General features: G+C 64.8%; 50 protein-coding genes and 6 pseudogenes (2 of these 56 cut by a window edge). 25 read left to right on the top strand and 31 right to left on the bottom strand.

What is annotated here, in order from left to right; genetic code table 11:
• Positions 1-678 carry the 3' portion of an MFS transporter gene (locus FOM02_RS08095; protein WP_265441595.1) on the top strand. 564 nt of this gene lie to the left of the window's left edge, so 678 of the gene's 1,242 nt are visible here — the last part of the coding sequence; its start codon lies off the left edge, out of view; its stop codon occupies positions 676-678.
• Between the two features lie 49 nt (positions 679-727).
• Here FOM02_RS08095 and FOM02_RS08090 read toward each other — a convergent pair whose 3' ends face one another.
• Complete coding sequence (locus FOM02_RS08090; RefSeq protein WP_027560362.1) at positions 728-1,234, bottom strand: ferritin-like domain-containing protein; 507 nt, start codon at positions 1,232-1,234, stop codon at positions 728-730.
• Positions 1,235-1,660: 426 nt separating this feature from the next.
• On the opposite strand from FOM02_RS08090, the pseudogene FOM02_RS08085 reads away from it, so the two are divergent.
• The 8 genes and pseudogenes from FOM02_RS08085 to garD all read left to right on the top strand — a co-directional run bounded on the left by FOM02_RS08085 (position 1,661) and on the right by garD (position 13,057).
• Positions 1,661-2,742, top strand: a pseudogene (locus FOM02_RS08085) (lysylphosphatidylglycerol synthase transmembrane domain-containing protein).
• 96 nt (positions 2,743-2,838) lie between these two features.
• A complete protein-coding gene (locus FOM02_RS08080) occupies positions 2,839-4,788 on the top strand; it encodes a hypothetical protein (RefSeq protein WP_265441594.1) in 1,950 nt (649 codons plus the stop codon).
• Positions 4,789-5,103: 315 nt separating this feature from the next.
• On the top strand, positions 5,104-6,456 hold the full coding sequence (locus FOM02_RS08075) for an MFS transporter (protein ID WP_027560365.1): 1,353 nt from the start codon (positions 5,104-5,106) through the stop codon (positions 6,454-6,456).
• Between the two features lie 125 nt (positions 6,457-6,581).
• Positions 6,582-7,489: pseudogene (locus FOM02_RS08070) on the top strand (LysR substrate-binding domain-containing protein).
• Between the two features lie 129 nt (positions 7,490-7,618).
• Positions 7,619-8,562: pseudogene (gene kdgD, locus FOM02_RS08065) on the top strand (5-dehydro-4-deoxyglucarate dehydratase).
• 26 nt (positions 8,563-8,588) lie between these two features.
• On the top strand, positions 8,589-9,932 hold the full coding sequence (gene gudD / locus FOM02_RS08060; protein ID WP_027560368.1) for a glucarate dehydratase: 1,344 nt from the start codon (positions 8,589-8,591) through the stop codon (positions 9,930-9,932).
• Positions 9,933-9,953: 21 nt separating this feature from the next.
• Positions 9,954-11,402, top strand: a complete 1,449-nt coding sequence (locus FOM02_RS08055) for an aldehyde dehydrogenase family protein (RefSeq protein WP_027560369.1) — start codon at positions 9,954-9,956, stop codon at positions 11,400-11,402.
• A gap of 113 nt (positions 11,403-11,515) precedes the next feature.
• Positions 11,516-13,057 (top strand): galactarate dehydratase, encoded by a 1,542-nt coding sequence (garD, locus tag FOM02_RS08050; RefSeq protein WP_027560370.1) that lies wholly within the window; start codon positions 11,516-11,518, stop codon positions 13,055-13,057.
• Between the two features lie 3 nt (positions 13,058-13,060).
• On the opposite strand, the gene FOM02_RS08045 is transcribed toward garD, so the two are convergent.
• Both FOM02_RS08045 and FOM02_RS08040 read right to left on the bottom strand, forming a co-directional pair.
• Entirely contained in the window at positions 13,061-13,801 is a 741-nt protein-coding gene (locus FOM02_RS08045) for a hypothetical protein (RefSeq protein ID WP_027560371.1), read from the bottom strand.
• A gap of 3 nt (positions 13,802-13,804) precedes the next feature.
• Positions 13,805-14,692 (bottom strand): MipA/OmpV family protein, encoded by an 888-nt coding sequence (locus FOM02_RS08040; protein WP_027560372.1) that lies wholly within the window; start codon positions 14,690-14,692, stop codon positions 13,805-13,807.
• 341 nt (positions 14,693-15,033) lie between these two features.
• Here FOM02_RS08040 and FOM02_RS08035 point away from each other — a divergent pair, with 341 nt between their 5' ends.
• Positions 15,034-15,714, top strand: coding sequence for a response regulator transcription factor (locus FOM02_RS08035; RefSeq protein ID WP_027560373.1), 681 nt, complete (start codon positions 15,034-15,036; stop codon positions 15,712-15,714).
• Positions 15,711-17,075: a sensor histidine kinase gene (locus FOM02_RS08030; RefSeq protein WP_265441593.1), complete on the top strand. Its 1,365-nt coding sequence runs from the start codon at positions 15,711-15,713 to the stop codon at positions 17,073-17,075. Before FOM02_RS08035 ends, FOM02_RS08030 begins: the two co-directional genes overlap by 4 nt.
• A gap of 97 nt (positions 17,076-17,172) precedes the next feature.
• On the opposite strand, the pseudogene FOM02_RS46770 reads toward FOM02_RS08030, so the two are convergent.
• Both FOM02_RS46770 and FOM02_RS46765 read right to left on the bottom strand, forming a co-directional pair.
• A pseudogene (locus FOM02_RS46770) lies at positions 17,173-18,063 on the bottom strand (outer membrane protein); the annotation flags it as partial.
• Complete coding sequence (locus tag FOM02_RS46765; protein ID WP_322596957.1) at positions 17,951-18,523, bottom strand: hypothetical protein; 573 nt, start codon at positions 18,521-18,523, stop codon at positions 17,951-17,953. The gene FOM02_RS46765 and the pseudogene FOM02_RS46770, both read right to left, overlap by 113 nt.
• Before the next feature lie 156 nt (positions 18,524-18,679).
• On the opposite strand from FOM02_RS46765, the gene FOM02_RS08020 reads away from it, so the two are divergent.
• The 3 genes from FOM02_RS08020 to FOM02_RS08010 all read left to right on the top strand — a co-directional run bounded on the left by FOM02_RS08020 (position 18,680) and on the right by FOM02_RS08010 (position 20,195).
• On the top strand, positions 18,680-19,582 hold the full coding sequence (locus tag FOM02_RS08020) for a cupin domain-containing protein (protein WP_265441591.1): 903 nt from the start codon (positions 18,680-18,682) through the stop codon (positions 19,580-19,582).
• A complete protein-coding gene (locus FOM02_RS08015; protein WP_265441590.1) occupies positions 19,576-19,728 on the top strand; it encodes a helix-turn-helix domain-containing protein in 153 nt (50 codons plus the stop codon). Before FOM02_RS08020 ends, FOM02_RS08015 begins: the two co-directional genes overlap by 7 nt.
• Positions 19,729-19,925: 197 nt before the next feature.
• Positions 19,926-20,195, top strand: coding sequence for a hypothetical protein (locus FOM02_RS08010; protein ID WP_265441589.1), 270 nt, complete (start codon positions 19,926-19,928; stop codon positions 20,193-20,195).
• Positions 20,196-20,243: 48 nt separating this feature from the next.
• Here the strand turns inward: FOM02_RS08010 and FOM02_RS08005 are convergent, their stop codons facing one another.
• A complete protein-coding gene (locus FOM02_RS08005) occupies positions 20,244-21,470 on the bottom strand; it encodes an L-dopachrome tautomerase-related protein (RefSeq protein WP_265441588.1) in 1,227 nt (408 codons plus the stop codon).
• 122 nt (positions 21,471-21,592) lie between these two features.
• Here FOM02_RS08005 and FOM02_RS08000 point away from each other — a divergent pair, with 122 nt between their 5' ends.
• From FOM02_RS08000 to FOM02_RS07990, 3 genes and pseudogenes are all read left to right on the top strand, one after another.
• The gene (locus FOM02_RS08000; protein WP_084334465.1) at positions 21,593-22,009 is read left to right on the top strand and encodes a winged helix-turn-helix transcriptional regulator; all 417 of its coding nucleotides are present in this window, start codon (positions 21,593-21,595) and stop codon (positions 22,007-22,009) included.
• Positions 22,010-22,584: 575 nt separating this feature from the next.
• Positions 22,585-22,800, top strand: a pseudogene (locus tag FOM02_RS07995) (TonB-dependent receptor plug domain-containing protein); the annotation flags it as partial.
• A gap of 685 nt (positions 22,801-23,485) precedes the next feature.
• Positions 23,486-24,463 carry a TonB-dependent siderophore receptor gene (locus tag FOM02_RS07990; RefSeq protein WP_265441587.1) on the top strand — a complete coding sequence of 326 codons (978 nt, stop codon included), beginning with the start codon at positions 23,486-23,488 and terminating at the stop codon, positions 24,461-24,463.
• Between the two features lie 106 nt (positions 24,464-24,569).
• Here the strand turns inward: FOM02_RS07990 and FOM02_RS07985 are convergent, their stop codons facing one another.
• The 3 genes from FOM02_RS07985 to FOM02_RS07975 all read right to left on the bottom strand — a co-directional run bounded on the left by FOM02_RS07985 (position 24,570) and on the right by FOM02_RS07975 (position 26,900).
• Positions 24,570-24,917, bottom strand: coding sequence for a hypothetical protein (locus FOM02_RS07985; RefSeq protein WP_027560379.1), 348 nt, complete (start codon positions 24,915-24,917; stop codon positions 24,570-24,572).
• 248 nt (positions 24,918-25,165) lie between these two features.
• Positions 25,166-25,765: a DUF2147 domain-containing protein gene (locus tag FOM02_RS07980; protein ID WP_027560380.1), complete on the bottom strand. Its 600-nt coding sequence runs from the start codon at positions 25,763-25,765 to the stop codon at positions 25,166-25,168.
• A 106-nt stretch (positions 25,766-25,871) separates the two neighbouring features.
• On the bottom strand, positions 25,872-26,900 hold the full coding sequence (locus tag FOM02_RS07975) for an NAD(P)/FAD-dependent oxidoreductase (protein WP_027560381.1): 1,029 nt from the start codon (positions 26,898-26,900) through the stop codon (positions 25,872-25,874).
• A gap of 182 nt (positions 26,901-27,082) precedes the next feature.
• Here FOM02_RS07975 and FOM02_RS07970 point away from each other — a divergent pair, with 182 nt between their 5' ends.
• Positions 27,083-27,550: an acyl-CoA thioesterase gene (locus tag FOM02_RS07970; RefSeq protein ID WP_092213321.1), complete on the top strand. Its 468-nt coding sequence runs from the start codon at positions 27,083-27,085 to the stop codon at positions 27,548-27,550.
• An 80-nt stretch (positions 27,551-27,630) separates the two neighbouring features.
• Here the strand turns inward: FOM02_RS07970 and FOM02_RS07965 are convergent, their stop codons facing one another.
• The gene (locus FOM02_RS07965) at positions 27,631-27,951 is read right to left on the bottom strand and encodes a 2Fe-2S iron-sulfur cluster-binding protein (RefSeq protein ID WP_027560383.1); all 321 of its coding nucleotides are present in this window, start codon (positions 27,949-27,951) and stop codon (positions 27,631-27,633) included.
• 178 nt (positions 27,952-28,129) lie between these two features.
• On the bottom strand, positions 28,130-28,504 hold the full coding sequence (locus tag FOM02_RS07960; RefSeq protein WP_027560384.1) for an Hpt domain-containing protein: 375 nt from the start codon (positions 28,502-28,504) through the stop codon (positions 28,130-28,132).
• 397 nt (positions 28,505-28,901) lie between these two features.
• Here FOM02_RS07960 and FOM02_RS07955 point away from each other — a divergent pair, with 397 nt between their 5' ends.
• Entirely contained in the window at positions 28,902-34,538 is a 5,637-nt protein-coding gene (locus FOM02_RS07955) for a negative regulator of septation ring formation (RefSeq protein WP_265441586.1), read from the top strand.
• Between the two features lie 340 nt (positions 34,539-34,878).
• On the opposite strand, the gene FOM02_RS07950 is transcribed toward FOM02_RS07955, so the two are convergent.
• The 3 genes from FOM02_RS07950 to FOM02_RS07940 are packed head-to-tail and all read right to left on the bottom strand — an operon-like array spanning position 34,879 to position 37,695.
• Positions 34,879-35,748, bottom strand: coding sequence for an MlaD family protein (locus FOM02_RS07950; protein WP_027560386.1), 870 nt, complete (start codon positions 35,746-35,748; stop codon positions 34,879-34,881).
• A 25-nt stretch (positions 35,749-35,773) separates the two neighbouring features.
• Entirely contained in the window at positions 35,774-36,559 is a 786-nt protein-coding gene (locus tag FOM02_RS07945; RefSeq protein WP_035729442.1) for an ABC transporter ATP-binding protein, read from the bottom strand.
• 2 nt (positions 36,560-36,561) lie between these two features.
• On the bottom strand, positions 36,562-37,695 hold the full coding sequence (locus tag FOM02_RS07940) for an MlaE family ABC transporter permease (protein WP_028146217.1): 1,134 nt from the start codon (positions 37,693-37,695) through the stop codon (positions 36,562-36,564).
• 134 nt (positions 37,696-37,829) lie between these two features.
• Between FOM02_RS07940 and dgcA the strand changes: the two genes are divergently transcribed.
• Positions 37,830-38,825, top strand: coding sequence for an N-acetyl-D-Glu racemase DgcA (dgcA, locus tag FOM02_RS07935; protein ID WP_027560389.1), 996 nt, complete (start codon positions 37,830-37,832; stop codon positions 38,823-38,825).
• Here the strand turns inward: dgcA and FOM02_RS07930 are convergent.
• Positions 38,795-39,991 (bottom strand): MFS transporter, encoded by a 1,197-nt coding sequence (locus FOM02_RS07930; protein ID WP_092213317.1) that lies wholly within the window; start codon positions 39,989-39,991, stop codon positions 38,795-38,797. The two genes, dgcA and FOM02_RS07930, sit on opposite strands and share 31 nt — an antisense overlap.
• A gap of 75 nt (positions 39,992-40,066) precedes the next feature.
• Between FOM02_RS07930 and FOM02_RS07925 the strand changes: the two genes are divergently transcribed.
• From FOM02_RS07925 to FOM02_RS07915, 3 genes are all read left to right on the top strand, one after another.
• Positions 40,067-41,449: a hypothetical protein gene (locus tag FOM02_RS07925; RefSeq protein WP_265441585.1), complete on the top strand. Its 1,383-nt coding sequence runs from the start codon at positions 40,067-40,069 to the stop codon at positions 41,447-41,449.
• Between the two features lie 274 nt (positions 41,450-41,723).
• Entirely contained in the window at positions 41,724-42,479 is a 756-nt protein-coding gene (locus FOM02_RS07920) for an outer membrane protein (protein ID WP_265441584.1), read from the top strand.
• Positions 42,480-42,647: 168 nt separating this feature from the next.
• Positions 42,648-43,460 carry a Hint domain-containing protein gene (locus tag FOM02_RS07915; protein WP_265441583.1) on the top strand — a complete coding sequence of 271 codons (813 nt, stop codon included), beginning with the start codon at positions 42,648-42,650 and terminating at the stop codon, positions 43,458-43,460.
• 102 nt (positions 43,461-43,562) lie between these two features.
• Here FOM02_RS07915 and FOM02_RS07910 read toward each other — a convergent pair whose 3' ends face one another.
• The gene (locus FOM02_RS07910; protein ID WP_035729440.1) at positions 43,563-43,922 is read right to left on the bottom strand and encodes a hypothetical protein; all 360 of its coding nucleotides are present in this window, start codon (positions 43,920-43,922) and stop codon (positions 43,563-43,565) included.
• A 263-nt stretch (positions 43,923-44,185) separates the two neighbouring features.
• Between FOM02_RS07910 and FOM02_RS46760 the strand changes: the two genes are divergently transcribed.
• Entirely contained in the window at positions 44,186-44,629 is a 444-nt protein-coding gene (locus FOM02_RS46760) for a Na/Pi symporter (RefSeq protein WP_322596956.1), read from the top strand.
• Positions 44,614-45,771, top strand: coding sequence for a Na/Pi symporter (locus FOM02_RS07905; RefSeq protein WP_322596955.1), 1,158 nt, complete (start codon positions 44,614-44,616; stop codon positions 45,769-45,771). Before FOM02_RS46760 ends, FOM02_RS07905 begins: the two co-directional genes overlap by 16 nt.
• Positions 45,772-46,175: 404 nt before the next feature.
• Here the strand turns inward: FOM02_RS07905 and FOM02_RS07900 are convergent, their stop codons facing one another.
• The 15 genes and pseudogenes from FOM02_RS07900 to FOM02_RS07830 all read right to left on the bottom strand — a co-directional run.
• Complete coding sequence (locus tag FOM02_RS07900) at positions 46,176-47,531, bottom strand: hypothetical protein (protein WP_265441582.1); 1,356 nt, start codon at positions 47,529-47,531, stop codon at positions 46,176-46,178.
• Between the two features lies 1 nt (position 47,532).
• Positions 47,533-47,964 (bottom strand): hypothetical protein, encoded by a 432-nt coding sequence (locus tag FOM02_RS07895; RefSeq protein WP_265441581.1) that lies wholly within the window; start codon positions 47,962-47,964, stop codon positions 47,533-47,535.
• Between the two features lie 9 nt (positions 47,965-47,973).
• Positions 47,974-48,627, bottom strand: coding sequence for a hypothetical protein (locus tag FOM02_RS07890; protein WP_265441580.1), 654 nt, complete (start codon positions 48,625-48,627; stop codon positions 47,974-47,976).
• Positions 48,624-48,956 (bottom strand): hypothetical protein, encoded by a 333-nt coding sequence (locus FOM02_RS07885; protein ID WP_265441579.1) that lies wholly within the window; start codon positions 48,954-48,956, stop codon positions 48,624-48,626. Before FOM02_RS07885 ends, FOM02_RS07890 begins: the two co-directional genes overlap by 4 nt.
• Positions 48,956-49,267 (bottom strand): hypothetical protein, encoded by a 312-nt coding sequence (locus tag FOM02_RS07880; protein WP_265441578.1) that lies wholly within the window; start codon positions 49,265-49,267, stop codon positions 48,956-48,958. Before FOM02_RS07880 ends, FOM02_RS07885 begins: the two co-directional genes overlap by 1 nt.
• 1 nt (position 49,268) lies before the next feature.
• Positions 49,269-49,631, bottom strand: coding sequence for a hypothetical protein (locus FOM02_RS07875; RefSeq protein ID WP_265441577.1), 363 nt, complete (start codon positions 49,629-49,631; stop codon positions 49,269-49,271).
• Between the two features lie 77 nt (positions 49,632-49,708).
• Positions 49,709-50,671 (bottom strand): DUF5309 domain-containing protein, encoded by a 963-nt coding sequence (locus FOM02_RS07870; RefSeq protein WP_265441576.1) that lies wholly within the window; start codon positions 50,669-50,671, stop codon positions 49,709-49,711.
• A 204-nt stretch (positions 50,672-50,875) separates the two neighbouring features.
• Positions 50,876-51,676: a hypothetical protein gene (locus FOM02_RS07865; protein ID WP_265441575.1), complete on the bottom strand. Its 801-nt coding sequence runs from the start codon at positions 51,674-51,676 to the stop codon at positions 50,876-50,878.
• Between the two features lie 276 nt (positions 51,677-51,952).
• A complete protein-coding gene (locus FOM02_RS07860; RefSeq protein WP_265441574.1) occupies positions 51,953-52,588 on the bottom strand; it encodes a hypothetical protein in 636 nt (211 codons plus the stop codon).
• Positions 52,589-52,693: 105 nt separating this feature from the next.
• Entirely contained in the window at positions 52,694-52,993 is a 300-nt protein-coding gene (locus tag FOM02_RS07855; RefSeq protein WP_265441573.1) for a hypothetical protein, read from the bottom strand.
• Positions 52,986-54,662, bottom strand: a complete 1,677-nt coding sequence (locus tag FOM02_RS07850; protein WP_265441572.1) for a hypothetical protein — start codon at positions 54,660-54,662, stop codon at positions 52,986-52,988. Before FOM02_RS07850 ends, FOM02_RS07855 begins: the two co-directional genes overlap by 8 nt.
• Before the next feature lie 69 nt (positions 54,663-54,731).
• Positions 54,732-55,478: a hypothetical protein gene (locus FOM02_RS07845; RefSeq protein WP_265441571.1), complete on the bottom strand. Its 747-nt coding sequence runs from the start codon at positions 55,476-55,478 to the stop codon at positions 54,732-54,734.
• Between the two features lie 312 nt (positions 55,479-55,790).
• Positions 55,791-56,393, bottom strand: a complete 603-nt coding sequence (locus tag FOM02_RS07840; RefSeq protein ID WP_265441570.1) for a hypothetical protein — start codon at positions 56,391-56,393, stop codon at positions 55,791-55,793.
• A 358-nt stretch (positions 56,394-56,751) separates the two neighbouring features.
• Positions 56,752-57,480 (bottom strand): annotated as a pseudogene (locus FOM02_RS07835) (IS5 family transposase); the annotation flags it as partial.
• A 158-nt stretch (positions 57,481-57,638) separates the two neighbouring features.
• Positions 57,639-57,671, bottom strand: partial view of a hypothetical protein gene (locus FOM02_RS07830; RefSeq protein ID WP_027560413.1) — the 3' end only. 333 nt of this gene lie beyond the right edge of the window; 33 of the gene's 366 nt are visible here — the last part of the coding sequence; the start codon falls outside the window, past its right edge; it ends in the stop codon at positions 57,639-57,641.

Here is a 57,671-nt window from a genome sequence, read left to right as displayed (position 1 = left end):
GTTGTCGCGGCCCTGCTCGCCTTCGCACGCGAGACCGTGGATCGGCCGCTGGCCGCATTCACGCAGCTGTCGATCCGGCCGCGTGCCGGCGTTCCGTCGTCGATCCGGTCGCGCTTCGTGGCGCCCGCGGTGACAGGCTTTGGCGCCATGGCCCTCGTTGCCTTTTTCGCCGCACTTGCACCGAGCGTGCTCGCCAACGAGCTGCATGTCACCAGCCACGCCGTCGCCGGCGCAATCTTCCTCGAGCTTGCGGCAGCCGTGGCGCTGGTCATCGCGCTGACACGCTCACTCTCCAGCCGCACCGCCATGCTGTGGTCGCTCGGCCTGATGTTGCCGAGCCTTGCCCTGCTCGTGACGGCACAATTCGTGGGATCGCTCGGCGTGATGATCGCATCGACCGCGACCTGCGGCGTGGCGGCGGGCCTCGGCTATCGCGGCAGCCTGCAGGTGGTGAACCAGATCGCACCGGATGATCGCCGCGCCGAGGTGGTCTCGGCCTATTTCATCTGCTGCTTTCTCGGAAACGCGCTTCCGGTGATCGGGATCGGCGTGCTCTCGACCCTGACCAGCCTGACCGTGGCGAGCCTGGTGTTTGCCGCCACCATTGCGGCCTTCGCAGTGATCGCCCTGATCTTCGGGCTGAAATACCAGGGCGGGCAGGCCCCGCAAGGCGAATAGAAGGAGACGCCGCACAGCCGCGCGGCGTCTCCAGATCAAGACCGGATCGCTAGCTCGCTGCGCGGAGATTGACCTTGCTCTCGGCGAGCGTCGTCAGCTTCTTGTCGGTCGCCTTCTCCTCCTCCAGCGTCTTGGCCAACACGCTGGCGCAGTCGTTGCGGCCGAGCTGCTTGGCCCAGGCGATCAGGCTGCCATAGCGGACGATCTCGTAATGCTCCGCGGCCTGCGCCGCATTGATCAGCGCGGCGTCCAGCACTGCCTTGTCGGCGACTTCGCCGACGGTCTCATCGGCTTCCTCGATGATGCCGTCGATCGCCGGGCAGTCCACCGCCTTGACGGCGACGCCATGCATCTTGAACACTTCCTCGAGCCGCGTGACGTGCTGCTTGGTTTCCTCGAGGTGCGTCAAAAAGCCCTGCTTCAACTGCGGATCGGTGGCCTTACTTGCCATTTTCGGCAGCGCCTTGGTGAGCTGCTGCTCCGCGTAATAGATGTCCTGGAGCTGGTGCACGAACAGGTCGTTCATGGTCTTGATGTCTTTTGTGAACAGTCCCATCGTTCCAATCCTCTTTCGGTTTTGGGAACACGGAGGCATCGGCTTGCATGAAAAAGCCGCTTATTCCGCCATGTTCGGTTGCTGATTGGGCGCTAACGGGTACGCAGCATCGGCGTTCCAAAAAAGCCCGCATCGCTTGCGGTGGAACAAGGACACGGGCGCCAGGATTTGAAACCATGTCAAAATCCGGACGCGCGATCCAAGCCGCGCATTACGACTCATATGCTTAACGCGCCCCGGATGTGAACCGCGTATGACAAAGGTCGCAGGTCCAAAGCAGAACCTATCGTTGTCAAGGGCTGCACAAGCCGCCGTTTTTGCCTTAAATGAGCTACATCATGCTAGCGATCGACGCCCACGGGCCGTGATCGCGGCCGACCGGCCAATGCCTGGCCCTATCGATCTTGCCCCCTGCCGGGAGGATGAATGCACGGACTGCTGACCGCGCTGAAACGCGGCTTCAAACGATGGATCGGCTGGCGACGGCTCGGAATTGCCGCGAGCGTCTTCATCATCGCCTTCGCGGTCACCACGCTTGTGCGTACCCTCAAAGGCATCGATACCGGCGTCATCCTGACCGCGCTGACCGAGATTCCCCGGGAAAATATCGGGCTCGCGGCGATCTGCGTCGTCTTCGCGTTCTGTACGCTGACCTTCTACGACTTTTTTGCATTGCGAACGATCGGCAAGAAGCACGTGCCCTATCGCATCGCAGCACTGTCCAGCTTCACGTCCTATTCGATCGGCCACAACATCGGCGCCACGGTTTTTACCGGCGGCGCGATCCGTTTCCGGATCTATTCGGATTACGGGCTGAATGCGATCGACGTCGCCAAGATCTGCTTCCTGTCGGGACTGACCTTCTGGCTCGGTAACATCTTCGTGCTCTCGATCGGCATGGCGATCCATCCCGACGCCGCCTCGTACATGGATCAGCTGCCCTCCTCCATCAACCGGCTGATCGCGTTCGGCGGCCTCGCCTCGATCGGCGCCTATCTGGTCTGGCTCTGCATGGGCGAGAAGCGCCGCGAGCTCGGACAGAAGGGCTGGAAGGTGGTGCTGCCGTCGGCGCCCCTGACGCTGGTGCAGATCCTGATCGGCGTGGTCGATCTCGGCTTCTGCGCGCTGGCGATGTACCTCCTGGTGCCGGCCACTCCGCAGATCGATTTCCTCTCGCTCGCCGTCGTGTTCATCCTGGCGACGCTGCTGGGCTTTGCCAGCCATGCCCCCGGGTCGATCGGCGTGTTCGATGCCGCCATGCTGGTGGCGCTGCCCGAATTCGGCCGCGAACAGCTTCTGGCGACGCTGCTGGTGTTCCGCATCCTCTATTTCGTCATCCCGTTCGGCCTCGCCATCTCCATCATGGGCGCCGCGAGCTCTGGATGAACGTGGTCGAGCCCTGGCAGGAGCGGCGGCGGCTGGCGGAGGCCTGCGCGCAGGCCAATCTGCCCAAGCAGGTGACGCCGATGGAGCGTGAGCGCCTGGTGCGGCAGGCCAGCAAGCGCTGAGCGGCGCCCGCCCGCAAAAGCGGCAGACGAAGGTTGCAGGCGGGGGAGCAATGCTCTCTTATTTCCGCCTCAACTTTGCCGTTGAAGACGCGGGCCATGATCCGACTTTCCTTTCGCACCCTCTCCGCCTGCGCCCTGGTGTTTGCCGGGATTTTGACCGTCTGGCCGTCCGAGCGCGCTGCCGCGCAGGATGCCGGCGCGATGCAGGTCAATTGGGAGGTGCGCAACCGCTTCCGCCTGTTCCGCGAGGAGCGCGACTTCCTGCTCCATGTCGAGAATGCGCGTAATCGCAACATCCTCGCCGCCGAGCAATCGCTGGAGCTCCAGAGCGAGGGCCGCGGCTGGGCTCGCAACATGGTCAACCGGCTCTGCATCGACCTCCAGGGCCGGGTCAACCAGCCCTGCACCCGCGACAACGTCAAAGAGAACTACATCACCCCGATCGACCACCCCATCACCGTGCGCCTGACCGGCGCGGTGCCGGTCGGCGCCACCTGCGCCTGGAGCTTCGACGACGGCGACGGACCGCAACAATCGACCTTCGACTGCGCCGAGCCGGTCAATCTGCGCGTCCGCTACGGCAAGCAGACGGTCGCAACCGTCGACGTCTCCTCCGGCTCCGACCCGACCCAGCGCGTCCAGACCGAAATCCAGGTCCGCGATATCTTCATCGCCGGCCTCGGCGACAGCATCGCCTCGGGCGAAGGCAATCCGGACCGGCCGCTGGCGCTGTCGGACGAAGGCTTCTGCTTCCGCTCCTATCTCGGCACCGCCGGCGCGCAATACTACCGGCCGACGCGCGCGCTACAAGGCGGTCGCGCCTGCGAGGCGCCGGACACGCTCGCCAACTGGCAGCACTACAGCGCGTTGTGGTTCAATGCGCCGTGCCACCGCTCGCTCTACAGCTACCAGGCCCGCACCGCGCTGGCGCTCGCGGTGCGCTACACCCACATCGCCGTGACCTATCTACCACTCGCCTGCACCGGCGCCAGCATCGGCGACGGGCTGCTCGGCTCGCAGCGCGCCCGCGAATGCCCGCCCGGCAAGACCGGCGTCTGCAACACCAGCGTGAACGCGCAGGTCGCCGAGCTGCGCGAGGCGCTCACCGCGGCGAAGAAACGCCAGCCCGACCGCACGCTCGACCTCGTGCTGCTCTCGGTCGGCGCCAACGACGTCTATTTCTCCGGCCTCGTCGCCGACGTCATCGTCGACACCGCGACCGAGCGCGCGCTGTTCCGCCGCTCCGGCGTGATGGCGAGCGTCGACGATTCCCGCGACGCGCTGGCGCGCGAGCTGCCGCAGAATTTCGTTCGCCTGCGCGAGGCCTTGAAGCCGCTCGTCGGCGGCGACCTCTCGCACGTGGTCTATGTCTCCTACGCCAATCCGGCGCTCGCCGATGGCGGCGTGCCCTGCCGCGGCGGCCGCGCCGGCTTCGACATCCATCCGTCCTTCAACGCCGACCCGCAACGCCTCGCGCGTGTCTCGACCTTCGTCGACACCGAGTTTCTGCCGCAGCTGAAGGGACTTGCCACCTGCACCCGCGGCGCGCTGTGCCGCGATCCCGAATCCGACCGCATGACCTTCGTCGATGCGCATCAGGCCGCTTTCGCCGATCACGGCTTCTGCGCGCATTCGGGCAACGATCCCGAATTCGACCGCACTTGCTTCGCGGAGAACGGCCAGAGCTTCAACCCTGACATCGTGAGCGCGGCGAGCCAGCCGATGCTGTGCGGCCGCGGCGCCTCGGAGTACCGCGCCTACCTGCCCCGCGCGCGCTGGATCCGCGACGCCAATGACAGCTATTTTGCCGCGATGACCTATCCGCAGGGCCTGCCGGCCGCGAGCCAGCCGACCGACATCCACGATGCCACATGGGGCGTGCTCTCCGCGGTCTATGGCGGCGCCGTGCATCCGAGCGCGGAAGGCCATGCGGCGATGGCGGACGCAGCGCTGCCGGCGGCAAGTGCGGTGCTGGGTCTCGACGCCGTGCCGCCCGGCGTGACGAGCGGATTCCTGCCGCAGTTGCTGCCGAGCGCGCGGCAGTAGAAGCGACGCTACCTCCACACACGCCGTCATCGTCCGCCTTGTGCGCAATCGCGCACTGGAGCGGGCGATCCAGTACTCCGTGACAGCGGTGATTTGAATCGAGACGCTGCGGCGTACTGGATTCCCCGCCTTCGCGGGGAATGACAGTTGAGTGCGTGGCACGTGTTCGCCGTCACCACGCATCGTTCCCCCAACCCGCCGTTCCATCAATCCAAAAACGGCATCGATCGATACTCCCTTCAACTTGGACACTTTGCCGCGCGCGCCTCTAGGAGTCGCCTTGAGGAAACGTTTCGAGTTCTAAGGAGGCGCATGATGAGCGCAGTGGTGTCCGCAGCGGACGTGAGGAGGTCTCGCGTCAGGCTGTTCATCGTGACCATGTTGTTCCTGGTCACCACCGTCAATTATGCCGACCGGGCCACGCTGTCGATCGCGGGCCCTGCGCTTTCCAAGGAGCTGCATCTCGATCCCGTCGCCATGGGCTGGATCTTCTCGGCCTTCGGCTGGTCCTATGTCGTTGCCCAAGTGCCGGGCGGCTGGCTGCTCGACCGTTACGGCTCACGCCTCGTCTATGCCTTCAGCATCATCGTCTGGTCGCTGTTCACGCTGATGCAGGGCTGGGTCGGCTTCCTCAGTGCCGGCGCCGCCGTCGCCGTGCTGTTCGCGCTTCGCCTGCTGGTCGGCGTCGCCGAAGCCCCCTCCTTCCCCGCCAACGCCCGCATCGTCGCGGCGTGGTTTCCCGGCAACGAGCGCGGCACCGCATCGGCCTTCTTCAACTCTGGACAGTATTTCGCCACCGTGATCTTCGCGCCGCTGATGGGCTGGATCGCGCATGATTACGGCTGGCGCTATGTGTTCTTCGTGATGGGCGCGCTTGGCGTCGTCATGGGTCTCGCCTGGCTCAAGACCATCTACGGCCCAAAGGAGCACCCCTCGATCAACGAGGCGGAGTTCGACTACATCAAGGAAGGCGGCGCGCTGGTCGATCTCGACGCGCCCAAGGACGATCTGCTGCGCGAGCGTGCGCCCGAGGCTGGCTCCGGCTGGGACCACATCCGCCAGCTGCTCTCCAACCGCATGATGCTCGGCGTCTATCTCGGCCAGTACTGCATCAACACGCTGACGTATTTCTTCCTGACCTGGTTTCCCGTCTACCTCGTCAAGGAGCGTGGCCTGTCGATCCTGCAAGCCGGCTTCGTCGCGACGCTGCCTGCGCTGTGCGGCTTCATCGGCGGCGTGCTCGGCGGCATCATCTCCGATGCGATCCTGCGCAGGACCGGCTCGCTGACCATGGCGCGCAAGATCCCGATCGTCGGCGGCATGCTGCTGTCGATGTCGATCATCGCCTGCAACTATGTCGACGGACAGGCGCTGGTGGTCGGCTTCATGGCGCTCGCCTTCTTCGGCAAGGGGATCGGCGCGCTCGGCTGGGCGGTCGTCTCCGACACCTCGCCCAAGGAAGCCGGCGGCGTCTCGGGCGGCCTGTTCAACACCTTCGGCAACCTCTCCTCGATCACCACCCCGATCGTGATCGGCTACATCCTGGCCGCCACCGGCTCGTTCAACGGCGCACTGGTGTTCGTCGGCGCCAACGCGTTGGTGGCCGCCTTCGCCTATCTCGTGATCGTCGGCAAGATCGAGCGGGTGGTGCTCAAACGTTCCTCCTGAGGGCTCCCCATGGGAGCTTGACCAGGCAACTCAACGGCGGCCCTCAAAAGCCGCCGTCTTTGTTTTGGGAGTGATCGATGCTAGAAGTGCCGGGGAAACGCCTTATCCATCTAAGGCATGTATCGATGTTCGACCTCAATCAGCTCCGCTGTTTTGTCACGGTGGCGGAGGAACTGCATTTCGGCCGCGCCGCCGCGCGGCTGAACATGACTCAGCCGCCGCTGTCCCGGCAGATCCAGGTGCTCGAGCACATCATCGACGCGCCGCTGCTGGAGCGCACCAGCCGCTCGGTGCGGCTGACGCCGGCGGGGCGCAGCTTCCTACCCGAGGCGCGGCGCATCCTCAAGCTCGCCGAAAGCGCGTCCCAGGTCGCCCGCCGCATCGCACTCGGCAAGACCGGCTCGCTCAAGATCGGCTTCACCGCGGCCGCCGCCTACGGCTTCCTGCCCGAACTGGTCGCCGCCTGCCGCGCGAAACTGCCCGAAGTCGATTTCTCGCTGAAGGAGATGGTGTCGGGCGACCAGTTCGACGGCGCTGACCTCGGGCCAGATCGACGCCGGCCTGCTGGCGGCCGCCGATCGCGCGTCCCGAGCTCACCAGCCGCCGCGTCGTCGCCGAGCCGCTGCTCGCCGCGATCCCGAAGAAGCATCCGCTGGCGAACGCGGACAACATCACCATCAAGGACTTCGACGACCAGCCCTTCGTGATGTATTCGCCCTATGAGAGCCGCTACTTCCACGATCTCCTGGTGGCGCTGTTCACGCGGGCCGACGTGCTGCCGCGCTATGTTCAGCATCTCAGCCAGATTCATTCGATCCTCGCCATGGTGCGCGCGGGGCTCGGCCTTGCCATCGTGCCGGCTGCGGCCGCGAGCCTGAAGATCTCCGACGTGCGGCTGCGGCCGCTCAAGCTGCGGACCCGCGTTCCTGTCGAGCTGTTCATGGTCTGGCGCCGCGACGACGAGAATCCGCTGCTCTCGGCCCTGGTCAAAATCGCCGGCGAATTGTCCTCCGCGGAGGTGGCGGAGGATTGATGCTCAATCCGCATCGGTCGATATAGGCTTTGGCTTGGACGCGCATCGAACGGTCTCCTAAACCACGGCGCATGGACGCGCGGCCTTCTGCTTGCGTCCTCCACAACACGAGGCAAGGGAGCAGCGCCCATGAGCAAGATGACCCCGCAGGAGATGGCCCAGAAGATCGGATCGGGCCTCCTGTCCTTCCCCGTCACGCCGTTCAAGGCGGACTACTCCTTCGACGAGGCGACCTACCGCGCCAACATGGACTGGCTGTGCGGCTATGACGTCGCAGGTCTGTTCGCCGCCGGCGGCACCGGCGAGTTCTTCTCGCTGACCCCGACCGAGGTTCCGCAAGTCGTGAAAGTCGCCGTCGACGAGACCAAGGGCCGCGTGCCCGTGCTCGCCGGCACCGGTTACGGCACCGCGATCGCCCGCGAGATCGCGATTGGCGCGGAAAAAGCCGGCGCCGACGGCCTGCTGTTGCTGCCGCCGTACCTGACCCATTCCGAGCAGGAAGGCCTTGCCGCCCATGTCGAGGCGGTCTGCGCCTCGGTGAAGATCGGCGTCATCGTCTACAACCGCGACAACGCCATCCTCCAGCCCGACACGCTCGCCCGCCTCGCCGAGCGCTGCCCGAACCTCGTCGGCTACAAGGACGGCATCGGCGACATCGAGCTGATGACGCGTGTCTACACCAAGCTCGGCGATCGCCTGACCTATGTCGCGGCCTGCCGACCGCCGAGACCTTCGCCCTGCCCTATCTCGACATGGGCGTGACGACCTATTCCTCGGCCGTGTTCAACTTCGTGCCGGAATTCGCCACCAATTTCTACGCCGCCGTGCGCAAGCGCGACCATGCAACGATCCACGCCGGGCTGAAGGATTTCATCCTGCCGCTGATCGCGATCCGCAACCGCAAGAAGGGCTATGCGGTCTCGATCATCAAGGCCGGCATGAAGGTGATCGGCCGCGATTCCGGCCCGGTCCGTCCGCCGCTCACCGACCTCACCGAGCAGGAGATCGCGGAGCTGGCCGCGCTGGTGAAGAAGCTGCCCGCCGCACGATCGTCACAACAGGCTGCAGAATAGCAGCAGACAACAGCGAGGAGCGTACGATGGCCCAGACGGAGATCTCCGGCGCACCGGTCGTCACGGCGATGCAGGTGATCCCGGTCGCGGGCCGCGACAGCATGCTCCTCAACCTGAGCGGCGCGCATGCGCCGTTCTTCACCCGCAACATCGTCATCCTCACCGACAATGCCGGCCACACCGGCGTCGGCGAGGTGCCGGGCGGGCAGAAGATCTGGCAGACACTGCAGGACGCCCGCGATCTCGTCATCGGCAAGACCGTCGGCGCGATGAACAACATCCTGGCCGATATCCGCACCGCCTTCGCCGATCGTGATGCCGGCGGCCGCGGCAAGCAGACCTTTGACCTCCGCGTCATGATCCACGCGGTCACCGCAGTGGAGTCGGCGCTGCTGGACCTGCTCGGCCAGCATCTCGCGCTGCCGGTCGCAGCCCTGCTCGGCGAAGGCCAGCAGCGCAAGAGCGTCGAGACGCTCGGCTACCTGTTCTTCGTCGGCGACCGTCGCAAGAGCAAGCTCGACTATGTCACGGGCGAGACCGGCAAGGCGGAATGGTTCAACCTCCGCCATCAGGAGGCGATGACGCCCGAGACCGTGGTGCGCCTCGCCGAAGCCACCCACGACCATTACGGCTTCGCCGATTTCAAGCTCAAGGGTGGCGTGCTCCGCGGCGAGCAGGAGATCGAGGCCGTCACCGCGATCGCAAAGCGCTTCCCCAACGCGCGCGTCACGCTGGACCCCAACGGGGCCTGGTCACTCGATGAAGCGATCAGCCTCTGCAAGAACATGCACGGCATCCTCGCTTATGCCGAGGATCCCTGCGGCGCCGAGGCCGGCTTCTCGGGCCGCGAGATCATGGCCGAGTTCCGCCGCGCCACGGGGCTGCCGACCGCAACCAACATGATCGCCACCGACTGGCGGCAGCTCTCCCATGCGCTGCGCCTGGGCGCGGTGGACATCCCGCTGGCCGATCCCCATTTCTGGACCATGCAAGGCTCGGTGCGCGTCGCCCAGACCTGCCGTGACAACGGCCTGACCTGGGGCTCGCACTCCAACAATCACTTTGACATCTCGCTCGCCATGTTCACCCATGTCGGCGCCGCCGCCCCCGGCAAGGTCACCGCGATCGACACCCACTGGATCTGGCAGGACGGTCAGGCGCTGACGCAAGAGCCCCTCCAGATCAGGGGCGGCAAGATCGCGGTCCCGGACCGTCCAGGCCTCGGCATCGAGATCGACCGCGCGGCCATCGAGACCGCGCATGAGCTCTACAAGAAGCATGGACTTGGCGCCCGGGATGACGCTATGGCCATGCAGGACCTGATCCCCGGCTGGACCTTCGACGACAAGCGTCCGTGCCTCGTGCGCTAAGAGAAAATCTGGAGGAATGAGATGACAGAAATCCTGAGAAACTTCATCGGCGGCGAATGGATCGAGGGATCCGGCATCACGAAGAACATCAATCCCTCCAACACCAACGATCTCGTCGGCGAATACGCCAAAGCCGACAAGGCGCAGACCGAGAAGGCGATCGCCGCCGCCAAGGCCGCCTTCCCCGCCTGGGCGCAGTCGACCCCGCAGGTGCGCTACGACGCGCTCAACAAGATCTCGACCGAAATCCTCGCCCGCAAGGAAGAGCTCGGTCGCCTGCTCGCCCGCGAGGAAGGCAAGACGCTTCCCGAGGGCATCGGCGAGGTCGCGCGCGCCGGCCAGATCTTTGCGTTCTTCGCCGGCGAGGCGCTGCGCCTGATCGGCGAGAAGGGCGCCTCGGTGCGTCCCGGCCTCGACGTCGAGCTCACCCGTGAGCCGGTCGGCGTCGTCGGCATGATCACGCCCTGGAATTTCCCGATCGCGATCCCCGCCTGGAAGATCGCGCCCGCGCTCTGCTACGGCAACACCGTGGTGTTCAAGCCGGCCGAGCTGGTGCCGGGCTCGGCGCATGCGCTCTCCGAGATCATCACCCGTTCCGGCATTCCCGCCGGCGTATTCAACCTCGTCGTCGGCTCCGGCTCGGTGGTCGGCCAGACCCTGCTCGAACATCCTGACGTCGCCGCGATCTCCTTCACCGGCTCGGTGCAGACCGGCCGCAAGATCGCGCAGGCCTGCGTGCTCTCCAACCCGATGAAGAAGTTCCAGCTCGAGATGGGCGGCAAGAACCCGCTGGTCGTGCTCGACGACGCCGACCTGAAGACCGCCGTCGAGGTCGCCGTCAACGGCGCCTATTTCTCGACCGGTCAGCGCTGCACTGCCTCCTCCCGCCTGATCGTCACCGAAGGCATCCATGACCGCTTCGTCGCGGCGATGGCCGAACGCCTGAACAGCCTGTCGGTGGACGACGCGCTCAAGGCCGGCGTGCATATCGGCCCCGTGGTCGACCAGAGCCAGCTCGACCAGGACCTGCGCTACATCAAGATCGGCCAGGACGAGGGCGCCAAGCTCGCCTTCGGCGGCGAGCTGCTCAAGCGCGAGAACCCCGGCCATTATCTGCAGCCGGCGCTGTTCACCGAAGCCAACAACAGCATGCGCATCGCGCGTGAGGAAATCTTCGGGCCCGTCGCCGCCGTCATCCGCGCCAAGAACTACGAGGAGGCCCTCGCCATCTCCAACGACACCGAGTTCGGCCTCGCCTCCGGCATCTGCACCACCAGCCTGAAATACGCCTCGCACTACAAGCGCAACAGCGAGTCCGGCATGGTGATGGTCAATCTGCCGACCGCAGGCGTCGACTATCACGTCCCGTTCGGCGGCCGGAAAGGCTCGAGCTACGGCGCCCGCGAGCAGGGCTCCTATGCCCGCGAGTTCTATACGACGGTGAAGACGGCTTATACTTTCCCAGGTTGAGACATCGTAGGGTGGGCAAAGCGAAGCGTGCCCACCAGCTACGTTCGACGTGAAACAAGGTGGGCACGGCGCGTGGCGCCTTTGCCCACCCTACGACTTCTGAGGCAAAGCAGATGGACCAGGACGTCGCAGCGAAAGAACAGCCCCGCTACATCAAGCTCAACGAGCGCGACAATGTCGCGATCGTGGTCAATGATTTCGGGCTTCCCGCCGGCTCCCGCTTTGCCAGCGGGCTGACGCTGCGCGCCTTCGTGCCGCAAGGGCACAAGACGGCGCTGGTCGACATCGCGCAAGACGCCCCGATCATCCGCTATGGCGAGATCATCGGCTATGCGCTCTCGCCGATATCAGCCGGCGAATGGGTCGATGAAGCCCGCATCCGCATGCCGGAGGCCCCAGCCCTCGACAAGCTCGAGATCTCGACCGCCGTTCCCGCACCGCTGCCTCCGCTCGAAGGCTTCACCTTCGAAGGCTACCGCAATCCGGACGGCTCGGTCGGAACGAAAAACATCCTCGGCATCTCCTCCTCCGTGCAATGCGTCAAGGGCACGATGGAATATGCGGTCAAGCGCATCCGCGCCGAGCTGCTGCCGAAATATCCGAACGTCGACGACGTTGTCCCGTTGACGCACGCCTATGGCTGCGGCGTCGCGATTACCGCGCCCGACGCAGTCGTGCCGATCCGCACCTTGCAGAACCTCGCACTCAATCCGAATTTCGGGGGCGAGATTCTGGTCGTCGGCCTCGGCTGCGAGAAGCTCGCGCCGGAGCGGCTGGTGCCGGAAGGCGTCAGCGATGCCATCGTGCGCATGCAGGACGAGGCCTTCGACGGCTTTGGTGCGATCGTCGATGCGATCATGACCCAGGCCGAGGCACGGCTGAAGGTGCTCAACACCCGCAAGCGCGAGACCTGCCCAGCCTCCGATCTCGTCATCGGCCTGCAATGCGGCGGCAGCGACGCCTTCTCCGGCGTCACCGCAAACCCCGCCGTCGGCTTCGCCGCGGACCTCCTGGTGCGCGCCGGCGCCACCGTGATGTTCTCTGAAGTGACCGAGGTGCGCGACGCCATCCAGCTCCTGACCCGCCGTGCCATCAACGAGGACGTCGGCCGCGCGCTGGTGCGCGAGATGGCCTGGTACGATTCCTATCTTGCGCGCGGCGGCGCCGACCGCAGCGCCAACACCACGCCCGGCAACAAGAAGGGCGGCCTTGCCAACATCGTCGAGAAGTCGCTCGGCTCGATCGTGAAGTCCGGCTCGAGCGCCATCACCGGCGTGCTCTCGCCCGGCGAGAAGGCGACGCAGAAGGGCATGCTGTTCGCGGCAACGCCGGCCTCCGATTTCATCTGCGGCACGCTCCAGCTCGCCTCTGGCATGACGCTGCAGGTCTTCACCACCGGTCGCGGCACGCCTTACGGCCTTGCGGCTGCGCCCGTGATTAAGGTCGCGACCCGCAGCGAGCTCGCGCGGCGCTGGAAGGACCTGATCGACTTCGATTCAGGCAGCATCGCCACCGGCGAGAAGACCATCGAGGAATGCGGCTGGGACCTGTTCCGCCTGATCCTCGACGTCGCCTCCGGCCGCACCAAGCCGTGGTCGGACCGCTGGGGCATCCACAACGATCTCACGCTGTTCAATCCGGCGCCGGTGACCTGAGGGTCACTGGCTGTCGAGCAGGTGCATGTCGCCGAGCGTGACCGGCAGGCTGCGCGTGATGAGGTCCGCAATCGCCGCGCGCAGCCGTTCGCTCGAAGCCGGACCGTCAAACGTCGCGTCGACTGCGCCGCTCGGGCCGGCAATCCGCATCGTCGCCGTGTTGTCGAGCGGCGCGGCGGCCCGCTTCTCGATCACGTCGAACGACTTGCCATCGATGACGCGGACTTCGTACAGCGCGTGGATCAGGCCGTAATCCGCGAGCAGCGTCCGGTATTCGGCGAGCCCGACGCCCTCGACGTTGCGGCCGTTGCCGAGCTTCGACTTCGCCCGCGTGATCACGATGTAGGCGTCCAGGCCTTGCGGAGAGACATCGCTGCGAACCAGCTCCTTGAACGGATCGCTGCGCAGGAGATTGACGGGCGTAACCGGCGAATCCCTGACAGCGGCGAACGCGACGCGGCGATAGCTCACCGCTTGAACGCGAAAGCGTCCGCTGAGGAGCTTCGTCGCTTGCTGCACGATGAACTCGTCCAGCCCCCACGCGCTGATCGAAGCGCTTTGCCCGGTCTTGCCGAACCCGGTCAGGCCGGCCTGCGTCAGGCTCATCTCCTCGCCGATGGCCGAGATGATGCCGACGGTCTTGATCGCCTGGAGGCGGCTCGCGCGCGTCTCGAACGCGGCGGCGGCGCCGAGAACGGCGGAGGCAAACGCGAGGCCAATCCATAGAACAGCTATGCGGCGCATCGCCTATCGAATCCTGAAGTCGAAGGAATAGGACGCGCCCAGGCCTACCGTGGTCTGGTTCGACGATCCCCGCAGCTTGACCAGCGGACTGTCCGCGGCATCACCCAGCAGCTTCTCGTACTCGACATAGGCATGGACCTCCCATTGCGGATTGATGCGGTAGGAGATCTGGCTGCCGAAGCCGACCGAGTGCGCGCCGCCCCTGGCATCATATAGTGGCAATCCCGACGCTGCCGCCTGCACGGCATCGACGCCGAAATAGGGCGCGGTCGCCTTGGTGCTCTTCCAGGTGAAGCGCGGGCCCGCCGAGATCGTCAGCCTCTGGATCAGCGGCACGATGACGTCGGCGGAGACATCTGCCACGGCGCCGGTGTGGCCACCCAAGCCCTGGCGCAATTCGCTGCGCAGGCGCAGCCAGTCGACCGGATAATATTCGACGAAACCGCCGAGCTCATAGGCCGCCTTGACGTCGCCAAGGCCCGTCAGCTCGGCATATCTGTCGCTCTTGCGCGAGGAGACATATTTGAACGCGGGGCCGGCGCGAAAATTGCCGACGTCGAGCAGCGCAATGCTGGCGCTGTCGCGAGGTCCGCGAAACTGGTCGATGGATCCGGCACGACGGATGGTGAAGATCGGGATCGGGAGAAATCTCCCGTTCTTCGATCCGACGAAGTCAGGCGTGTATTCGCCACCGATGCCGACCATGACGGTCCAGTTGCCGGAGGGCGATGGCAGCATCGGCAGGTCGAATGGCGGCGCCGGCAGCGTGAATGCGGTCTGCGCCGATGCAGCCTGAGGAAGCGCGATGATCGTGCCGAGTGCGGCAAGCAAGGCGGTCGTCCGCCGCGCATTCGCCGTGAGGCGGAGAGCGGCTTCGTCAAGATAAGTCATTACGGGGCCCCGGACCGGCCTTGCTGGCCGAGTCGACTTGATGTGGTTCGGAGCCCCGCATGTGACCCGGCAAAATTGCCCCAAGATTGCAACGGGCGATCGTCGCCGCGACATTTCGCGCGGTCAGCCGTGCAGCCGGACCAACATTGCACGAACATTGCCGGCCCCGCTCACACTCTCAAATTTTGGCCGCCGCAGCCGGTGCAACTCCCCGGCTCCTGCCTTTTATTCGCCTAGCTCGCTGCCTTAATGGAACCTCGCGCACGAACCGAAATGCCGGAATTCGGCCAGGAAGCGTCATGGTCGGGGTTCGATTGCCCCAGCAGAGAAGGACGAGGTGCGTGCGCTCGCTCGTGATCGAAGACGAACCGCAGATCGGCGCCTATGTCAGCCGGCTGCTCGGACAATTGCACGGCGTCGTCGACGTCGTCGGCTCGATTGCCGATGCCCGCCAGGCGCTGGACAATTTCAAATATGATCTCGCGATCGTCGACCGGATGCTGCCTGACGGCGATGCGCTCGAGGTGGTCACCGCGCTGAGCCAATCGCCGGAACGTCCCGCGATCATCATGTTGACCTCCAAGGACGCCAAGGAGGACGTCGTCGACGGCCTCAACGGCGGCGCCGACGACTATCTCGGCAAGCCGTTCGAGCCGCAGGAATTGATCGCGCGCGTGCGTGCGGTCTTGCGCCGGCCTCGCCTGCTCGCGCCCGCGGTGCTGTCGCTCGGCAATGTCGAGCTGCATCTCGGCAGCAACGAGGCGGTGGTCGGCGATACGAAGGTCCTGCTGCGGCGGCGCGAGGCCCTGATCCTGGGCGCGCTGCTGATGCGCCGCGACCGCGTCATCACCCGCGACGCCCTGATCGAGGAAATCTACGGTTTCGACGACGAGATCGAATCCAACACGCTCGAAGCGCAGGTCTCGCGCTTGAGGAAAAAATTGGCGGCATACGGCGGCGACGTCGAGATCCGCAGCATGCGCGGCATCGGTTACATCCTACGGCTGGCCACGCCGCGATGACCTCGATCGCCCGGACCTTTGCGCTGTCGCTCGGCATCGCCGCGACGACGATCTTCCTGATCATGCTCGGCCTCTTCATGTGGCGCTATCCGATGGAGGAGCGCGAGTTCAGGGCGTGCCGGGTCGTGGTTGCCGTTCTCGACCGCGCCACCGAGATCGAAGGGCAGAACCTCACGGTGCGCCCGACGCGCGCTCTCGAAGAGCTCAAGGCGGACAGCCCGAACCTCTGGTACGTCGTGTCCGCAGGCGAGATGGTCAGCGAGTACGGCAGCGAACGCCGGCCGGCCCTTCCCTTCGCGTTTCCCTATCACGGGCCCGTCGGCTCATCGGTCTTCAACACGCTCGACCAGAAGAGCACCTTCTGCCTCGCCGTCGTGCAAAGGGGCTCGTTGCAGCTCGCGATGATGATCGGCGAGCCTCAAGTTCGGTTCGGCCGGATTGCACGAAACTTTCTCATCCGCAGTGTCTTTTCGATCATGCTGCTGGCGCTGGCCTTCGCCGCGACCGTCGCCGTCGGCGCGGCGCTGGCCGCGCGTTTCGTCTCACGCGGCATCGAACGGGTGGCGCTTCGCGCGCTCGCGATCGACCCTGCCGCCCCGCAGGGTCTGATATCCCTGTCCGAGGTCCCTCGCGAGCTGAAGCCGCTGGTCGAGGCGCTGAACCGCGCCTTCGGCGAGATCGATGCCTATATCAGGATGCAGCGACGCTTTCTCGGCAACGCCGCCCATCAGCTTCGCACGCCGCTGACGCTGCTGCGCGCGAAGATCGAGGACGTGCCCGAGCCGGCCTTGAAGGCCGAGCTGGTGCGCGACGTCCGCCGCCTGACGTCGCTGGTGTCCGCAATGCTCGACCTGGCGCGCCTGCAAAATCATGCGATCGAAAAGCGGCCGATCGATCTTGCCGAGATCACGCTGGACGTGCTGGCCGATTTCGGTCCCTCGGCGCTGGACGCCGGCATCGAGCTTGCGCTGGAGCGCGCCGAGGAAGGCCCGGTGCTGGTGCAGGGCGTCGATGCCGCCATTCGCAGCGCGCTCGCCAATCTCGTCGGCAACGCGCTGATCCATGCCCATGGCGCCCGACGCATCGTCGTCACGCTCGCCTGCCGCAGCATCGCGGTTGAAGACGACGGCGCAGGCCTGCCCGACGGCGCCGAGCACAAGCTGCTGGAGCCGTTTCAGACCGGCAACACCGCAGGCGGCGGCGCTGGCCTCGGCCTGTCGATCGTCCGCGAGATCATGACCGCCCATGGCGGTGAGCTCGCCATCTTCTCCGCGCCCGGCCACGGCACGACGATGAGCCTGCGCTTTCCCGAACGAGCGGCGGCGACGAAATCTCCGCAGCTCGATCTGGAAGCGCGCTAGCGCGCCCTCGCCGCTCTCTCAATACTTTCGGCGTGTTGAAGTGATAGTTCAGCCCGCTGCGGAAGATGTGCTCCTGGAGGTGGCTGGTGTGGGCGAACGTCGCACCGAAAACGCTGGTGTACTGGTCGGTCACGCTGCCGAGGTCGACGAACAGATATTCCGTCTTCGCGGTCCAGTTCGGACCGAGCAAGCCGAACGGATTGACGGGCGACTCGAGGCCGCCACCGACGGTGTAGCCGCTCTTGGTGTGCCTGGCGGTGATCTGCTGCACGACGAACACACCGAAATTATTGGTGTCGACCAGGGTCGTCTTCACGTCGCCATAGGCGGCGCCGCCTGTCAGATAGAAGAGCGACGAGCCGACCGAATAGCCGATGCGCGCCCGCGCCGTGCCGAGCCAGGTCATCCGCTGGTCGAGGGTGAGATCGAAGCCGATCGGCGGGCCGCACCACAACAGGCAAACCTCGTTGTCGCGCTGGGTCGAGCCCTGGATGTCGGCTTCGAGACCGAACACCCAATTGGCGGCCTGCCAGTTGTAGCCGATCTGTCCGCCGCCGATGAAGCCTTTCGGGCTCAAGTCGTGCCGTCCGGGATCGGTCGAAGCGACGACATCATACGTGCTGGCATTGCGCGCAATTGCGGCACCCGCATTGCCGCCGACATAAAGCCCCGTCCAGTTCGCCGCCGGCTGCTCCCGATAGGGGGTGCCGCCGACACGATAGTTCACGCCGACACGGAAAATGTGCTCGCGGGTATCCGACGAGAAACTCGCAGGCGTGCCCAGCAGGGTGCCTGCGCCCGTCTGGGTGCCGAGATTGAGATAGAGATATTCGATCTTGCCGGTCCAGTTGCCCGCGAGAGCAGCCTCGACACCGCTACCGATGGTCCAGCCGGTGCGGACCTGGCTGATGCTGAAGCTGTCGGGGATCTCGGTGACGCTGGTCCGCACGTCGCCATACGCAAAGCCGCCGGTCACATAGCTCAGCATCGGGGCCATTGGCCAGGCCAACGCGGCCGCGCACGGTACCGAACCAGCCGAGCCGTTGCGAATAAGTGAGGCCCAGGGCGCTGCAGGCCGGGAGCGAGAAGACGCCGCAACGATCGTCCTTCAGGTCGGCGGCCTGGATATCCGTCTCAACACCGAGGACCACGTTGCCGAGACCGAGATTGCCGCCCTGCCAGTTGTAGCCGGCCTGCGCGCCGCCGAGCCCGCCCTGCGGCCCGAGGCGGCTGATCTCGGTAAAGATCGTGCCGGTAAATCCGGCACTGGTCAGATTGCGGCCAACGCCATAACCGGCATTGACGCCGAGATAGAAGCCGGTCCAGTCATACAGCGTGGCCTCGAGCCGCGGCGCCTTGACGTAGGCCGGCCGGGTCAGGTCGGCCGCCCCTGCGGCAGCCGTTCCGCCGATGACCATCACCACGGCGACGAGAGACGCTTTCTTCACGACCGATTCCTTTCGCTCGACTTCAGCTGCGCAAAGCCTAGGAGGTCTCGCGGCACGGCTCTTGGACCGATGAGAACAAGTCCGGACAATGATGAACTCGCCCGCGGATTGCCGGCTCAATGGTGCATTCCGACAACACGACGGAAGCGCCGCCGATTGAAAAATAGCATCATCGGTGATATCGGCTCGAACCGCCGGACGATGGACTGCAACTATTCCTTCATGACACCGCCCAGGTCCCGCTCCACGCCCGTCCATGTCTCCACGGACGAATTTCCGGTCCAGCAACGCCTCGCCAAATGGCGGGAGATCTACGGCCGCAGCATCGCGAATGTGGACATCGAGCCGATCGGCGACGAGCCGTTTCATGCCAGCGTGACCTTCCAGAGCCTGCCCGGCATCGGCATCGTGTCGGGATCGCGGTCGCCGGCACATTACCACCTCACTCGCCAGCATCTCGCCGGCGCACGGGACGGCTTCGGTATCTCCGTGCTCATCAGCGGCGCTTCCACGACGAGACAGCTCGGGCGCGAGATCGTCGGGCGCCCCGGCACCGCCGTCGTGATCTCCGGGACCGATCCGTCGGTCAGCACGATGCACCGCATGGGGCAATTCCTGACCATCGTCCTGCCTCGGCCCGAACTCGCGGTGCTGCTCCGCGATCTGGACTCCGCCTATGCGCGGCAGATTCCGGCCGAGAACGGCGCGCTTCGCCTGCTGCTGCAGTACGTGAACACGCTTCATGCGGCCGGCCCGCTCGATGCGCCGCCGCTCGCGCAAGCCGTGGCGAGCCACATCATAGATCTGGCAGCGCTCGCGCTCGGCGCGGAGGACGACGTCGCTCATGAAGCGGAAGGGCGCGGCCTCGCGGCCGCCCGGCTTCAGGCCATCAAGACCGACATCCGCAAGAACCTCGGCGATCACGAGCTGTCGGCAACGACGCTCGCCTTGCGGCACGGCGTCTCGCCGCGTTACGTGCACAAGCTGTTCGAACGCGACGGCACCGGCTTCTCGGAATTCGTTCTGGCGCGCGGCTCGACTGCGCGCAGCAAATGCTGAAGGATCCGAGCTTCGCCACCCGCACCATCAGCGCCATCGCGTTCGAGTGCGGCTTCGGCGACATCTCCTATTTCAACAGGACGTTTCGACGCGCCTACAACGCGACTCCGTCCGACATCCGCTCTGCCGCTTTACGGCTCCGATGAACCTGCCGCGGGTCCGGTCCGTGGCGCGGAACGGTCATGAAACCGAAGCGCGGAAATGTTTCAGGATTGCTTCATCGCTGTCGCCTGACGCAACCAAATAGATCGCCGGCGGCCGTCGAATGTTCGCATGCGAGCGAACCTGCTGCGGCATCGCCGCGACCAAACCTCCGATTGACATCTTCAACGGAGATTTTCCAATGCGTTTTCTTTCGATGATTGCCGTCGCCGGTGCGATGATTGCGAGCTCCACGGCTGCGTTCGCCGGCGAACTTCCCTCTTACGAAGTCAAGTCGTTTCCGATCTCGACGACTCAGGTGCAGGTGCTCGGCGGTGCCGGCGTCGAGGAGCAGTCGGCTGCGCCCGCGATGATCGTCGCCGGCATGCCCGCCTCCCCCGCGCAAGTCTCGGTGCTGTCGCCGCGCGTCAAGCGGCTGGCGAGCGCGACCGCGGCGAGCGAGGAACGCTGAGACAATTTGCGACCCCGGCTGTCCTTGCCGGGGTCGTCGCTCTCGCCGTCAGCGTGAGATATAGCCCGATGCGATCGGCTTGAATCGATAGATCAGATACGGCGTCTTGTTTTCTGCTTTCCCGCCATGGAACATGGCGGCTGCGGAGACCTGTGACGCCGATACGTACATATAGCCGTCGGGAGAGGCCGTGATCCCGTCCGGCCACACCATGTCCGCATCGCTCAGATAGGTCCGAAACTTCCGATCGGTCCCGACGACACCAATCGATTTGGTCTCGACCGCAGTCAGGTAGATGTTGCCCGCGTAGTCGATCGACAGGCCGCCATTGTTCGGCTTGTCCGAGTAGCGTTCCACCCTCGCGCTCAGCTCTTCGGCGGGCAGCTTCTCGTTGGCGAGGTCGGCCGCCTTGATGCGGTACAACGAACCGCCGCTGAGCGGCGCGAAATAGACCCACTCGGACCTCGCATCCATCGTGATGCCGTCGCAGCCGACCTTGATGAGCGAAGGCTTGCCGTCCTTGCCGGGCACCGTCAGATCATTGCCATCCACGGTGATTGGCACATTCTCGGGGACCGTGGATCGATCGCCGTCCAGCACGCGCCGGGCGACGCCCGTATCCATATCGATGACGATGATCGCAGCGTGAGATCCGTCGCCACCAGGCCCGATGTTTTCGTCGGCGACGTAGAACTTCCGGTTCTTCTGGTCGATCACGATGTCCTGCGGCTGCGAGCCTTTCACCGTCACCGGCTCCGGCATGTAATAGATGCGTTCCAGCCTGTTGGTGCGCGTATTCCGCCCCACCAGCTTCGGCGTGATCTGCGTCCGGAATCCCATGTCGATGATCCACACGACACCGCTTTCGTCGGAACGAAGGCCCAGCACATTGTCCAGGTACTGATCGGTGCCTTTTCGTGGCGTATTCCATTCGGCATTCGGGAACGGCTCGAACGTCGTCGGCGACGTCAGCCGCGCCACGCGTATGTCCGGACTGAAAAAGGGATGGTGGCTGAAGATCAGCTGGTTGTCGGGCGTAAACGCAATGTTGCCGACTGACTGAGGCAGCCTCGCGAAAACTTCAGCGTTGCCGCTTCCGCTTTCCGCACAGGCTGCGCCCGTGACGATTGCCGCCGACAGCAGAGTGACAAGTCGAATTCCTCTCCTCACGCTTCGCACCGTTCGCTCCCTGTGTTTTCTAAGGTTATTCCCGCGCGCGTTCGACCAGTCTTGCGCCGGTTGCCGCCGCAGGATTTTGAATGCAGAGACTTCCATCCAGGCCGAAGCTCGTTCATCACGGCGTCGCTGACATCAGTCTTTGCGAGAGCGACGATGCGCGCTAATTTGGCGACTGACAATTACGCACAGGCCGGTCCTCTAGTATCACGGAGTGAACTATGCAGAAGCTCGGCGGCAAGACGTATGATTGCGCCGTTGGATGTCCCGTCGAGGCCACCCTCGATCTGATCGACGGCAAGTGGAAGGGCGTGATCCTCTATCATCTGCTCGACGACACGATTCGCTTCAACGAGCTCAAGCGGCGCCTGTCCCGCATCACGCAGCGCATGCTGACGCGCCAGCTCCGCGAGCTCGAGGCCGACGGCCTCATTCATCGCGAGATCTACGCCGAAGTCCCGCCGCGGGTCGAGTATTCCTTGACGGCGCTGGGGCGCTCCCTCGAGCCGGTCGTTCGCATGCTCTGGACGTGGGGCAATCAGTATCTCGCGACGGAAGCTGCCCGTGCCGGCGCGGTCAACGGAGCCGTTCCACTCTCGCCGCGGGTCAGACGGAGCCTGCCGTCAGGCCACGCGTAGGGCGGCCCTGCGTCGGTCTACGCCGCGCCAAGGCACACCGCGCCATTTTCACAATCACCGATCCGCGCGCCGCCATCAAGCGGCGTGCGATCTCCTTACATGAATACTAATTCTAAATCTGATGATTGAGGGACCATTGAGTCCTTCCTGCACTTCAAGCCCGAGACTGCGCTTGTTAGTCGTCCGCCCCGCAAATGATGGGGTCGCGAATGACTACATGGCTGAGGACGACGGCAGGATTGATCGGCGGCACATTGCCGATGTTGGCAAGCTTGATGGACGCGGCGCCGGCCGCGGCGCAATCATCGTCGCAGGAGCTGCCCGCTGTCGTCGTCCAGCAATCATCGCCGCGACCAGCGGCGCGCGCCCATTCGCTTCGCTCACGCCAGGCTGTGCAAGCGGCAAGCCGTCGTCGTCAAGCCGAGCGGGCCGCTGCGAACGCCAACACCCCAGCCGCGGGCGCGAGTGCTGGCGCGGAGACCGCGACGGGCCCCGTCCGCGGCTACGTCGCGACCCGAAGCGGCACCGGCACCAAGACCGACACGCCGCTGCGCGAGACGCCCCAGTCGATCAGCGTGGTGACCGCCGATCGCGTCACCGACCAGGGCGTGACCACCGTGCAGGAGGCGCTGCGCTACGTCCCCGGCGTGTTCGCCGACGCGTACGGTGCGGATTCGCGCGGCGACTTTCCACGCATCCGCGGCCAGGATCCGAACATCTATCTCGACGGCACGCGCGTGGTGAACACGTTCAACTTCAACGAATGGCGGCCGGAGCCCTACACGCTGGAGCGCATTGAGGTCCTGCGCGGTCCATCCTCGGTGCTTTACGGCGACACCTCGACCGCCGGCCTGTTGAACCTGATCTCGAAGCGCCCCCAAGCCGAATCCGAGAACGAGATCGGCGTGCAATATGGCAGCTTCAACCGCAAGCAGATGCAGCTCGACTCCACGGGCAAGCTGACCAAGGACGGCGAGTGGCTCTATCGCTTCGTCGGCGTGTTCCGCGACAGCAACATGCAGACCGACTACGTCAAGGACGACCGCATCCTGCTGGCGCCGTCGCTGACCTGGCGGCCGACCAACAACACCAGCTGGACCGTGCTCGGCACCTACCAGAAGGACACCACCGGCTCGTCGACGGCCTTCCTGCCGCATGAGGGCACGCTCTATCCCGGTCCCAACGGCTTCATCCCTGTCAACCGCTTCACCAGCGAGCCGGGCTGGGACCGCTATCAGACCGAGACCGGCGCGGTCTCCAGCCTGTTCGAGCACCGCTTCAGCGATGCGCTCGTCGTCAGGCAGAACATGCGCTATACGCATGTGGAGGGCATCTATCACGGGCTTTATCCGGACGTGTACTCCAATCCGGACAATCCGTTCCTCGATGCGGACCGGCGCACAGTGGCGCGCTATATCTGGGCTCGCGACAGCGTCAAGGACAACTTCACGTCGGACAGCAATGCCGAGCTGAAATTTGCAACGGGCTCCGTCCAGCACAAGACGCTGTTCGGCGTCGACTACCGCGGCTTCGTCCGGCGGAGGTTACGATGCAACGCCGTTCGATCTCTACGCGCCGGTCTACACCGGCGTCACGCCGCCGGACATGTCGGCCGAGCCCGATCTCCGCCAGAGCCAGCTCGGTCTCTACGGTCAAGATCAGCTGCGGCTGGGACCGTGGCTCGCTGTGCTCGGCCTGCGCCACGACTACGTCACCAGCGACACGCAGGGCTCACCGGTCGAGCATTACCAGGCGACCACGGGCCGCGCCGCGCTGATGTACGAGCTGCCGTTCGGCGTAACGCCTTACGTGACCTATGCACAGTCGTTCAATCCTGTGTTCGGCAGTGGTGTCTGCGCGGCGGGTGTCTGCGCGCCGCAGCGCGGCGAGATGGTGGTGCTCGGCTTCAAGTACAATCCGGCGCCCGGCAACGCGATCAACGGCGCGATCTTCGACACCACCGAACGAAACCGCCTGGCCAGCGATCCCGACAATCCGCTGCTCTCGGTCCAGACCGGCAAGGTGCGCATCCGCGGCGCCGAGCTCGAGGTGCTGGCGCGCCTCACGCCGGATCTGGATCTGATCGGTGCCTACACCTATCTCGATGCGCGCGTGGAAAGCGGCGACAACGCCGGCAAGCATGTCGAGACCGTGCCGGATCACCAGGCTTCGCTCTGGGCGAAGTACCGCCTGTCGCTGATCGGCCTTCCCGGCGTCACGCTCGGCGGCGGCGTGCGCTACATCGGCGCCTCCTGGGACGGCACCGACACCATCCGCACGCCCGACTACACGCTGTTCGATGCGATGGTCCGTTACGAGACCGGTCCCTGGCGCCTTCAAGTCAATGCCAGCAACCTGTTCGACAAGCGTCACGTCACCACGTGCCTTGCGCGCGGCGACTGCTTCCTCGGCATCGGCCGCACCGTGCTGGGCAGCGTGACCTATAAGTTCTAGAGCATGGTCCGAAAAAGTGCGCAGCGGTTTTTCGAAAAGACCATGCTCAAACAACAACCTGAAGCGCGATGACGATTCATCCTGATCTCATCGCGCCTTAGAGATGCTATGTCATGCTGCCCGGCATGAAGCAGCGCACGCGCGGATGGCCGTCGATATAGTGCTTCCACACCATGGTGCGGCCGATCTTGTTCGGCACGGTGATCACGGCGCCGTCAGGCACCACGACCCATTCGTCGTCGAGATGGACGCGGTACCGTCCCTTGTCGGATTCCCAATCGACATCGGCAACGACATAGCCGTCGGCATCCGAGCAGCACTGTCCGTATTCGCTGTGCAGGCTCTCGAACCAGGGCTTGAGCGGCGAGTTGGCGTAGCGGCCGTCGTCGCGCGCCAGCGCCGGGCTGGTCAGCAGCACTAGCAGCGCTGCCGCACATGGTTTTGCAAATCGCATGTCGTCTTCCCGCGGATCACAATGGCGCCGCGAGGGACAGACGATGTCGCCCGCCGGCCACGCCGTCAGGCAGGCATGGACATGGCGACTCGTTCCCCCAGCAGCTTTGCGACAGCTATGCAAATCCGGCGCCAACGCGCATTCCGGGGAACTACGGCAGAAAGGTGCAACGGCATGCGCCTTTCGACGGATATGGCCGTCGGGACAAGACCGCCGCGGCGACGACTCTCAGGGGATGCGAAAACCGCCTACTGCTTCGGAGCGGGCGCCATCATCGCGCCGCCCTTCTTCGCTGCAGGCGTGGGCGCCGGCTTGGTCGCGGCGGCCTGCGCGGGCAGATACTTCGCGACGATGGCGGGATCGACCTGGGCGATGTTGGCGTCCGGCAGGCGTTGCCAGGTCTCGTCCTTGCCGAACAGGGAAATGCCGAGGAAGCCGCGCATGGTCAGGGTCTGGCCATCGGGACTCACCGTCATCTTGGCCTTCCAGATGTTGCCGTCGCGCGGATTGACGACGTTGCCGCCCTCGTACTTCAAGCCGTCACGCTTCATGTCGCGGATGAAGGAGAGACCGAGCACCGGCTGGTTCTTGCGATCGTCGGTGCACTTCGTGCAGGCCTCGTTCGGATCGTCGCCGGGGCGCGGGAAGGTCTTTGCGATCACGCCTTCGAAGATGCCGTTGTGGTCGATGAAGAGGAACCATCCGACTGTCTTGCCGTCCTCGACCTTCTGCCACAGGCCCGCTGCGGTCGGCTGCTGCGCCTGTGCCGCAGCCGGGCTCACCGCGCCGATCGACAGTGCGAGCGCGAGCAGCGAGAGCAGCCGAAAGCTGGAAAAGAGATTCCGCATTATGATCACCTTGCTAAGCGGCAACTGGAATGGCCGCAGACTACGGCGATTTCGCGAACGGTTCCAGCACCAGAAACATGGGGCATGGCGTTCCCGCCCCTCGCCCTCAGTTGACACCAAGCTTCTTTTGCAGGCTGGAGGACGAGGTCGTGTACTGGAACACCAGCCGCTTATCCGGATAGACGTAGCGATGGGCTTTTTGCGACATCAGCGCGCCCTCATGGAAGCCGCACAGGATCAGCTTGATCTTGCCGGGATAGGTGTTGATGTCGCCGATGGCAAAGATGCCGGGCACGTTGGTCTCGAACGCGGATGTCTCGACCGGCACCAGATTGTTCTCGAGCGCAATGCCCCAGTTCGCGACCGGGCCGAGCTTCATGGTGAGACCGAAGAACGGCAGCATGGTGTCGCAGACCACCTCGGTGATGCTGTTGTCGTTGCCCTTGACGGTGGCACCGCTCAGCTTGCCGTCGGCGCCCGAGAGCGCGGTGACCTGGCCGAGCCTCAGATCCATCTTGCCGCCGGCCACCAGCGCGCGCATCTGCTCGACGCTGTGCGGGGCTGCGCGAAACTCATCGCGCCGGTGCAGCAGCGTGATGCGCTTTGCCACCGGATGCAAATTGAGCGTCCAGTCGAGCGCGGAATCGCCGCCGCCGACGATCAGCACGTTCTTGTCGCGGAACGTCTCCATCTTGCGCACGGCGTAATGCACGGAGGTGCCCTCATAGACCTCGATGCCCGGCACCGGCGGACGCTTCGGCTGGAACGAGCCGCCGCCGGCCGCGATCACCACCACCTTGCATTCGAACACCTTGCCGGCATCGGTGGTGCAGCGAAACAGGGGATCGCCGATCTTCTCGACGGTCTCGACCATCTCGCCGAGATGGAAGGTCGGATGGAACGGCTTGATCTGCTCCAGCAGCGCGTCGGTGAGGCCCTGCCCCGAGACCTGCGGAATGCCGGGAATGTCGTAGATCGGTTTTTCCGGATAGAGCTCGGCGCACTGGCCGCCGACCTTGTCCAGGATGTCGACGAAATGCGCCTTCATGTCGAGAAGGCCGAGCTCGAAGGCGGCAAACAGGCCGCAGGGGCCGGCGCCAATAATCAGCACATCGGTTTTGATCACGTCGCTCATGTCGTCTCTTTATCGGTCGTTATCGGTTGGACGGCGCCCGTTGGGCAGAGGTGACCCTGCCTGTCTAGCCAACGGGGATGGATCAGGGAAGGCATAAAAGCGGGAGCGCCCCGCAGCCGCGCCCACTTGCCGGGTCAGGATAACTGGGCTGTAACGGGCTGCGATATGACGGAGATCAATCGGTGAACGCACCAAGCCGCCTCGACACGACGCCGCGCCTTGAGGACTACCCCTACCGCCTCAGCGACAACGTGCGCTTCGGCGATCTCGATCCCAACCAGCACGTCAACAACGCGGTCTACGCCACCTATTTCGAGACCGGCCGTGTCACGCTGATGAAGCTTCCCGAATACGGGCTGACCCCGCCGGGCCTCGCCTGGATCATGGTGCGGCTCGACATCCATTTCCGCGCCGAGCTGCATTGGCCGAACACGATCGAGCTCGGCCTCGGCGTGGTGAAGCTCGGACGGACGTCAGTGACCTTCGAGCAGGTCGTGTTCTCGAACGGAAAGTGCATTGCCTCGGCGACGTCCGTCGGCGTCCTGCTCGACGAGGCGACGCGGCGTCCGGCGCCGCTGACTGCAGAGGTGATCGAGAAGCTCAGGCCCTGGCACAAGCGCGGCATCGAGGTCGTGCCGCCGGGCTCATAGTGCATGATCCGGACCCGCAGGGCCCCGACAGCGCAAAGTGTGTAGCGGTTTCCGGGATCATGCACTCCTAGAGTGAAAGATCAGGCCTGGCGTTCGGGCGTCGCAACGACCAGCCCGTCGAGCTCGTCGGAAACCTTGATCTGGCAGGACAGGCGCGAGTTTGGGCGCACGTCGAAGCCGAAGTCGAGCATGTCCTCTTCCATCGGCGTCGGGCTGCCGACCTTCTCGCGCCAGGCTTCGTCGACATAGACATGGCAGGTCGCGCAGGCACAGGCGCCGCCGCATTCGGCCTCGATGCCGGGAATGCTGTTGCGGATCGCAGCTTCCATCACGGTCGCGCCGTTCTCGACTTCCACCGTACGGGTTTCGCCCTTGTGGTCGACAAAGTGAATCTTGGCCATGTGTGCTCGTGCTGCCGCGATGTTGGGGAAAAAGGAGTATCCGGGCTGTCCTATAACGGGTCGGTCAGGGCCGCGCTATAGCGTTTTCAAGCGAAGTGGGCCCCGTTTCGCGCGGAGGAAAACGCGTTCAGACAGAAGGCCAACGCGCAAGGCCCCCGCACGAATCGGGCTTGCGAGCCTAGTGCTTGAGGATCGCCGCGATCGCCGCGCGGACCTCGGCCACGGCCACCTTCAGCGCGGCGAAGGCGTGCGGCCGGTCGTGGCCGGTCCGGATCGCCATCTCGAGGCTGGCGGCCGCGTCGGCAACCGCAAAGGCGCCGATCCCCCTCGCCGAGCCCTTGAGCTTGTGCGCGAGCGCGCCGGTCTCGGCCGGCAACGCAGTCATTGCGGCGAGTAGGCGGACCGCCTGCTCGGCGAACATCGCGAGCACTTCCTGTTCCAGCTCGGCATCGCCGAGCGTCATGCGGGAGAGGTGGTCGAGGTCGAGCGGGCTGTCGATGGGCGCAAGCGGGGGCGAGGGCATCCAGTCCATCCGTTGCAGTTCAGGCGTCATGGCGCAGGCCCCGGCATCGCGCGATGGTTCCGCCGGTTCGGCGGTGACTTCCCCTCCACCCAAGCATGGAAATGGTTAACGAAATGTTTGGGCCGTTTTACGCAATTCTGCCCGTTTATTGACGAAAAGTTGCCGCAATCGACCAAGTTCGGTGGAGAATTGCATTTATTGCTAAGGCTTTACGGCGCGATCCTGTTAACGATGATTAAGATTGTCTTAATCGCGGGCATTTCATTCGCGACGCTCTGCCAATAGGATGTTGCGGAAATTAGCGGACAAGCCGTCCGGGTGGGGACGGCTCGGAGATCCGCGCAAGCGGCATGATCCGGTCTGTGAGCTTGCGTCGCGCGCAGGGCTCGCGGGGGGCGTGTACAAGTAACGAGGGCTCGGACTGAACATGGCGAATACTCCCAAGAAGGTCAAAGACCCGACAGAAGTTGCGCTTTCTGCGATCCAGGAAGCCCTGAACATCAGCGATACGGCCGCGGACACCAGCCGCAACGCCGCAATGCGCAACGAGACCGCGCCTGCGATGACACCGCCGGCGCCTCCCGTGTTCGACGACGAGCCGACCTTCGAGCCGCGCCCGGCCGCCAATGAGCGCGCCACCGTGTTCGATTCGATCGAGGAGCCGCGCACCGCGCGCCGTGCCGCCAATGACGACCGCGAGACCATCGGCCAGCTGCTCCAGGCGCTTCAGAAGGGCCGCCCCGCCCGCAGCGTCTACACCTTCGCCACCATCTTCGCCGGCGTCTGGCTTGCGGCCTGCGCCGCGCTGACCGTCGGCTTCCTGCCCTCGATCCAGGCCGCCATGGGCCAGAGCGGCGGCGTGCTGGTCATCGCCGGCCTGATCGCGATGTTCTTCGCCCCGATCATGCTGTTCTATTTCCTGGCAAGCCTCGTCTGGCGCGGCCAGGAAATGCGCATGATCGCGCAAGCGATGGCGCAGGTCGCGATCCGCTTCTCCGAGCCGGAAGGCTCGGCCTCCGATTCCATGGTCACGGTCGGCCAGGCCATCCGCCGCGAGGTCGCGGCGATGGGCGACGGCATCGAGCGCGCGATCGCGCGCGCCGGCGAGCTCGAGACGCTGGTCGCCAACGAGGTCGCCGCGCTCGAGCGCGCCTATAGCGACAACGAGGTGCGCATCCGCGCCCTGCTCCAGGACATCGCGCATCAGCGCGACAACCTGGTCGGCCAGGCCGAGCAGGTCCGCAGCGCCATCTCCGGCGTGCAGATCGATCTGCGCCACGACATCGCGCTGATCTCGGACGCGATCGCCTCGCGCGTCGACGAGGTCGCAAAATCCATCACCGGCGCGCTGGAAGAGCGCGGCGCCCACATCACCAGCGCCTTGAGCAATGCCGGCGACAACATGATCCTGGCGCTCGGCGAGCGCGGCGGCGACCTGCTCGACCGTCTCGAGGAAGCCAGCAACGAGACCACGCGCGCCGTGCTCGATGCCAGCGAGCGGCTGACCACCAGCCTCAACTTCAAGACCGGCCACGTCCACGACGAGTTCGTCGATCTCGCCGACCGCGTCCACGAGATGCTGAACGAGCGCATCGACCGCATCACCGGCGAGTTCGAGCAGCGCTCCGCCGCCATCGTCGATGGCATCTCCGAGCGCACCGAGCAGGTGCACGACAGCCTGAAGAACTCGTCGGACTCGCTGCTGCTCGAGCTCGAGCTGCGCTCCAACGACCTCTCCGCCAAGATCGACGACGCCGGCAACCGCCTTGCCGGCCACATCATGACCAGCGGCGACAAGGCCAGCGAGGCGCTCGACGCCACCGTCAACGCCCTCGTCGCCAAGGTCGTCAGCCAGACCGAGACCGCGCACGACTCGCTGTCGCTGCAGATGAGCGCGTTCGACGAGCTGGTGAAGAACCAGGGCTCCGAGCTGGTCGAGAAGTTCGCCCGCGACTCCGGCACGCTGGGCGCGCTGATCACCCGCCACATCTCCGAGTTCGACCGCACCGTGAAGACGTTCGGCGGCGAGATCGTCGAGCGCATGGGCCAGCGCACACAGGACATCCATGAGTCGCTGAAGACCTATGTCGACAATTTCGACACCCGCTTCACCGCCAACGGCGGCGAGATCACGGCCGTGCTCGACCAGCGTCTGGTGCAGTTCGAGACCACGATCGGCGACCGCGTCAGCAATTTCGACGCCTCGCTGAACGGCAAGATCGCCAACCTCGACGGCACCATCGAAGGCCACATCAAGACCTTCGACGAGCAGCTCGGCGGCCGCGTCAGCGCGCTCGAGCAGTCGTTCGATACCCGTGCGCGGTCCGTCACCGAGACCATCGACGGCCGTCTCGACACGCTCGCGACCTCGCTGACCGACGGTGCCGCGCAGGCGATCCAGTCGATCGATTCGCGCCTCACCCACCTCACGACGTCGCTGACCGACGGCGCATCGCAGACCATCCACACCATCGATACGCGCCTGACGCATCTGACCACCACCCTCACCGGCGGCGCCTCGCAGGCGCTCGAGTCCATCGACACCCGCCTCACCTACCTGACGACCGCGCTGACCAACGGCGCCTCGCACGCCATGCAGTCGATCGACACCCGCCTCGGTCTGTTGACCTCGACGCTGACCGACGGCACCGCGCAGGCGATCGAGGCGGTCGACCGCCGCATCACCGGCGTCACCGAGATCATCGACAGCCGCAGCACGCATCTGACCGACACGGTCACCGCGCGCTTCCAGGACGTCCAGCACGCCATCGAGACCAAGGTCGGCTCTGTCGCGAGCGACATCGACGTGCGCGTGGCGCAGTTCGAGGACCTGCTCGGCTCGCGCGTCGAGGCCGTCGCCGGCCGCATCGAGAGCAGCGGCCGCCAGGCCAGCGAGGACATGATCTCCCGCGCCGAGATGATCTCGACCGCGATCCGCTCGCACGTCGAGGACGCCGAACGCTCGCTCACCAACCTCGTCGTCAACACCAGCGAGACGATCCAGACCGGTGCGCGCACCGCCCAGCAGTCGCTGATGACGGTCTCCTCCGACGTCAACGCCCAGCTCAAGATGACCTCCGCCGAGGTCGAGCGCGCGCTGACCGCGGTCGGCACGGGAGCAGCGAACTCGATCCTGAGCAGCGCCCGCGAAGCGCAGTCGTCGCTGGTCGCAGCATCCGGCGATGCATCGAACCAGATCAAGGGGCTCGCAGCCGACGTCGAACGCACGCTGTCGGCGGCCGGTTCCGCCACCGCAGCCTCGATCCTGGCCGGCGCCCGCGAGGTGCAGACCACGCTCGTCACGGCGTCTTCGGACGCGGCCAATCACGTCAAGACGCTCACCGCCGACGTGCAGCGTTCGCTGTCGCTCGCCGGCACCACCACGGCGGAATCGATCACGGCCGGCGCCCGCGATGCGCAGACTTCGCTGATCGCCGCCTCGAGCGAGACTGCCAACCAGATCAAGGCACTCTCCTCCGACGTGCAGCGCTCGCTCTCGATGGCGGGTACTGCGACGGCCGAATCCATCATGGCCGGCGCCCGCGAAGCCCAGAGCACGCTGGTCACGGCGTCCTCGGACGCGGCAAGCCAGGTCAAGTCGCTTGCGGCCGAAGTGCATCGTTCGCTCTCGCAGGTCGGCCAGACCACCGCCGAGACGATCACCACCAGCGCCCGCGACGCCCAGAGCACCCTGCTCTCGGTCTCCGCCGAACAGACCAGCCAGGTCCGCTCGCTCGCGGCCGAGATGCAGCGCGCGCTGGCGACCGCCGGCGGCGCCACCATCGAGGCGCTGACCAGCGGCGTGCGCGAAGCGCAGGGCACGCTGATCTCCGCATCGACCGATGCGGCGAGCCAGATCAAGTCCCTGACCACGGACATCGAGCGCACGCTGACCGCGGTCGGCGCCGACACCGCCTCGACCATCCTCAACAGCGCGCGTGAGGCGCAGACCTCGCTGACCTCGACCTCCGCGGATGCCGCGAGCCAGATCCGCACGATCTCGACCGAGATCGAGCGTGCACTGAGCGCGGCCACCGCGAATGCGACCAGCGACATCCAGAGCAGCGCGCTCAACGCCCAAAACGCGCTGATCTCCGCCTCCAACGAGGCGAGCTCGCGGGTCAAGTCGAGCTCGGCCGACATCGAGCGCTCGGTGCTTGCCGCCTCGAGCAGCTTCGGCCAGGCCATGACCGGCAAGACCGACGAGATCGTCACCTATGTGCAGCAGCAGGCCGACCGTCTGTCGAACATGATCGACGCCAAGCGCGGCGCGCTGGTCGACGCGATCGGCTCGAAGACCAGCCAGCTCACGCTCGACATCGACCGCGTCACCTCCGACGCGCTGAAGTCGATCGAGACGCGCGGCCACGCCTTCTCGCAGACCATGATGGGCAACGGCTCGGAAGTCGCCCGCACCATCAATGCGGCGAGCGAGATGGCCACCGGCGCGGTCGGCAAGTCGCTCAAGGACCTCGAACAGGCTTCGCGTTCCGCGATCGACCAGTCGCGCCAGGTCTCGATCGCGGCCGTCACCGAGATGCAGGAGACCAGCAAGATCCTGCGCACCGACACGGTCGCCCTGTTCGAGCGCCTGCGCGAAGGCAACATCCTGCTGCAGGAGGTGCTGACCGGTGCGCACGACAACCTCAACTCGCTCGAGCGGGCGCTGGTGACGCGCGTCGCCGACTTCGTCTCGGCGATGAACGACGTCACCTCGCGCAACGGCGCTGCGACGCAGAACCTGGAAGACCAGCTCAACGTCTTCAACAGCAAGACCACGAAGGCGCTGCAGGATCTCGGCGAGCTGTCGACCCAGTTCGACGCCCACGGCAAGGCGCTCGTCGATGCCGCCCAGGTCGTCGAGCAAAGCAACAAGAACACCACCGCCTCGCTCGCCGAACGCAAGCAGGCGCTGGAATCGCTCGTCACCACGATCGACCTGCGCACGACCGATCTCGACCAGCGGCTGTCGCGCTTCACCGGCCTGCTCGATGAATCGCTGGCCGCCGCCGAGGAGCGCGCCCGCGACATCGCCCGCGTCGTCGCGGAGACCGCCGGCGCAGGCTCGGCCGCGATCACCCGCCAGTTCGAGGCGGTGCGATCGGCCTCCGAGGAGGAGCACCGGCAGACCATCGAGGCCATGCACGACATCTACCGCCAGACCACCGACGAGGCGGATGCGATGTTCAAGCAGTCGACCGAGAAGTTCACCAACCTCGTGTCCAGCATGAAGCAGATGGCGTTCGAGATGCACAACGAGCTCGAAGCCACCCGCAACGAGCTGCGCCGCGGCGTGCTCGAGATGCCGCAGGAGGCCGCCGAGAGCACTGCGCAGATGCGCAAGGTGATCGTCGACCAGATCGAGGCCCTCGCCGAGCTCAACCGCATCGTGGCCCAGCACGGCCGCGGCCTCGACGTCTCGACGACGGGCCGCGCCTCTGCCGCCGTCCAGCGCCAGGATGAGCCGTTGATGGCAGCCGCGGGCGGTCGCGGCACCGAGACGCGCATGCGCGACACCGGCAGCGCCTCGACCCTCGGCATGCCCGCCCCCTCGCGTCGCACCGAAGCGCCGTCGGTTGCGCCTTCCAGCAACGACCAGAACCGTGACGGCTGGCTGTCGGATCTGCTCAACCGCACCGACGCCAACCAGGGCGCCCCGAACGGTCGCGAGGCTTCCCGTGGCCGCGCTGCACCCGCGCCGCAGCCGCAGGCGCCGCAGAGCAGCAGCAATCCGCTGGAATCGCTGTCGCTCGACATCGGTCGGCTGATGGACCGCAACCTCGCCGCCGAGATGTGGGACCGCTACCAGCGCGGCGAGAACAAGGCCTTCACCAAGCGCCTGTACACGCCCGCCGGCCAGAAGGCCTTTGACGAGGTCGCCCGCAAGTATCGCGCCGACCGCAACTTCAAGGGCACCGTCGACCGCTACGTCGCCGAGTTCGAGCGCCTGCTCGACGAAGTCGCCCGCGACGGCCGCGGCCCGCAGGAACTGCGCAGCCACCTGACCTCGGAGACGGGCCTGGTCTACACCCTGCTCGCGCATGCGGCGGGCCGGCTGGGGTAAGCGGCAATCATCGCGAATAGAAAACGGAGGCCTCACGGCCTCCGTTTTTGTTTGCGATCGTCGTTGCGATGGTAGGAAAGGCCACGCCCTGATCTATCACCGTCACCCTGAGGCGGACGCGCAGCGGCCCTCGAAGGGCAACGGCCCGGCTGCTTCCGGGCCGAGCATCCTTCGAGGCTCGCTGCGCTCGCACCTCAGGATGCCGGGACCAAGAGCGAGGTCGACGTAGCGATCGTCATTGCGAGGAGCGAAGCGACGAAGCAATCCAGACTGTCTCCGCAGAGGTAGTCTGGACTGTTTCGCTTCGCTCGCAATGACGAGTGGAGAGGTCCGTGTCCGCCTACTGCCGCCTCGGCGCCGCTACCGGCTTCGGCGGCTCGGGCGGCGGGGCGGCTTGCGATGAGTTGCTGGCGCCGAACAGCACGCGGGTGGGGTTGCGGTCAAAATTGTTCACGGCGCGGCTGATGTCGCCGAGGGTGCGGCGGCCGTCCGTCATCAGCGCGCCGGAGCGCTTGTCGAAATCTTCGGCGAGTTCGCGGATCGACTTCACCGCCTGGAACAGCTCGCCGCCGTCCTTGCCGCCGGCGAGCGTGTTGAGGCCGAGCATGAGATTGTCGGCCTTGAGCATCACGCCGTCGACCTTGGCCATCACGCCGTCGATCTTCTCGGAGTTGCGGGCGAGCGAGTTGGTGAAGGTCTCCAGGTTCTTCAGCGAGTTCTTCACCGACTCCTGATTGTCGGCGACGATCTTGTTGATGTTCTGGAGCGTGGCGCGGATCGCCTCGGTGACGTCCTGGAGCTTGTTCGGATCGGCCGTCAGCGTGGGAATGCCGTCCTCGTCGAGCGGCGGCGCCGGTGCCGCCTCCTCGCCGCCCTTGAGCGAGATCGCGGCAACGCCCGTCAGGCCCTGGAATTCGAGGCCGACCAGCGTGTCCTTGCGGATCGGCGCGTTGTTCTCGACCATGGCGAGTGCGACAACCCGCCGCGGGTTATCGAGCTTCACCGAGACCACTTCACCTACCCGGATACCGTTGAAGTTGACGCTGCCGCCATTGCGCAGGCCCGCGGCCGGGCCCTCGAACACGACGCGCAGCGGGCTACGCTGCTTGGTGGTGTGCAGCGACTGGAACCACAGCACGAAGCCGATCGCCGCGGCGATCACCGCCAGCGTGAACGACCCGATCAATACGTAATTCGCCCGCGTTTCCATCAGGTGCTCCGGCTACTCAACCCAGCTACGAACCCATGACCGCGCGGGCGCGCTTGCCATGGAAATACTGCCTCAGCCAGGGATGCTGCGAGGCCTGCATGTCGGCCATCGACCCTGCAGCAATGATCTTACCGTTCCCTAAAACGGCGATGCGGTCACATGCTGTGTAGAGGCTGTCGAGGTCGTGCGTTACCATGAAAACCGTCAGCCCCAAAGTGCGCTGGAGCGTCCTCACCAGTTCGTCAAAATCGCCGGCGCCGATCGGGTCGAGGCCCGAGGTCGGCTCGTCCAGGAACACGAGGTCAGGATCGAGCGAGAGCGCGCGGGCCAGCGCCACGCGCTTGATCATGCCGCCCGACAATTCCGACGGAAAGCGCTCAGCAACCTCGGGCTTGAGGCCCACCATCGTGAGCTTGGCCATGGTGATCTCGTCCATCAGCCGCTGCGACACGCGAAGATATTCGCGCATCGGAAACTGGATGTTCTGCCGCACGGTGAGCGAAGAGAACAGCGCGCCCTGCTGGAACAGCACGCCCCAGCGCCGCTCGACATTGCGGCGCTGCGATGTGCTGGAGGAATCGAGGTCGACGCCGAACACCTCGATGGAGCCTGCGACCTTCGGCACGAGGCCGATGATGGTGCGCGTCAAAACCGATTTGCCCGCGCCAGAGGGGCCGACGAAGCCGAGGATCTCGCCGCGCTTGACGTCGAGGTTGAGGCCGTCGAGCACGCGCGTCGATCCGAACTGCACGGTGATGTCGCGGACGCGGATGATCGGGTTTTGAACAGCGTTTTGGATGTCTTGCGCCATCGTCACATCCCGATCGAGGCGAAGAAGATGGCGAACACGCCGTCCATGACGATGACGAAGAAGATGCCCTTCACCACCGAGGCTGTCGTGTGCTGTCCGAGCGATTCCGCGCTGCCCTGCACCGCGAGCCCTTCGACGCAGGCGACGATGCCGATCACGGCGGCCATGACAGGTGCCTTGACGATGCCGACGATGAAATGGTCGATCGAGATGGCGTCGCGCAGCCGCAGCAGGAAGGCCTCGGGATCGACACCGCCATAGAGCCAGGCGACGAGCCCGCCGCCATAGAGCGCGGCCATCGCGCCGAGGAAGGCGAGGATCGGCAGCGCCAACACCAGCGCCAGCATGCGCGGCAGCACCAGCACCTCGATCGGATCGAAGCCCATGGTGCGCAGTGCGTCGATCTCCTCGCGCATCTTCATCGAGCCGAGCTCGGCGGTGTAGGCGCTGCCCGAGCGGCCCGCGACCATGATCGCGACCAAGAGCACGCCGATCTCGCGCAGCACCAGCACGCCGAGCATGTCGACCACGAAGATGTCGGCGCCGAAACGGCGGAAATGAAAGATGCCCTGCTGGGCTATGATGCAGCCGATCAGGAAGGTGATCAGCACGATGATCGGCACCGCGCGCCAGCACACCTGCTCCAAATGGTGCACGGTCGAAGTCAGGCGGAACGAGCGTGGATGGATCAGCACGCGAAAGCCTGCGGCGAGCACCGCGCCAAGCATGTCGATGAGGCCGGTCATCGTGCCGGTAAGGCCGGCCACGGCGCGGCCGATCTGCTCCAGCATGCCGGTGATGGTGATCGTGCTGCTCTCGATCACGGGGGTCGCCCTGACCCGCCGCACCTCGTCGACGAGGCTGGAATAATTGGCGGAGAGGCCGGCGATCTGCGCCTCGACCGGCCCTTGCGTCAGGCTGCGGCGCAGCCGCTCGATCAGCCAGGCGCCGAAGGTGTCGAGCTTGGCGACCTCGGAGACGTCGATGAAGATGCTTTGCGGGCCGCCGGCGAGCTTCTCGGCGTCAGCCACCATCCGCTCCAGCACCGGCGCGAAGCTCGCGGTCCAGGTTCCGGTGGCGCAGAGGGCCAGCGCGTTGCCTTTGGCAATCCGCTCCAGCTTGGGATCGCCGTTCAAGATGTCCGCTCCCTTGCCGAGGCGGAGAAAATCAGATCGTTGCGCACGCGCCCTTACCTAGAGAAGGTACCCCCAACTGGCCATTGTTAGTTGCTAGAGGTAACTAGCAGGTTCAGATTTCGCCAGAGTTCAAAATGACTTCCAGCAAAGTTCCGGCACTTAGGGCGCAAATCGAGCGCTTTCCGATTGCCGGCAGTTTCACCATCAGCCGGGGCGCCAAGACCGAGGCGGTGACCGTCGTGGCCGAGGTGAGCCGGGACGGCCTGACCGGCCGCGGCGAGTGCGTGCCCTATCCCCGCTATGGCGAGACCCCTGAGGCGACGCTAGCCGCGATCCAGGCCATGGAGGACGCGATCCGGGGCGGTCTCGACCGGGAGGCCCTCCAGGCCGCCATGAAGCCTGGCGCGGCCCGCAACGCCCTGGATTGCGCCTTCATCGATCTGGAAGCCAAAACGGCGGACCTGCGGGCCTGGAGCCTGCTCGGCCGCCCCTCGCCGGGCGAGCGCACCACCGCCTTCACGATTTCGTTGGGGACGCCCGAGGCGATGGCGGCGGCGGCCGCCAAGGCCGCGCACCGGCCCCTGCTCAAGATCAAGCTCGGCGGCGATGGCGATCCGGAGCGAATTGCGGCGGTGCGCAGGGCCGCCCCGGAGTCCGAGCTGATCGTCGACGCCAACGAGGCCTGGGCCGAGGCCAATCTGGAAGCCAACCTCGCCGCCTGCGCCGCCGCCGGCGTCACGCTCGTGGAGCAGCCGCTGCCAGCCGGCAAGGACGACGCGCTGGCGCGGATCGAGCGGCCGCTCGCGGTCTGCGCCGACGAGAGCGTGCATGACCGTGGTTCGCTCGCGCCATTGCGAGATCGCTACGACGCCGTGAACATCAAGCTCGACAAGACCGGCGGCCTCACCGAAGCCCTCGCGATGGCCGATGACGCGCAAGCGCTCGGCTTCGAGATCATGATCGGCTGCATGGTCGCAACCTCGCTGTCGATGGCCCCCGCCATGCTGGTGACGCCGCAGGCGCGCTTCGTCGATCTTGACGGCCCGCTGCTGCTGGCGCGCGACCGCGATCACGCCCTGCGTTACGACGGCAGCCTGGTCTATCCGCCGGAGTCCTCGCTCTGGGGGTGAGCGATCAGCCGATGCCGCGCCGACCAGATCACCAGCGCTCCGGCCGCGGCCATCGCAGCCATGACGTAATAGAGGCCGTCGCCGATGCGGGCGTAGATCGCGCCTGAGGCGATCGAGGTCGCAGCGCCGAGCAGCCCGTTGCAGGCGGCATAGTAGCCCTGCCCCCGCGCGATCTGGTGCGAGGGCACGCGCTGCACCAGCAGGCTCATGGTGCCGAGGATGGTCATGCCGAAGGTGAGGCCGTGGCCGAGCTGCGCGAGCGCGAGCAGCGCCAGCGGCGGCTCGTTCGCGGTGACGATCCAGCGCAGCACGGCGCTCAAGCCCCCGATCGCGATCATCGTGGACGGATGCAGCGAGAAGCGCGGCGACAGCGCGAACACGACGATCTCGGCGATCACGCCCAGCGTCCACAGCCCCGCGATCGTCAGGCCGCCGAGACCATGGAGCTGCCAGTTGATGGCCGAGAAGGTGTAATAGGCGACGTGACTGCCCTGGATCAGCGCGGCCGAGGCGATCACGGCCCAGAAGCCGAGATCGCGCAGCAGCGCCGTGTCGGCACGCGCCTCAGCGCTCTTCCGCCTGACATCGTCGAGCGGCTGCAATAAAAGGCTGGCGAGCACCGCGACGACGGCCCAGGCGACGATGACCCAGATCAGGTCGCGCGCCGCGATGACGTCGACGAGATAGCCGCAGGCGAGCGAGCCCGCGGCGAACGCCGCCGAGCCCCACAGCCGCAACGGGCCGTAATCGAGCCCGTAGCGCGCGACGCCGCGCAGCGCAAAGGCATCGGTCAGCGGCATCGTCGGTGTCCACATCATGCAAGTCAGCGCATAGATCAGAAACAGCGCCAGCGGCTGCTGCTGCAAGCCCACGGCCGCAAACCCGATGGCGGTCGCCAGCACTGACACCATCATGCCCGCGCGGATGGCGTGCCGCTTTTCGGCAAAGGCGGTCACTTGCGGCAGCGTGGTGAAGCGCGTGATCGCCGGCAGCGCGTTGATGAGGCCGATCCAGCTTGCGTCGATGCCGATCGCCTTCAGCCAGACCGGAAAGAACGGCAGATGCGTTCCCGATACCGCGAACACCGCCGAGTAGAACAGCGCGAGGCTGACGGCGAATCGCCGCTTCACGGCTGCTGGCGTGGGGATTTGTGATTCGGACTGCATCAAACCAATTGCGATTCGGTCGATATCGTGGTGATCGTTAGTGTAACGCGTGGTGATTTGCGCGACGAGATTGTCATGGCCAACGAAGCATTCGCCCTTTCGCCCATGTCTGCCCGCGCGGCCGAGCCGAACGAGCAGGATTACGACGCGATCCGCGAAGCCTTCATGGAGACCGCGCGCGGCCGCTGGTTCCTCGGCGAATACGCCAAGCGCAACCGCAATGCCGACACCCGCATGGTGCTGGATGCGGTCGCGAAAATCGAAGAAACCCTTGCGGCACAGCGACAACCCGTCGTCGAGGACCGCCTGCCCGAAGCGCTGGTCGAGATCCGCCGCGCCATCCGCGAGGCCGAGACCATCGCGATCGCGGCATGCGATCCCGCTGCGATCGAAGCCAGTCTCGCCCCGATCCCGCGCGGGATCCGCATCATCAAGGAGATCTCCTGGCGCTGGCGCGAGATCGGCGCCGATGGGCGAATCTGCGACCTCATTGATTCGCAGCTTGCCTCGATCGAGGCCGCCTGCGGGCAGATTTCGACCATCGACCCCCGCGTCGAGCTCAAGGCCGCATTCGATCTGCTCAGGGAACGCATCGAGCAGACCGAGGGCGGCGCAACGCCGCAGGCCGCGCATCCCTCGCCGGTGCCTGCGCAGGACACACCGCCGGTCGCAGAGCCTGTCGAGCCCGCATCAGCCGCGATGGCGAGCGAGGGAGCCGTGGCTTTTGCGGAGACGCCGCCGGACGTCGCGGCGGCTCCCGAGCCCGAAGCAGCAGTGGAGACGGCCGGCACGCCAGAGCCGTCCGCGATCGCCGAGCAGGCCATCGATGCTGCCGTCGCGCCGGAGATCGCAGCCGAGAGCGAAAGCGCGCCCGACCATGTCGCGGTTGCGGACATCGCTTTTGAAGAGCCGGTCGTCGAGCCCGCCGCCGTCGCGGAGGTGACCGACGAGTTCTCGCTCGACGCCGAGGACGAAGCCATACTCGAGGCCATCGCGCTGGAGATGGCTGCACCCGATCCCGAGTTCGACGAGATCATCGAGCCGGTCGAGATCGCAGCGGCTGCTCCCGAGCCGATGGCTGCGGCGACCGCAGCGCCCGTTGCCGTCGAGGTCGAAGTGCCGGTTGCCGTTGCGCCAGCCGCACCGGTCGCGGAGCCCGCAGAAGACGCGCCGATCGCGATGGAGTCGCTCACGCGCCTCACCAACGCGATCGCCGAGGCCGCTGCCGAGGTGATGGAGCAGCCCCGCCCCCGCATGGCCGCCGCCGCAAGCTTCGGCGCCGCGCCGACCGCGACGCTGCCGATGCCCTCGCCCCTGTCCGCGTCCTTGCCCGAGCCCTCGCTCGGCGCCACCATCCTCGCCAGTGGCATGCTGCAAAAGCCCCGCGCCGCCGCCAACGATCCGCTGGCCCCGATCCGTCGCATGACCCAGGCTGAGAAGATCGCGTTCTTCTCGTAACGAGCAAACGCTCCCGCCACACCGCCATTGCGAGCGCAGCGAAGAGGCGAGCACCTCAGGTGCCGCGCCTGTGCGATTGTGACGCTCACGCGTCGATCCCATGACGCGCGCCGAAAAATGCGTGGAAATATTTGCGCGGAGAAAGTCCTCGGCAATCGTCTACATCACGAGGGCATGCGGTCCGTCGCGTGCCGCTGTCCGCGAACGCGTGCGCGAGACGCCATTGGTCCCGCGCAGCGGTTCTGCGACCGCCGCAAGCCAGAGACTCTGTCCGATGACATCTTCTCTCCCGATCACGACGGCAATCCTCGGCGTCACAGCCATCGTCTTTGCTGCCAACGCCTCGGCCGCCGACCTGCCGCCCTATCCGCACGATGCGCCGGTCATTCGCGGTGCGCCGGTCTATGGCTGGCAAGGCGCGTATGTCGGCGTCGCGGGCGGCGGGTCGTGGGGACGCAGCAAGCATGTCGATCGTGTGACAGGCCTCGACGACACACCGGTGTTCAACGTCAATGGCGGCGTGTTCGGCACGACGGCGGGCTACAATTGGCAGCTGATGAGCTGGATCTTCGGCGCCGAGGGCGACTTGTCATGGGCCGGTCAAAAAGGCAGCTCGCTGGACAGCGGTCCTGCCGGCAACGTGGATTTCTCGAGCTTCACAAAACTGCAATGGCTGGGCACGCTTCGCGGGCGCATCGGATACACGCCCGGCAATGTGCTGCTCTATGCGACGGCGGGTTATGCAGCCGCAGGCGTCGAAGCCGGCGTGAAATCGTCCGCAACCGGCGCGGTCTTCGACAGCGCATCGTCGTGGCGATCCGGATGGACCGCGGGTGCAGGTGCCGAATGGGCATTCGCGCCTGCTTGGTCGGCAAAAGTCGAATATCTCTATGTGAAACTGGAAGATCGCGGCTTCACCACGCCCAACCTCGGCGCGGCGTTCGATCGCAGTCACGTGTCATTCGACGATCACATTGTTCGGATCGGCGTGAACTACTATTTCAGCGGCCTTCCGATCCGACACTACTAGTCTGAAATTCTCTCGAGTGACTCTTCGTCACTGCATGAAGTTTTGACTCATCGTCGCGCGAACTTTCTGCTATATGCCGCGACCAACAGGCGAAGCTCGGCTGCAACGATCCTGATCGCGTTGAAGCCGATTGCATATAAGCCGACGGTAGATACAGGGAATTTTGCGATGTCAGAGATCACGACCCCGTCGTCGGGTGCCGCCACGCGGCGTGCCGTCATATCGAGAGGCCTTGGTGCTGCGGCAGCAGGCGTTGCCGCAAGCGCGATGACCACGCGCTCCGCAATGGCGGACGGCAAGAGCAACGGAGCGGCCAGTTTCGTTGGTGGAGGCGGCGCCGCCAGCGGTGGCAATTGCTTCCTGAAGGGCACCCGGATTTCCACGGCGGCGGGCGAGCGCAGGATCGAGGATCTCGTCGTCGGTGATCTGTTGCCGACGGTGTTCGGCGGAATGCGCGCGGTGCAATGGATCGGCCGGTTCAGCCGCACCAGGAGCGATCCGAACAAGCCGTGGGTGAAGAGCGCGCGGCCGGTCCGCATCGCGCGCTCGGCGCTTGCTCCCAACGTGCCGCACGCCGACCTCTACGTGACCCAGGGTCACGCCGTGCTGCTCGACGGCCTCCTCATCCCCGCCGGCAACCTCGTCAACGGCACGACGATCACGCTCGACGCCGCGGATGAGCATGACGCACTCGAATTCTTCCACATCAAGCTCGAATCCCACGACGTGATCTACGCCGAAGGTGCGCCTTGCGAGACGCTGCTGCGGGTCGACGAGAGCATGAGCAATTTTGCGGACTATCTGCGCAAGCACGGCGAGCAGAACGCGCGGGACGTCGTGCATTGCGCGCCGATCACCGGCCATGGCCGCCGCAGCGCGATGATGACGAGAGCGCGGCGCCTGGTCTCGCCCTTCCTCGGCCCGCAAAAGGTCGACATCATCAGCGCCCGCCTCGGATCGCGCGCGGCTCGCATCATCTGAGCCCGCGCGCAGAGATCGACGACATCGAGGACGATCAGGCAGCCGGCGCACCGGCTGCCGCGGCATGAGCGCTCGCGGCCGGCGAAATTCCTGCCCTGTCGATTAGCCGCAATTCCAGACCGCGCCGATCGGCGTCCGCGTCCAGCACGGACCAAAACTGCCGCCATTGTAGCGGCCGCCGCCAAAGCCGGGCCGGCCGAAATAGTGCCACTCGCCGTCCCAGCGGTAATATTGCGGCACCGGGTCGATGTACCAGTGACGCCGCTCGCTGCGCGCAAGGCGCCGCATCGCGTCCTTCTGCTTGTAGAGCGGAATGCTGTTGCTCAGCGGCTGACGATAGCCCGGCAGGAAGCCGTAGCCATGCCAGACCGGCTTGGGGCGCTTTTGCGTTGACGCAGCGGACGCGATGGCGGGCAGCAGCGACAGGACGATAGCAACAGACAGACACATGAGGCGCGACATGGATCGACCATAGAGAGTCGCTTGCGGGAAGGCCATTCAAATCAGGGTGCGGAGCTGCAACAAATGGGCGGTGCCGAATGCAAAGCCGATCAAGCCTCACGCATCGCATGTCGATCTCCAAGCTACACCGTTTACGACAAGAGCGCCGATCCGGCGAAACGGGCCGAGGGCGGCTATCGTGCCATAATTGATCCCACTCATCGGGGCTTTGTTGCTGTACTGTCGACCTCGCTAGTCATGGTGCCCTGACAGAAGGCGCGCGCATGTCCACGGCGATCTCGACGCTCGGCGGGATAGGTCTCTTCCTGCTCGGCATGACCGTGATGACGGAGGGCCTGAAGACGCTGGCCGGTACTGCGTTGCGCGTGGTGCTCGGCAAGGCGGCTTCGACGCCCCTGCTCGGCTCGTTCTGGGGGGCGATTGTCACGCTGCTGGTGCAGTCCTCCAGCGCAACGACCATGACGACGATCGGCCTCGTCAGCGCGGGCCTGCTGACGTTCCAGCAAGGCTTGAGCCTCGTCTTCGGCGCCAATATCGGCACCACGGGAACCGGCTGGCTGGTCGCACTGATCGGCGTCCGCGTCTCGCTCACCGCCGCCGCGCTGCCAATGATCTTCGTCGGCGCTCTGACCAAGCTTCTCGCCAAGGGGCGGATCTCCGGCGTCGGCGCGCGCTCGCGGGCTTTGGACTCGTGCTGTTCGGTTTGACGACCCTGCAACAGGGCATGGGCGGGCTAGCGGAACGATTGCACCCGGCAGACCTGCCCGCGGTCCTCGGCAGTCCAGGGGTGCCATGGTGGTCGGGGCTGTTCGGCGTACTGGCGCTGGTGGTGATCGGATTGGTCATGACCGCGCTGATGCAATCGTCGACGGCCGCCATCGCGGTGACCTTGTCCGGCTATTTCGCGGGCGCGATCGGGTTGGACCAGGCCTGCGCGCTGATCATCGGCCAGAACATCGGAACGGCGACGAGCTCCGCGCTCGCCGCGATCGGCGCCAGCGCCACCGCAAAACGCCTGGCCATCGCCTACGTCCTGTTCAAGCTGATCGCTGCGCTCATCGCGATCGGGGTGTTCCCCGTCGTGACGCCCTTGCTGCTGCGCGCCGTGGACACGATCGACGGCGTCACGCTGCTGGCCGGATATCACACGGCGTTCAACGTCGTCGGCGTCGCGGTCCTGCTGCCGTTGATCACCCCGTTCACACGTTTGGTCGAACGGATTCTGCCCGACCGTGGCTCGCCGCTGACGCGCTGCCTCGATCCCTCGGCGCTTGCGACCCCGATCGTGGCGGTGGAGGCGGTAAGGCGCACGATCGCGCGTGTGCTTCTGACGGTATGCGGTTCGGTCGAGGCGCAACTGGTTGGCCGCGCTGGACCGATACGAATGGGCAAGGACGTCGTCTCCACGCAGGAAGCGGCCGATGCCGTGAGCCGGGCGCAAATATTCCTGTCGGATGTCGCCGGACCTCCTGATACCGACGATGAGCAACGTCGTCTCACGAGCACGCTGCACGCACTCGACCACGCATCTCGACTGACGACCTCGCCAACGGACGAGACAATCCTGGCGCGGCGGCCGGCGGACCTGAGGACATCCGCGCCCGAGAGCTATGTGCAGAAGTCATGCGAAGCGCAGCCGCAATTGCGCGCGGTGTGGCGGTGTCGACCGGCATCGATGGAGCGCCGCACCCCGTGGCCGCCGCGCATGCCGGCGATGCGATGGCCGGTCCGCGCGCGAATCCGCCCGACGAGGCGATCGCCGAGCTCGAGCGCTGCATGGCACAGCTCGGTGAAATGCTGCGGGTCCACCGAAGTGGGACGCTCGGCGCTGTCGCCAATGGAAGCCTGACCGCCGACGCTGCCCTGCTGCGTGTCGAGGCGGTTCGCAACCTCCAGGCGCTGTCGCAGCACGCCTGGCGCTCGGCGGCTCATCTGGTCGGTCGCGGCTAAAGCGCGATGAGATTGGGATGAATCGCCATCGCGCTTTAGGTTGTTGTTTGAGCATGATCTCCGCGCAAACGCGTTCCGCGTTTGTCGCGAGGGAAAACCGCGCGGCGAGTTGCTGGAAGAACTGCCGATCCGAGATCACACTCGACACCGGGTTCGACGGGGTGACGGGATCAGGCACATTGCCCGCGGCTAGCCAGGCTTGGAATAGCTGGCGATCCGCATTCTCAGCATCGTCAGGAATCCACGCTCCATCCGATTTGCGGATCACAGCGGCGGATTCAGTGGCTCGATACTCTGCCATTGTTACAGCCTTGCATTTGCGAGCACGTTGACCGGATTGTACCAAGTTCCGGCTGCAACGCTGGACGTGTAGCTGGTCACGAAATTGATGCCGGCCACCTGAATTGCACCGGTCGAAACCGAGCAAGTCGGCGTTGCGCGCATGCACACCGGCAGCGGCGTGGTTGCCGCCATTTGCTGCACTGAGGCGCTTCCGTTGTAGACTTGAGCGCCTGCGGCGATCTTGACGTAGTAGCGTTGGCACAGCGCCAGCTCGCTCGCGGCGTCAGGCAGTTGGAACGGCGGGGCAACGGCCCCCTCATAAATTCCGATGTCGAACAGCTCGAACACATTGCCGCTGGTCGAGAGCAGATTGAACTGGTTCGAGGAGGCTAGAGTGTTGGTCGAACCCCACGCGCCAGCGGCTTGTTGATAGGTCGAGCCGACCGCCAAACCCCACCCGATGACGAGACCTGCCGTGTTGTCGGATGCCCAAGTTCCGGTTTGATCGAGCGCAAACGTCAGCGACTTGATCACGTCGGTATTCGCTTCACCAGGCTGGATCGTGTACTCGCCGATATAGGTCCGGCTGGCCGCAGCGTTGCGCACCGAGATGCAGTAGGTTCCTGCCGGCCCCTTGCAGCCGAACTGGACCGTGACAGTCTTTGCCGACGCGGAGCCTGACTTGAGATCGGCGACACGGAGGCCCTCGATTTTTTGAATGAGCAAACAGAAATCGCCAGCATTGATGGTCGTCTGCGCCGCGGTGACAGTGACCCTGATTCGATGGGTCGATCCGCCCGGCGTCGCGCTAGCAACCTGCGCGACGTTGGCCGCGCCAGCGCCCGAGGACGCCATAACGCCGAACGTCTGATCCACGGGATAAGTCAGAGCGCCAGCGCTCCCAAGCGCAACGGTCGTGGTGCCATTCTCCTGCGAGATTTGCATCCCTGCGTTGATGAAGTAGTTCTTCTTGGTCACGCCGAGGTTGGCTCGCGCTTGCGCCATCTGCGTGGCCGTGAACGCATTTGGCTCTTCGATCGACAGCAGATCTTCCTTCACGCCGACGACGGCGACATTCGGCGCCACCGTGAAGTTGATCCTGGTGCCGGCGCCGCTCTGGCCCGAGGCCGCACCCGAGCCCGATGAATTGTAGAGCACGGCAGTGCGCGCGAACGCCCCACTCGCGGCCGCATACGCCCCCTCCGCGATCTCCCATTGGGTCAGGTCGCTGCTGATCGCGAGGAACTTGTACTTGCGACCGTCGACTGCTCCGGCGAGCGACGGCGACTGACAGCCGCCGACCGCTGACGCATAGACCCAGTCCGTCGTGCCGCCGGCCGTGGGAATGAACCGGCAATTGTTGAGAAAAGCCGCCATGTCAGGTGATCGTCAGGATGCCGTTGGTCTGGTCGAGATCGATGGTGAAGCTGTTGCCGTTCGTCAGCGTGATCGCCGTGCCGTAGTCCCACCAGCCGATCAGCGGCTTGGTGGACGACGTCGAATTGTAGAGCACCGCATATTGGAACGGCCCGATCGAACCGCCCGACGCCGTCCATGCCGGATCGGTGCCGCCGACGAACTTGAACGTGCCCGTGGTTTGCGCGCCGGAGATGGTGCCGATGCTGTTGCCGCCCGCGGTATAGCCGTTGCCGGCGGCGAGATCCGCCGGCGTGTTGTAGATGGTGTTGGTGACCACAGGAGCCGCGTTGGTCAGGTAGACCTTGTAGACCTGCGCCGTACCCGTCTTCATGTCATGCAGCGCGTTGGCGACGTCCTGCACGAAGCAATAGAACTTGTTGAAGCTTGCCATACTGCCCTCCTAGATGACCTGTCCGGACACGCGGACCGTCATCGGCCCCGCGTTGAAGGTCGATGTCAGCCCGAGATTGTTGAGGTCGGCGAGCGCCGACGTGAAGCCGAGCCCCCAGGTCTGAATGCGTGCGTCTTCCTTGATGTACGGCGCGGACTCCAGCAGGGCAGCGTACAAATAGAGATCCGGTGCCATGGTCAGCAGCCAGTTGGTGCCGTTCGAGGCGAGCGGCGGAACGTTCTGCCGATAGACCATTTCGATCGTGTAGACCGCGTCGGGGGTCGGTGCGAGCTCGAGCTCGCTGCCGAACACGGTGAAATAGCGCGGCCGCGCGGCGACATCGGAGGTCGCGAAGCGGTACTCGTCCATCTGTGTGCCCGATTTGAACTCGAGACACGGCTTCCCCGTCACGCTCGACAATCGGACCCTGCGCATGGACTGGAAATCCGATGGCAGTGAGATGAACTCCGGCTCGTCCGAGCCGAGGTCGACCAGCGCGGTCGCCCGCTGCTCCATCTGCCGCACGAAGAGCTGGCGGTTGAATTTGGCTTCCGCGAGCTGGATGAAGGTCGGGATGCGCGCAATCAGCGTCGTATCCTGATCGCGCGCGAGATATTCGGTCACAGCCAGCTGCAGCGACGTGTAATCATTTATCTGGGTCACGTGAGCTCCGCTGACCAGCCGGCTTGCAATTTCGGCCTGTCGGTTCGCAAATAGGCCCATTCGGGATCGTCGAGCTTCTTCTGCACGATCGCTTCGAATTCGGGCGTGAACGGCCGCAGCGAGGTGTTGCCCCTCGCATGCTCCTCGTTGAGCCATTGGACGTAGACGACGTTGGGGATGCGGGCGACATGCCGCCCCCAGTCGCCACGCTGCTCGTCCTGGCGCGCCTGCCTGTTCCACTCCAGGATCGGCGCCACGTCCTGGACATGCTCGATCGCAAGCTCACGGCCGTTGCTGTCGAGATGAGGCCTGATCAGCACACCATCCATCACGACATCTCCGTCACCCAGAGCGTGCCGGCGGTCGCCGTGACCAGGCCATTGGTCGCGGCCTTCAGCGCGGCGATGCGCTGGCCGGGACTGACGGTGACGTATTCGACGACGTTGGCCGGCAGATAGGGATCGGAGACGGTCGCGGTCTGTGCGCCATCGCCGATCCGGTAGCAACAGCCGGAATTGGCGACGATGCGGAGCTGGTAGGTTTCCGGCCCGAAGGCGTTGGTGGCGCCGACGCTTGCGTCATAGGCGATCGTTTGCGTGGGACCGATGCGCGAGGAATTTTGCTTGGAGAAGAACGGCATGTCAGGCGGTCCTCACGGAGATCGAGAAATGCATGGGGATCGCCGCACCGGAGGCGCCGGAGGGCGTCAACACGATCACGTCGTCCTCGTTGAGATAGGTCGGCGACGGCGGCACGGCCGAGAACAGCTGGCCTGCGGCCGATGCCGCCTGCGTCACCGTGAACGTTGCCAGCGTCGCCGCATTGGCCGAGACGGTGATGGTGCCGTCGGCGGTCGTGATCGCGCCGCCCAGGATGCCGGCGACCTTCAGCACGCGGCAGCGGAAGGGAACGCGGACATAGGCGGCGACGGGGCTCGCGCCGCAGGACGGCGTGTAGGCCGTGAGATCGGCGGTATTGAGGGTACGATTGCCGGGAAGCGGCATCTTGGCTCTCCAAAGAAAGGGGCAGCCCGAAGGCTGCCCCAAAGGTGGACAAGGGTGGAACGGATGATCCTGATCGCTCAGGAGGTGGTGTTGTCGAACACGCCGCCGGAGGCCTTCTCGTTGCGAGAGACGAGCGCGTATTCAGCCAGGATCTGCCGGCGGTCGGAGTCGCCGGTCTTGGCCAGCGGGATCGAGATCATGTTGCGGCCGTTGAGATAGGCGACCGCCCATTTGTCGAGCTCGAGCACGAGGACGTCGCGCGGACGCTGGAAGCGGTTGGCGACCACCTTCAGCTTGCCGAAGTCGGATTCGTAGGCATCGACCGACGCCACGATCTTCTTCGACTTGGACTCCTCGATCGCGGTGGATCGGCCGGTAAAGGTCGAGAACACCTGCTTGTTGAAGGCGCCGGTCATGATGGTGCCGGGCTTGCCGCCATTGGTCCAGATCGATGACAGCACCGTCTTCAGCCGCACCTCGGTGAAGGCGAGCTGGGTGCCGTCGGTTCGGGTGCCGGTGCCGTCGGCTGCGGCCGGATCGGCTGCGCCGCCGGCCGTTCCCTTCGAGGTGTTCGAAAAGATCCAGGACAGGACCGAAGCGCTCTTGCGCGGCGTCGTGGTGTTGCCGACGACCTTGGCCTGGTTGGTGCCGCACAGGATGGTTTCGAGGTCGCGCTTGAGCTCGAGACCTTTCAGCATCTCCTGGTACGCCAGCTCGTTGTCGCGGCCGGCGTGATCCACTGCTTGCTGCGTGCCCGAGACGCGCGCGACCTTGTAGGAGATCTGGCAGAGATTGCCGAGGCGTACGGTCGGAGTGGTCGTGTCGGTGTTGGGATCGTCGCCCTCGAGCTGGGCGTTGTTGGCGTTGGCGCCGGCGAGAGCCTGCGTCTGCCATTCGTGATTGACGGCGGTCGCCTTCTCCTTGTCGACGCCGCTCATGAAGGGCGTATCGACGGGATCGATGCGATAGATCATGTCGCTGAGGTCTTCGCGGTTACCCACCGCGGAGTAGGTGACGAAGGTGGAAGTCGGTAGTGTCATCTGGGTTTCCCTGAGAGACGCCGAGCATCAACGGACGCGCAAGTGCTCTCCTGCGGTCGGTGCGCAAAGCGTACGTGTTGGATTTTCTGCGTGGCTGTCTCACCTGAACGATGGCGCGGAAAACAGGTCCGGTCCGTAACGGCAAGACTTGGTCGCCGGGAGCTCACGTCATGCATGAGGGCGGCATCGACGCGAAAGCGTCGTCTACGGTCGTACTCTGTACGAACTGAGATAACGTGCCGGCGCGTCGGCCTGTGGCGGCCATGCAACCTGCGGCGGCTCGTCGGGATCTACGCCCGTAAGCGAGGACAGGAAGGACAAGACGCCATTGCCGTCGCCGATCGTCCTGGCAGTCTCCCGAGGTGACGCGGGATAGCCGTAGTCGTCATAGGCCGAAGGCTTCTGTCTTGCCGCAGCACCTGCGACATGCCCTTGGGCAAGGTTGGCCTCGTTGATCTTGCTCAGAAATATCTTGCCGCTGGTATCGATATTGCCGCCCGGATGAGTCAGCCGATTGAACAGATTGCGCACCCCGCCACCGGTCTCGGCCACTTCGCGCGGCAGTCCCGCGGCTCCCGTCACATATCCGAAATGATCCGACGCCCCGCTGATATAAGCCGGGACGAACGAGTTCGCCGGGATTCCCCATCGCTGATGGCGCTGCAGGTCTTCCGGACCGTCCGCCATGAACGAATGCGCCACCAGCGCCAATGCCGGAACCGTACCCAGGCGTTGCATCGCGGCGATCGTGTCCGCGACACGTTTCGCTGCCGTCTCATCGTAGGCCTTTGGCACGATGACGTAGTTGTTGGGGTTGGCAATTGCGCCAGGCGTTTTGTTACTTCCCGAGGAATCGGAGTACAGGAACTGCTGCGATGCTCCGGCGACGGGATCGACCACATATCTGCCGTTACGCATGAGAAAGGTCGAAGGAACGTAGCCGGTAATCTTCGGCGGTTTGCTTCCACGCTCTTGCGCAGCCACGTAGAACGTCGGATCAGTCACTTCTCTATCTCCTCCAATGGTTTGAGTCCGCGCGCTGAAGTTTCAGCGGCCTGCATTTCTGCTGATCTGATTGTAGAGCCCAGCTTCACGCGCGGAGCCGGAGTCCCCGGCGCATGCGCCGAGATAACGGTAGCATGTCGAGCCAGATTGGCTGCCTCGTCGCCGCGGCGACCAGACGTGTCTTCATGACCCTGTCGGACCGGTCATTGCAGTCTACGACACAAGAGTGGTCGTCGACCCGCGCGGCAAATTAACCGTGCCGTCTCGGACACGGGCCTAATATGAGAGATCGGCGAGATAGAAATCGTTTGAGAGTCGCCTGGCGCCTTGGAATCTCAAGATCCCCACATCATTCTCCCTGATCTTGTCGAACGCCCGCTCCCATTCGGGTGACCTTTCCGACGCCGGCTTCAGAAGATTTCCTGTGGGATCATAGATGACCGTGAGATACGCCAGTCCGGGAGGAAATCCAGGCTCGTATGCCTGACTCTCGCATTCGCCGACGACGTGCTTTTCGCCACCTTCCGTGAAATCGAACATTCGGCACGTCGCAAGATACTGTTCGACCGGCGCGGCATGGATGCGAAATCCAAATCCGATAAGACCTCCGTTGGTCCGCGTCTCGATCATCCCTACAACCTGAATGATCACCAAAGTTGCAAGGAGAACGGGCGCGCTCCGAGGCTTGGATTGAAAGATGCAGACGAACAGCCAGAACATCGCGATGATCGTGCACACCACACCGACCGGCGCTAGCCATTGCGACGCTACAGGCCAAAGGAACGTCAGAAAACGCGCGCCGAGCGAGCTCAGCAGGGTGATCGCAGCAAAGATGTAAGTCAGCCAGGGCGGACGTCGAAATATCTCTCCGCCAGACGTTGCAGGGGCGAGCTGCTCCTGATCACTGCTCAACTGACGTCTCTCCAACTTTCCCAAGACTACGCGATCGGATGACATTGATTGGACAAAACGGGAACAATGTCAACTCTCCCTGTAGTTGTGCAGAATCTGTGCAGACTAAATGATCCCGAACCGCTTCCGTCGCTCCGCCGTTTCCGCGAGCTCCTTCAGCTCGGCGCGCGCGAGCTTGCCGTTGGCAACCACGCCTGCGAGGTGATCGCGCACCTTGCCGACGATGTTGATGGCGAGGAAGAGCTTTTCCCGGCCCGCGGCGTCGTCGACCGTGGTGGCACGCCAGCCCGCGATGTAGCTCTTCTCGAGCGCCGCGAACGCATCGTTCAAGAGCTCGTCATCGAGCAATGCTTCGGCCCGAACCGCCCTCGCCGCTGCCCGCTCCAGGGCGCTCTCGTCAGACATTTCTTCCCTCCCCCTCGTTCGACCGCGTCTTCATCTCGTGACGCGTAGCGGATGCTGCGAGATCGAGCGCGGCTTCCGCCACATCCATCCGATGCTGCTCCTGCGCATGCTGGAGCTTCTGCTCGTGGCCAAGTGCTTTGAGATGCGCATCGAGCACCGCTATTTTCGCATCCAGGCCCGCCCTGATCCTGGCGATCTCGATCTCGGCCTGCATCTTCACCTGCTGGTGGATCGCATCGGCCTGCGCCTTCTCGCGCTCGATCTGCGCCTTGTGCGCGGTGGCGAGCTGGTCAGCCTGAAGCCGCGCCTGCAGCGCAAGCAGTTTTGGATCGGGCGGCGGCTGCGGTGGCGCCGGCGGCGGATGCAATAGCTGCCCGGTCTGCGGATTGACGGCCATGGGATCGTTGAAGAACTGGTCGGGGTTTCGGTGGCCCATGATGCGCGTCAGCTCGGCCGCCGTATTGTAGAGCTGGCGGTCGCCGACCAGGTTGATCTTGCCGCCGGCGAGCAGCTCCTTCTGTACGTTGGCGATCGCCATGGTCTGGGCGAATTGCTGCGCCTTGCCGCCGGCGCCGAGGCCGACATTGATGGTCATGTCGTCGCGCGTCTTCCAGTTGCGCGGATTGACATCGACCCAGGCGTTGCGTAGCCGCACCGTCTCCTGGCGCTGGCCATGCTTGCGAATTGTCCCGTGCAGCAGTGCGAAGATGTCGCGCACGCCCTCGGCCATGACGCGCGCGATCAGCTTGATCCGCATCTGCGAGGCCGAGAACACCTGTGCGACCGCGGTCGCCGACTGGTTTTGCAACGCGTTGGCGTCGATGCCCTGCGTCTGCTTGCCGAGGCCGGTGCGGATCTCGAGCTCCGCGTCGAGATATTGCAGCATCGGATAGATTGACGTGGTGATGTCGGGCACCACCTGCCAGTTCAGCCCGCCTGCGGTCTTGGTGCGGACCACCCCGCCCGGCCGCGACACCAGCAGATCGTCCAGCGTGTTGGGCCCGGCATTCTGCTCGGCGACTTCGACCCGCGGATTGTTGTGCAGGTAGAGATTGTCGAGCGCACCGCGCTTGAGCGCAGTCTTCTCGCGCTGCAACGGCATCACGAGATCGGCAATCGAGCGGCCAAAGAAGCGATGGGTCACCGGCACCGGCGTGGTTGCCGCGAACGGCATCTCGTCGAACGGCGTGATGCAGTCCTTGCCGTCCTTGCGCAGGATCTCGGCCTGGTCGCCGCCGGTGATGACCTGATAGAGACAGGGACGGCCCGAGCCCTCATAGTCCATCCGAACATAATGCTCGGTGATGCGCACCAGCCGCGCCGCCGAATTGGCGCTGCCGCCGCCGGAGGTCGCGGACAGATGCTCCTCCACCGTGTCGCGCGCCAGCGTCTCGATCTCGGTCGTTCCGGTATGCGGGCGCAACGCCCTGATCTGGCCGGCGTCAAAGCCTTCCGCGATCAGCTGCGCCTCGGTCTTGGTGACGACCTCGTGGAAGCAATAATTGCAGTCGCGGATGCTGCGCGCACCGCGCTCGATACCGAATTCTTCGGGCGGCACTCCCATCACCCGCGCCTGCGCAAGCTTGCGCGTGGTGACGATGGTCACGTCATGCGTGACGAGAGACCCCATCGGCGCAAGCGGCGCCGGGGCTAGCAAGGGAACGGGCATGGGTGATTGAGCTTTCAGATTTTGCCGCATGTAGATCGGCGGCAGAAGGGCAACAGCGGCTAATTGCCGTTATTGCGCGTGTATTCCTGGATCATGCCGAGCAGTCCGCCGGCCGGCGGCCAATCGAGATCGGATGGAACGTCCCGTGTGATCGAAGGGACCTCGCCTGGCAGGGCGGCAGAAGCGCGTTGCGGGGGCGGAGATGCGTCTCTCCGCGGTGAAGACGAGGCCCATTGATCCAACGCGCGATTGCGATCGGGCGCAAGCAACGCCTCGAGTGGAAATCGTGTCGGAGGAAACGCAGGCGAACTGAGCTGATCGGACGCGAACTGCAACGGCGGCAGCGTCGGATCGACCGCCGGCACGGGCATCCTGGGGGCTTGCGAGCGCGGGCGCAGAGGAGGCGCCACCGGGCATCGGCAATTCGGTCAAGCCCATCGCGGCGATCAACGTGCTCGCAAACGAGTTGCTGTTTTGCCCAAGCCCCATCCATGGATAATGGATGTTCAGCTCATTTATCTTGTCGAGGACGGCCCTGCCGGCACTCCATCTCTTCATGATCTCGGTCTGATCGCCGGAGGCCAACTCGGTCTGAGCAAAGTTGGGCTTGTAAAAGTGCTGGTCGTGATACCCCCTCAATTCATCCGATGGCAGATGCCCAATTGGCTTAGGAAGTCCGTCTGCCCCCGTCGCCAGACCGTGCAGCTCCCCGATGACATTCCCATCCGGGTCGATCAGCGCAAGAAAATTGTGACCGGCAAGTCCACCGATAAGGGGAAGTTGCGCCTTGACGATACGATATTGGCCTTCCGGCATAATCCACCTGCTCATTCATCGGGGACGTAGCGCTTCACATGCGCTTCGGCGGAGACAAGGCGCCTTCGTATGTGTGTTTTCCACTAGATCAGGCCAGGGCGCGCGCGAACGAGACTGTCCTATCCGAACGCTTGGCAGCTGCAAATAATGGGCGGTACGGGCGCCACTCATCGACGTCCATCAGGAGCGCAACATGACCTTATGACCGCGACAGTCGATTAAGTCGGGTCAGGAGAGTGTTGGCATGGCGATGCAATCTATGATAACAATAGAACATATGGGGAACGTCGTCAACGAGATTCCATTCTCATGTCAATCAAAGGAGCGTCGTGTGCCGCCATCAGGATTGTTGCGCATGTAGTCCTGGATCATCCCGAGCAATCCGCCCGCCTGCGGCACCGGTTTCGATGGATCGCTGCCCGGCGTGCCGGAGATCATCATGGGGATGCCGTCCGTTCTTGCGTTCGGAGCGGGAAAATACCGAAGCGGAGGTGCGCCGGTATCGAAAGCGCTCGAACGGTTTGGGCTCTGCCGCGGCGGATCGGTCGCAATGATTGGCATTGCCGGGACGATTGCCCCTGCAGGGTCAACGGTCCAGTTCTCGGGGTGCGTGAGAATGTCGTTGATGAGCAGACCTTGAAGATAAGCGCCATGCGCGGCCCATCCCCCTGCGAGACTCCCCGCGGGTGTCAGCGCCAATGCGCCCGCAGTTGCTCCATACGGTCCACCAACAGCCTCACCGCCGGTTATTCCCGCCGCGGTCCCGAGGATACCGCCCCAGGTCTTCCCCGCTCCGACGAGACCATCATGGAGAATATCGCCGCGAGAGGGCGGGTCATATTGCGAAAGCCTCTTCGACAACTCTCCTTTTCCGAACATTGCAATCAGGCGAACCAACAAATTATCGACAGCCATTCCATTCCACCCATGTTACAACTCAAGACAAGCGATCAGCGAGATTGAACATGCAGCCATCCTCGGGACGAGAAAGTGCGGGCTGCCTGAGAACCGCCCTCAAGCACTCCCTGATGCTCGGACTCTTAGGGATCTTCGGGTACGTCATGTATGGAGCCGAGGCGCCTGGAAAATTGCTTCTCGCTTTCGTGACGACGTTCTCAATCCTCGCATTCCGCAGAGTTTTCGGACGCGTCGAGAAAAAGTAGCGACTGGTGCCTGCTTCAGCCTGAGTTCGCCGGTCCGAACACGCCACCGAGGCCGCGCCAATTGCCGAAACGATCGGACAGGTCCCACGGCGCGGCTCCAGGCGCCGGAAGCGAGTTGACGCGAGTTGAACGAATGCGAGGTAGTTGGCGGCGAGCCTATCGTAGCGCGTCGCCACCCGACGACATTGTTTGATCCTGTTGAAGAACCGCTCCACCTGGTTGCGAGCGCGGTAGAGATAGGGGCTGAAGCAGATCGGATCGCTGCGGTTGCTTTTCGGCGGGATGTTGGCCCACGCGCCCTTCTTCATGGCAAGGTCCCTGATCCAGTCCGCATCGTAGCCACGGTCGGCAAGCAGCATTGACCCGGATTTCAGACGAGACAGCAGTTTTCCGGCGAGTCGAACGTCATGGGCCTCACCCGGGCTCAGCGCCAGCCGTACCGACAGACCATTGCCATCGACCACCGCATGGATTTTGCCCGTCAAGCCGCCGCGTGACCTCCCCATCGATTGGCCCTGGTTTCTTGTGATGCAGGCTCCATGCTGATGCACGCGGACAATGGAGGTGTCGATCATCTGGACGGCGGCATCATGGGCAGTGGCAAGCGCTTCTATGATGCGGCCCCAAACACCGGCCCGCCGCCACCTAACGAAGCGGTTGTAGCAAGTGGTGTATGGGCCAAACGCGGTCGGTAGGTCACGCCAGGGTGCTCCTGATCGGAGTACCCAGAAGATGCCATTCAGGACCCGCCTGTCGTTCACCCGAGGAACGCCACGCGGTTTGTTCGGCAGCATCGGCTTGATGGCGGTCCATTCATGGTCGGCAAGTTCGTAGCGCATGATTCGAGCCCCCAGTTCGGGAGTTTGAATCACGGCAGTCCGGCCAAACGCAATGCTCCTGGCCCGAGCTTTTTACGGCGCTTACGGACAGCGGACATCAACCAGCCCTCAATCTCTGCCAAATGCGTCGAAAATGACCCATTGCGGGAGCACCCAAGTCAGAGCCGAAACCAAGGCAGGGTGAGATAGAC

It is taken from the genome of Bradyrhizobium sp. SEMIA, assembly GCF_014844175.1.
GTDB classification, from domain to species: domain Bacteria; phylum Pseudomonadota; class Alphaproteobacteria; order Rhizobiales; family Xanthobacteraceae; genus Bradyrhizobium; species Bradyrhizobium arachidis.
Note: the sequence above shows the minus strand (reverse complement) of the source record. Positions and strands in the feature narration are given on the sequence as shown.

Coding starts and splice junctions, on each gene's coding strand:
- FOM02_RS08055 (WP_027560369.1), top strand. CDS start 9,954: ATGACAGAAATCCTGAGAAACTTCATCGGCGGCGAATGGATCGAGGGA.
- FOM02_RS07925 (WP_265441585.1), top strand. CDS start 40,067: ATGGCCAACGAAGCATTCGCCCTTTCGCCCATGTCTGCCCGCGCGGCC.
- FOM02_RS07850 (WP_265441572.1), bottom strand. CDS start 54,662: ATGCCCGTTCCCTTGCTAGCCCCGGCGCCGCTTGCGCCGATGGGGTCT.
- FOM02_RS07920 (WP_265441584.1), top strand. CDS start 41,724: ATGACATCTTCTCTCCCGATCACGACGGCAATCCTCGGCGTCACAGCC.
- FOM02_RS08040 (WP_027560372.1), bottom strand. CDS start 14,692: ATGACTTATCTTGACGAAGCCGCTCTCCGCCTCACGGCGAATGCGCGG.
- FOM02_RS08010 (WP_265441589.1), top strand. CDS start 19,926: ATGCGTTTTCTTTCGATGATTGCCGTCGCCGGTGCGATGATTGCGAGC.
- FOM02_RS07875 (WP_265441577.1), bottom strand. CDS start 49,631: ATGCCGCTTCCCGGCAATCGTACCCTCAATACCGCCGATCTCACGGCC.
- FOM02_RS07915 (WP_265441583.1), top strand. CDS start 42,648: ATGTCAGAGATCACGACCCCGTCGTCGGGTGCCGCCACGCGGCGTGCC.
- FOM02_RS08000 (WP_084334465.1), top strand. CDS start 21,593: ATGCAGAAGCTCGGCGGCAAGACGTATGATTGCGCCGTTGGATGTCCC.
- dgcA (WP_027560389.1), top strand. CDS start 37,830: ATGACTTCCAGCAAAGTTCCGGCACTTAGGGCGCAAATCGAGCGCTTT.
- FOM02_RS07840 (WP_265441570.1), bottom strand. CDS start 56,393: ATGGCTGTCGATAATTTGTTGGTTCGCCTGATTGCAATGTTCGGAAAA.
- FOM02_RS08080 (WP_265441594.1), top strand. CDS start 2,839: ATGATCCGACTTTCCTTTCGCACCCTCTCCGCCTGCGCCCTGGTGTTT.
- FOM02_RS07900 (WP_265441582.1), bottom strand. CDS start 47,531: ATGGCGGCTTTTCTCAACAATTGCCGGTTCATTCCCACGGCCGGCGGC.
- FOM02_RS07980 (WP_027560380.1), bottom strand. CDS start 25,765: ATGCGGAATCTCTTTTCCAGCTTTCGGCTGCTCTCGCTGCTCGCGCTC.
- FOM02_RS07950 (WP_027560386.1), bottom strand. CDS start 35,748: ATGGAAACGCGGGCGAATTACGTATTGATCGGGTCGTTCACGCTGGCG.
- FOM02_RS07855 (WP_265441573.1), bottom strand. CDS start 52,993: ATGTCTGACGAGAGCGCCCTGGAGCGGGCAGCGGCGAGGGCGGTTCGG.
- FOM02_RS07930 (WP_092213317.1), bottom strand. CDS start 39,991: ATGCAGTCCGAATCACAAATCCCCACGCCAGCAGCCGTGAAGCGGCGA.
- FOM02_RS07895 (WP_265441581.1), bottom strand. CDS start 47,964: ATGGCAAGCTTCAACAAGTTCTATTGCTTCGTGCAGGACGTCGCCAAC.
- FOM02_RS07965 (WP_027560383.1), bottom strand. CDS start 27,951: ATGGCCAAGATTCACTTTGTCGACCACAAGGGCGAAACCCGTACGGTG.
- FOM02_RS08090 (WP_027560362.1), bottom strand. CDS start 1,234: ATGGGACTGTTCACAAAAGACATCAAGACCATGAACGACCTGTTCGTG.
- FOM02_RS08075 (WP_027560365.1), top strand. CDS start 5,104: ATGAGCGCAGTGGTGTCCGCAGCGGACGTGAGGAGGTCTCGCGTCAGG.
- FOM02_RS08005 (WP_265441588.1), bottom strand. CDS start 21,470: ATGGAAGTCTCTGCATTCAAAATCCTGCGGCGGCAACCGGCGCAAGAC.
- FOM02_RS07845 (WP_265441571.1), bottom strand. CDS start 55,478: ATGCCGGAAGGCCAATATCGTATCGTCAAGGCGCAACTTCCCCTTATC.
- FOM02_RS08030 (WP_265441593.1), top strand. CDS start 15,711: ATGACCTCGATCGCCCGGACCTTTGCGCTGTCGCTCGGCATCGCCGCG.
- garD (WP_027560370.1), top strand. CDS start 11,516: ATGGACCAGGACGTCGCAGCGAAAGAACAGCCCCGCTACATCAAGCTC.
- FOM02_RS46760 (WP_322596956.1), top strand. CDS start 44,186: ATGTCCACGGCGATCTCGACGCTCGGCGGGATAGGTCTCTTCCTGCTC.
- FOM02_RS07945 (WP_035729442.1), bottom strand. CDS start 36,559: ATGGCGCAAGACATCCAAAACGCTGTTCAAAACCCGATCATCCGCGTC.
- FOM02_RS07975 (WP_027560381.1), bottom strand. CDS start 26,900: ATGAGCGACGTGATCAAAACCGATGTGCTGATTATTGGCGCCGGCCCC.
- FOM02_RS07885 (WP_265441579.1), bottom strand. CDS start 48,956: ATGGATGGTGTGCTGATCAGGCCTCATCTCGACAGCAACGGCCGTGAG.
- gudD (WP_027560368.1), top strand. CDS start 8,589: ATGGCCCAGACGGAGATCTCCGGCGCACCGGTCGTCACGGCGATGCAG.
- FOM02_RS08015 (WP_265441590.1), top strand. CDS start 19,576: ATGCTGAAGGATCCGAGCTTCGCCACCCGCACCATCAGCGCCATCGCG.
- FOM02_RS07955 (WP_265441586.1), top strand. CDS start 28,902: ATGGCGAATACTCCCAAGAAGGTCAAAGACCCGACAGAAGTTGCGCTT.
- FOM02_RS08045 (WP_027560371.1), bottom strand. CDS start 13,801: ATGCGCCGCATAGCTGTTCTATGGATTGGCCTCGCGTTTGCCTCCGCC.
- FOM02_RS07910 (WP_035729440.1), bottom strand. CDS start 43,922: ATGTCGCGCCTCATGTGTCTGTCTGTTGCTATCGTCCTGTCGCTGCTG.
- FOM02_RS07880 (WP_265441578.1), bottom strand. CDS start 49,267: ATGCCGTTCTTCTCCAAGCAAAATTCCTCGCGCATCGGTCCCACGCAA.
- FOM02_RS07870 (WP_265441576.1), bottom strand. CDS start 50,671: ATGACACTACCGACTTCCACCTTCGTCACCTACTCCGCGGTGGGTAAC.
- FOM02_RS07985 (WP_027560379.1), bottom strand. CDS start 24,917: ATGCGATTTGCAAAACCATGTGCGGCAGCGCTGCTAGTGCTGCTGACC.
- FOM02_RS07960 (WP_027560384.1), bottom strand. CDS start 28,504: ATGACGCCTGAACTGCAACGGATGGACTGGATGCCCTCGCCCCCGCTT.